At 62.9% G+C, this 55,781-nt stretch carries 56 protein-coding genes (1 of these 56 running past the window's edge); 29 read left to right on the forward strand and 27 right to left on the reverse strand.

Annotation, left to right across the window (positions count from 1 at the left end; all coding sequences use genetic code 11):
* Positions 1-481 (forward strand): hypothetical protein (locus HNS03_RS08465; protein ID WP_367194496.1); only part of this gene is annotated, 481 nt, incomplete at its 5' end.
* On the opposite strand, the gene HNS03_RS08470 is transcribed toward HNS03_RS08465, so the two are convergent.
* Positions 478-1,221: a hypothetical protein gene (locus tag HNS03_RS08470; RefSeq protein WP_367194498.1), complete on the reverse strand. Its 744-nt coding sequence runs from the start codon at positions 1,219-1,221 to the stop codon at positions 478-480. The two genes, HNS03_RS08465 and HNS03_RS08470, sit on opposite strands and share 4 nt — an antisense overlap.
* Positions 1,222-1,293: 72 nt before the next feature.
* Positions 1,294-1,878: a hypothetical protein gene (locus HNS03_RS08475; RefSeq protein ID WP_367194500.1), complete on the reverse strand. Its 585-nt coding sequence runs from the start codon at positions 1,876-1,878 to the stop codon at positions 1,294-1,296.
* Between the two features lie 68 nt (positions 1,879-1,946).
* Between HNS03_RS08475 and HNS03_RS08480 the strand changes: the two genes are divergently transcribed.
* The 5 genes from HNS03_RS08480 to HNS03_RS08500 all read left to right on the forward strand — a co-directional run bounded on the left by HNS03_RS08480 (position 1,947) and on the right by HNS03_RS08500 (position 7,578).
* Complete coding sequence (locus tag HNS03_RS08480; protein WP_367194501.1) at positions 1,947-2,597, forward strand: hypothetical protein; 651 nt, start codon at positions 1,947-1,949, stop codon at positions 2,595-2,597.
* Between the two features lie 103 nt (positions 2,598-2,700).
* Positions 2,701-2,997 (forward strand): hypothetical protein, encoded by a 297-nt coding sequence (locus HNS03_RS08485; RefSeq protein WP_367194503.1) that lies wholly within the window; start codon positions 2,701-2,703, stop codon positions 2,995-2,997.
* A gap of 27 nt (positions 2,998-3,024) precedes the next feature.
* A complete protein-coding gene (locus tag HNS03_RS08490; protein WP_367194505.1) occupies positions 3,025-3,180 on the forward strand; it encodes a hypothetical protein in 156 nt (51 codons plus the stop codon).
* A gap of 63 nt (positions 3,181-3,243) precedes the next feature.
* The gene (locus HNS03_RS08495; RefSeq protein ID WP_367194506.1) at positions 3,244-4,869 is read left to right on the forward strand and encodes a type IV secretory system conjugative DNA transfer family protein; all 1,626 of its coding nucleotides are present in this window, start codon (positions 3,244-3,246) and stop codon (positions 4,867-4,869) included.
* Between the two features lie 228 nt (positions 4,870-5,097).
* The gene (locus HNS03_RS08500) at positions 5,098-7,578 is read left to right on the forward strand and encodes a type I restriction enzyme HsdR N-terminal domain-containing protein (protein WP_367194508.1); all 2,481 of its coding nucleotides are present in this window, start codon (positions 5,098-5,100) and stop codon (positions 7,576-7,578) included.
* Here HNS03_RS08500 and HNS03_RS08505 read toward each other — a convergent pair.
* Entirely contained in the window at positions 7,507-7,920 is a 414-nt protein-coding gene (locus tag HNS03_RS08505) for a type II toxin-antitoxin system RelE/ParE family toxin (protein WP_367194510.1), read from the reverse strand. The genes HNS03_RS08500 and HNS03_RS08505 overlap by 72 nt on opposite strands.
* Entirely contained in the window at positions 7,907-8,164 is a 258-nt protein-coding gene (locus HNS03_RS08510; RefSeq protein WP_367194512.1) for a type II toxin-antitoxin system ParD family antitoxin, read from the reverse strand. Before HNS03_RS08510 ends, HNS03_RS08505 begins: the two co-directional genes overlap by 14 nt.
* 164 nt (positions 8,165-8,328) lie before the next feature.
* On the opposite strand from HNS03_RS08510, the gene HNS03_RS08515 reads away from it, so the two are divergent.
* Together HNS03_RS08515 and HNS03_RS08520 are read left to right on the forward strand one after the other, a co-directional pair.
* Complete coding sequence (locus tag HNS03_RS08515; RefSeq protein WP_367194514.1) at positions 8,329-8,688, forward strand: hypothetical protein; 360 nt, start codon at positions 8,329-8,331, stop codon at positions 8,686-8,688.
* Complete coding sequence (locus HNS03_RS08520; protein WP_367194515.1) at positions 8,685-8,978, forward strand: hypothetical protein; 294 nt, start codon at positions 8,685-8,687, stop codon at positions 8,976-8,978. The genes HNS03_RS08515 and HNS03_RS08520 overlap by 4 nt, the downstream gene beginning before the upstream one ends.
* A gap of 16 nt (positions 8,979-8,994) precedes the next feature.
* On the opposite strand, the gene HNS03_RS08525 is transcribed toward HNS03_RS08520, so the two are convergent.
* Genes HNS03_RS08525 through HNS03_RS08535 form a run of 3 tightly spaced genes read right to left on the reverse strand, consistent with a single transcriptional unit; the run spans position 8,995 to position 11,430 of the window.
* Positions 8,995-9,354: a hypothetical protein gene (locus HNS03_RS08525; RefSeq protein ID WP_367194517.1), complete on the reverse strand. Its 360-nt coding sequence runs from the start codon at positions 9,352-9,354 to the stop codon at positions 8,995-8,997.
* 54 nt (positions 9,355-9,408) lie between these two features.
* On the reverse strand, positions 9,409-10,875 hold the full coding sequence (locus tag HNS03_RS08530; RefSeq protein ID WP_367194518.1) for a relaxase: 1,467 nt from the start codon (positions 10,873-10,875) through the stop codon (positions 9,409-9,411).
* Between the two features lie 3 nt (positions 10,876-10,878).
* Positions 10,879-11,430: a hypothetical protein gene (locus tag HNS03_RS08535; RefSeq protein WP_367194520.1), complete on the reverse strand. Its 552-nt coding sequence runs from the start codon at positions 11,428-11,430 to the stop codon at positions 10,879-10,881.
* 179 nt (positions 11,431-11,609) lie between these two features.
* On the opposite strand from HNS03_RS08535, the gene HNS03_RS08540 reads away from it, so the two are divergent.
* Positions 11,610-11,753, forward strand: coding sequence for a DUF6538 domain-containing protein (locus tag HNS03_RS08540; protein ID WP_367194522.1), 144 nt, complete (start codon positions 11,610-11,612; stop codon positions 11,751-11,753).
* A gap of 165 nt (positions 11,754-11,918) precedes the next feature.
* Here the strand turns inward: HNS03_RS08540 and HNS03_RS08545 are convergent, their stop codons facing one another.
* The 5 genes from HNS03_RS08545 to HNS03_RS08565 all read right to left on the reverse strand — a co-directional run bounded on the left by HNS03_RS08545 (position 11,919) and on the right by HNS03_RS08565 (position 17,733).
* On the reverse strand, positions 11,919-12,335 hold the full coding sequence (locus tag HNS03_RS08545) for a hypothetical protein (RefSeq protein WP_367194524.1): 417 nt from the start codon (positions 12,333-12,335) through the stop codon (positions 11,919-11,921).
* An 85-nt stretch (positions 12,336-12,420) separates the two neighbouring features.
* On the reverse strand, positions 12,421-13,305 hold the full coding sequence (locus HNS03_RS08550; RefSeq protein ID WP_367194526.1) for a phosphotransferase: 885 nt from the start codon (positions 13,303-13,305) through the stop codon (positions 12,421-12,423).
* A gap of 197 nt (positions 13,306-13,502) precedes the next feature.
* The gene (locus HNS03_RS08555; RefSeq protein ID WP_367194528.1) at positions 13,503-15,503 is read right to left on the reverse strand and encodes an ABC transporter permease; all 2,001 of its coding nucleotides are present in this window, start codon (positions 15,501-15,503) and stop codon (positions 13,503-13,505) included.
* A complete protein-coding gene (locus tag HNS03_RS08560) occupies positions 15,500-16,597 on the reverse strand; it encodes a glycine betaine/L-proline ABC transporter ATP-binding protein (RefSeq protein WP_367194530.1) in 1,098 nt (365 codons plus the stop codon). Before HNS03_RS08560 ends, HNS03_RS08555 begins: the two co-directional genes overlap by 4 nt.
* Positions 16,598-16,755: 158 nt before the next feature.
* The gene (locus tag HNS03_RS08565) at positions 16,756-17,733 is read right to left on the reverse strand and encodes an ABC transporter substrate-binding protein (RefSeq protein ID WP_367194531.1); all 978 of its coding nucleotides are present in this window, start codon (positions 17,731-17,733) and stop codon (positions 16,756-16,758) included.
* Between the two features lie 349 nt (positions 17,734-18,082).
* Between HNS03_RS08565 and HNS03_RS08570 the strand changes: the two genes are divergently transcribed.
* Complete coding sequence (locus tag HNS03_RS08570) at positions 18,083-18,886, forward strand: DeoR/GlpR family DNA-binding transcription regulator (protein ID WP_367194532.1); 804 nt, start codon at positions 18,083-18,085, stop codon at positions 18,884-18,886.
* A gap of 42 nt (positions 18,887-18,928) precedes the next feature.
* Here HNS03_RS08570 and HNS03_RS08575 read toward each other — a convergent pair whose 3' ends face one another.
* On the reverse strand, positions 18,929-19,849 hold the full coding sequence (locus HNS03_RS08575; RefSeq protein WP_367194534.1) for a phosphotransferase: 921 nt from the start codon (positions 19,847-19,849) through the stop codon (positions 18,929-18,931).
* Positions 19,850-20,071: 222 nt separating this feature from the next.
* Here HNS03_RS08575 and HNS03_RS08580 point away from each other — a divergent pair, with 222 nt between their 5' ends.
* The gene (locus tag HNS03_RS08580; RefSeq protein WP_367194535.1) at positions 20,072-20,701 is read left to right on the forward strand and encodes a class I SAM-dependent methyltransferase; all 630 of its coding nucleotides are present in this window, start codon (positions 20,072-20,074) and stop codon (positions 20,699-20,701) included.
* A 37-nt stretch (positions 20,702-20,738) separates the two neighbouring features.
* Here the strand turns inward: HNS03_RS08580 and HNS03_RS08585 are convergent, their stop codons facing one another.
* The 4 genes from HNS03_RS08585 to HNS03_RS08600 form a co-directional block, all read right to left on the reverse strand.
* The gene (locus HNS03_RS08585; protein ID WP_367194537.1) at positions 20,739-21,467 is read right to left on the reverse strand and encodes an HAD family hydrolase; all 729 of its coding nucleotides are present in this window, start codon (positions 21,465-21,467) and stop codon (positions 20,739-20,741) included.
* 318 nt (positions 21,468-21,785) lie between these two features.
* Positions 21,786-22,967 carry a Rieske 2Fe-2S domain-containing protein gene (locus tag HNS03_RS08590; protein ID WP_367194539.1) on the reverse strand — a complete coding sequence of 394 codons (1,182 nt, stop codon included), beginning with the start codon at positions 22,965-22,967 and terminating at the stop codon, positions 21,786-21,788.
* Between the two features lie 129 nt (positions 22,968-23,096).
* On the reverse strand, positions 23,097-24,089 hold the full coding sequence (locus tag HNS03_RS08595) for a 2Fe-2S iron-sulfur cluster-binding protein (RefSeq protein WP_367194540.1): 993 nt from the start codon (positions 24,087-24,089) through the stop codon (positions 23,097-23,099).
* Complete coding sequence (locus HNS03_RS08600) at positions 24,086-25,747, reverse strand: thiamine pyrophosphate-binding protein (RefSeq protein ID WP_367194542.1); 1,662 nt, start codon at positions 25,745-25,747, stop codon at positions 24,086-24,088. Before HNS03_RS08600 ends, HNS03_RS08595 begins: the two co-directional genes overlap by 4 nt.
* Positions 25,748-25,881: 134 nt before the next feature.
* Between HNS03_RS08600 and HNS03_RS08605 the strand changes: the two genes are divergently transcribed.
* The 7 genes from HNS03_RS08605 (at position 25,882) to HNS03_RS08635 (ending at position 33,418) form a co-directional block, all read left to right on the forward strand.
* On the forward strand, positions 25,882-26,478 hold the full coding sequence (locus HNS03_RS08605; RefSeq protein WP_367194543.1) for a MarR family winged helix-turn-helix transcriptional regulator: 597 nt from the start codon (positions 25,882-25,884) through the stop codon (positions 26,476-26,478).
* Between the two features lie 32 nt (positions 26,479-26,510).
* Positions 26,511-28,049 carry an ABC transporter substrate-binding protein gene (locus HNS03_RS08610; protein WP_367194545.1) on the forward strand — a complete coding sequence of 513 codons (1,539 nt, stop codon included), beginning with the start codon at positions 26,511-26,513 and terminating at the stop codon, positions 28,047-28,049.
* A gap of 98 nt (positions 28,050-28,147) precedes the next feature.
* Entirely contained in the window at positions 28,148-29,065 is a 918-nt protein-coding gene (locus HNS03_RS08615; protein ID WP_367194546.1) for an ABC transporter permease, read from the forward strand.
* Positions 29,066-29,143: 78 nt separating this feature from the next.
* The gene (locus tag HNS03_RS08620; RefSeq protein ID WP_367194547.1) at positions 29,144-29,998 is read left to right on the forward strand and encodes an ABC transporter permease; all 855 of its coding nucleotides are present in this window, start codon (positions 29,144-29,146) and stop codon (positions 29,996-29,998) included.
* Positions 29,995-31,005, forward strand: coding sequence for an ABC transporter ATP-binding protein (locus HNS03_RS08625; RefSeq protein ID WP_367194549.1), 1,011 nt, complete (start codon positions 29,995-29,997; stop codon positions 31,003-31,005). The genes HNS03_RS08620 and HNS03_RS08625 overlap by 4 nt, the downstream gene beginning before the upstream one ends.
* Complete coding sequence (locus HNS03_RS08630) at positions 31,002-31,988, forward strand: oligopeptide/dipeptide ABC transporter ATP-binding protein (RefSeq protein WP_367194550.1); 987 nt, start codon at positions 31,002-31,004, stop codon at positions 31,986-31,988. Before HNS03_RS08625 ends, HNS03_RS08630 begins: the two co-directional genes overlap by 4 nt.
* A 656-nt stretch (positions 31,989-32,644) precedes the next feature.
* Positions 32,645-33,418 carry a ferredoxin--NADP reductase gene (locus tag HNS03_RS08635; RefSeq protein ID WP_367194552.1) on the forward strand — a complete coding sequence of 258 codons (774 nt, stop codon included), beginning with the start codon at positions 32,645-32,647 and terminating at the stop codon, positions 33,416-33,418.
* 154 nt (positions 33,419-33,572) lie between these two features.
* Here the strand turns inward: HNS03_RS08635 and HNS03_RS08640 are convergent, their stop codons facing one another.
* From HNS03_RS08640 to HNS03_RS08655, 4 genes are all read right to left on the reverse strand, one after another.
* The gene (locus HNS03_RS08640) at positions 33,573-35,051 is read right to left on the reverse strand and encodes a PAS domain S-box protein (RefSeq protein WP_367194554.1); all 1,479 of its coding nucleotides are present in this window, start codon (positions 35,049-35,051) and stop codon (positions 33,573-33,575) included.
* Between the two features lie 101 nt (positions 35,052-35,152).
* Complete coding sequence (locus HNS03_RS08645; RefSeq protein WP_367194555.1) at positions 35,153-35,533, reverse strand: DUF1850 domain-containing protein; 381 nt, start codon at positions 35,531-35,533, stop codon at positions 35,153-35,155.
* A 34-nt stretch (positions 35,534-35,567) separates the two neighbouring features.
* Positions 35,568-37,679, reverse strand: a complete 2,112-nt coding sequence (locus tag HNS03_RS08650; protein ID WP_367194557.1) for a TRAP transporter permease — start codon at positions 37,677-37,679, stop codon at positions 35,568-35,570.
* 101 nt (positions 37,680-37,780) lie between these two features.
* Positions 37,781-38,740, reverse strand: a complete 960-nt coding sequence (locus tag HNS03_RS08655; RefSeq protein ID WP_367194559.1) for a TAXI family TRAP transporter solute-binding subunit — start codon at positions 38,738-38,740, stop codon at positions 37,781-37,783.
* 238 nt (positions 38,741-38,978) lie between these two features.
* Between HNS03_RS08655 and HNS03_RS08660 the strand changes: the two genes are divergently transcribed.
* The 9 genes from HNS03_RS08660 to HNS03_RS08700 all read left to right on the forward strand — a co-directional run bounded on the left by HNS03_RS08660 (position 38,979) and on the right by HNS03_RS08700 (position 47,943).
* Entirely contained in the window at positions 38,979-40,673 is a 1,695-nt protein-coding gene (locus HNS03_RS08660; protein WP_367194561.1) for a thiamine pyrophosphate-binding protein, read from the forward strand.
* 80 nt (positions 40,674-40,753) lie between these two features.
* Positions 40,754-41,239 (forward strand): TspO/MBR family protein, encoded by a 486-nt coding sequence (locus HNS03_RS08665; RefSeq protein WP_367194563.1) that lies wholly within the window; start codon positions 40,754-40,756, stop codon positions 41,237-41,239.
* A gap of 209 nt (positions 41,240-41,448) precedes the next feature.
* Complete coding sequence (locus HNS03_RS08670; protein ID WP_367194565.1) at positions 41,449-42,831, forward strand: tetratricopeptide repeat protein; 1,383 nt, start codon at positions 41,449-41,451, stop codon at positions 42,829-42,831.
* Between the two features lie 29 nt (positions 42,832-42,860).
* Positions 42,861-44,069: an OpgC family protein gene (locus HNS03_RS08675; protein ID WP_367194566.1), complete on the forward strand. Its 1,209-nt coding sequence runs from the start codon at positions 42,861-42,863 to the stop codon at positions 44,067-44,069.
* Positions 44,070-44,149: 80 nt separating this feature from the next.
* Positions 44,150-44,914, forward strand: a complete 765-nt coding sequence (locus HNS03_RS08680; protein WP_367194568.1) for an NAD-dependent deacetylase — start codon at positions 44,150-44,152, stop codon at positions 44,912-44,914.
* 212 nt (positions 44,915-45,126) lie between these two features.
* Positions 45,127-45,711 carry a cold-shock protein gene (locus tag HNS03_RS08685; protein ID WP_367194569.1) on the forward strand — a complete coding sequence of 195 codons (585 nt, stop codon included), beginning with the start codon at positions 45,127-45,129 and terminating at the stop codon, positions 45,709-45,711.
* A gap of 143 nt (positions 45,712-45,854) precedes the next feature.
* Positions 45,855-46,388, forward strand: a complete 534-nt coding sequence (locus tag HNS03_RS08690) for a hypothetical protein (RefSeq protein ID WP_367194570.1) — start codon at positions 45,855-45,857, stop codon at positions 46,386-46,388.
* 64 nt (positions 46,389-46,452) lie between these two features.
* Positions 46,453-47,205, forward strand: coding sequence for a trans-aconitate 2-methyltransferase (locus tag HNS03_RS08695; RefSeq protein WP_367194571.1), 753 nt, complete (start codon positions 46,453-46,455; stop codon positions 47,203-47,205).
* A gap of 195 nt (positions 47,206-47,400) precedes the next feature.
* The gene (locus tag HNS03_RS08700) at positions 47,401-47,943 is read left to right on the forward strand and encodes a DUF2155 domain-containing protein (RefSeq protein ID WP_367194572.1); all 543 of its coding nucleotides are present in this window, start codon (positions 47,401-47,403) and stop codon (positions 47,941-47,943) included.
* Here the strand turns inward: HNS03_RS08700 and aat are convergent.
* The 5 genes from aat to HNS03_RS08725 all read right to left on the reverse strand — a co-directional run bounded on the left by aat (position 47,926) and on the right by HNS03_RS08725 (position 53,326).
* Entirely contained in the window at positions 47,926-48,591 is a 666-nt protein-coding gene (gene aat / locus HNS03_RS08705; protein ID WP_367194574.1) for a leucyl/phenylalanyl-tRNA--protein transferase, read from the reverse strand. The genes HNS03_RS08700 and aat overlap by 18 nt on opposite strands.
* A 47-nt stretch (positions 48,592-48,638) precedes the next feature.
* Positions 48,639-49,982: an acetyl-CoA carboxylase biotin carboxylase subunit gene (gene accC, locus HNS03_RS08710; RefSeq protein ID WP_367194576.1), complete on the reverse strand. Its 1,344-nt coding sequence runs from the start codon at positions 49,980-49,982 to the stop codon at positions 48,639-48,641.
* Between the two features lie 13 nt (positions 49,983-49,995).
* Positions 49,996-50,460 carry an acetyl-CoA carboxylase biotin carboxyl carrier protein gene (gene accB, locus HNS03_RS08715; protein ID WP_367194578.1) on the reverse strand — a complete coding sequence of 155 codons (465 nt, stop codon included), beginning with the start codon at positions 50,458-50,460 and terminating at the stop codon, positions 49,996-49,998.
* Between the two features lie 608 nt (positions 50,461-51,068).
* Positions 51,069-51,818, reverse strand: coding sequence for a DsbA family protein (locus HNS03_RS08720; RefSeq protein ID WP_367194579.1), 750 nt, complete (start codon positions 51,816-51,818; stop codon positions 51,069-51,071).
* 74 nt (positions 51,819-51,892) lie between these two features.
* The gene (locus tag HNS03_RS08725; RefSeq protein ID WP_367194581.1) at positions 51,893-53,326 is read right to left on the reverse strand and encodes a M48 family metalloprotease; all 1,434 of its coding nucleotides are present in this window, start codon (positions 53,324-53,326) and stop codon (positions 51,893-51,895) included.
* A gap of 267 nt (positions 53,327-53,593) precedes the next feature.
* Between HNS03_RS08725 and HNS03_RS08730 the strand changes: the two genes are divergently transcribed.
* Both HNS03_RS08730 and HNS03_RS08735 read left to right on the forward strand, forming a co-directional pair.
* Positions 53,594-54,706, forward strand: coding sequence for a pyridoxal phosphate-dependent aminotransferase (locus HNS03_RS08730; protein WP_367194770.1), 1,113 nt, complete (start codon positions 53,594-53,596; stop codon positions 54,704-54,706).
* A 159-nt stretch (positions 54,707-54,865) separates the two neighbouring features.
* Positions 54,866-55,753, forward strand: a complete 888-nt coding sequence (locus HNS03_RS08735; protein WP_367194582.1) for an MBL fold metallo-hydrolase — start codon at positions 54,866-54,868, stop codon at positions 55,751-55,753.
* Here the strand turns inward: HNS03_RS08735 and HNS03_RS08740 are convergent.
* A protein-coding gene (locus tag HNS03_RS08740; RefSeq protein WP_367194584.1) for a cytochrome P450 crosses the window boundary here: on the reverse strand, positions 55,674-55,781 show its final stretch. 1,374 nt of this gene lie beyond the right edge of the window; only the last 108 of its 1,482 coding nucleotides appear in the window; its start codon lies beyond the right edge, outside the window — the gene reads right to left on this strand; the stop codon is at positions 55,674-55,676. The genes HNS03_RS08735 and HNS03_RS08740 overlap by 80 nt on opposite strands.

A 55,781-nucleotide genomic window follows, 5' to 3' on the forward strand; every position in this document is an offset into this window, starting at 1 on the left:
CCCTTTTGTGCTTGGGAGGCTGCGGCCTAACGCGCCGTGCGCGGCGAATTCGGAATGGCGGCTTTGCGCCGCTCTTGGGTCCAAGTTTTCCATATTTTCTTCTCTAAAATACGTATATCAAAATCCTTCCCTTATGAATTCCACAAAACGACTCTGTATTGCAAGTATTATTGCGCTTATGTACGCTTCCGGCATGCCCGCGCATGCAGAAGAGAGGTTTACGTCTGCCGAATTCATGAAATGGGCGGAGGCGAGTCGCAGCACCTACATCCGCACGGCGCTGATGACGGCCAATATGATTGCCATCGAGAACGACCAGACGCAGGCGGACTGCATCAGTAGCTGGTATTTTGAGGATTCGGACGGGCGGGATGAGATCATGTACCGGGCTATGGAGACGTACCCGAGCTACCATCCCATTGGAATTATCATCGCCGTTGCCGAGAAACAGTGTGGTCTCTTCAAATACGGGAACGACTAGAGCCCCGCGAGGTCCGGCTTCGCTGCTGAAAAGGACTGAGTGGAAGCAACCGGTTCGGGTTGTTCTCGAGGCGCATAGCCAGACCCGATCTCTTCAATCCGATCCTGCAGGACGTTGACCCGTTCTTTCGATGGCGGGTCGTCCTGGTCTGTCAGCTCTTCCCGGATGTCACCGAGTTCGACCTGATCGCGCCGAATGTCGGCGACAGCGTCGTTTGCAGCGCCCAGTCCATCACGCTGCTCGACGAATAGCTCATAGCTCGGCTCGTTGCCTTGCCATTCCAGGGTAGCGGCCAGAACCGGATCGATGGCCTCGCCATCTTCGGAGCGCACCACGCCTTCCGCATCCATGAACACGGCGGTGCCGTCCGGCAGCTTCATTGCGTTTTCGAGTGTGTCGTCCAGAATGCTCTGCGCGGTTTCGGCGCGTTCGAGCGCCTGTTCCAAGGCCCGGTCGACGGCCCTCTCCGCATCCGCCAAAGCGTTCATCGCGCCTTCGTAGGCTCGCGCATATGCCGGGTCGTTCAGCATCATCCAATCCAGCGCAGACATCGACGATCCGCCGCGGCTTCCGTCGCCCCTACCTTCACGCAAAGCCTCGCGCGCTTCGGGGCTCAAAAACCGACCAATCCGCCCAACCTCAACACCCGCCAGCTCCCGCTGCGAGTCGTCAAAATCCAACTGCCGCTGCGCATCCTTCTGCGCGCGGACAATGTCATTGAAGGCGTTCGTGTAATCCATCTCTCGTCTGTCGCATCATGTGACGCTGCCCCCGTTCGTTGTTCTTCTGATCAATATTATAAGTTGTATTGCTTAATTCTTTATTAAGGATTTTTGCTTTTGGCGCCGGACAAATCGCTTCTTTCTTCCTGTTGGCTCAGTGCGCTCAACCTGCTTGCTCGCCGTGCGGTAGTTCCGCCACTCGGCTTCAACGGCTGCCGTGGCGCGCTCCAGGAACGGCTGCCAGGTCTCGTCGGCTTCGGCCTTTTCCTGAGCCCGGTGGTGGATGAGTTGAGCGCGGGCATAGCGGACATAGGCGCGAAGCCGGTTCTGCTGCGCCAGGGAGAGGTCCGGGGAAACATCAAGCGGACCGGTCAGGGCGATGATTTTGCGCAGATGCCGCAGGACCAGACCTGAGGGCCATTCATTGTACCAGTCCAAGGCCTCGGCAGCGTGAGCGAAGATGTTGTCCGGCCCGAGCCCGCGTCTTCGCCGGAGCTGCGCCCGTAACTCCGGCTCGAAGTGGGGCGCGTCGATTGAGAGCGCCCCGTCCCGGTAATAGCGCGCGAGGATCAGACGCCAGCGGATGCGCGTGTACTGCTCATAGACGGTGTTGAGCGAGAGACCGGCCTTTCGGGCGGCCTCTTTGGGCGGAATCCGCTCCGCATAGCAGCGCAAAAGCGTATCCGCCTGAGCGGGAGGAACCCGGGCCCTAGGGCTGAGGATCGGCTCTGACATCGCGCGCCGTGGCTCTCAACTGCGACAAGGAAAGAATATATAAGTCAGAAAATTATTGGAATAAATCCGCGCCTGTCTTGGTATATTGGAAGGGGCAGGCGTTGCGCGGTGTTGATCGCCGCGCCATCCTCAAGAAACCGATCTTCGCCGTCCTCCCCGCAAGAGCCAAAGGTTTTTCAGGCCGCAGTGCGTCTGAAGCCTTGGTTCCAGCGGCAAACGGAGGATGTCCGATGATCTATTGTCCCTTGTGCGGCCACAAATTCGAGCTTCGCGATCGGCCAGAGGCCTCGAACGACGATTTCGGCGTCGTGCGCATGCCGGACGATCGCCAGCTCTTGCGCGCCGCGCATTACCAGCACCTGGCGAAGCGGCTGGCCGACCTGCCAGTGTCGAGCCGGGAGGTGCCGAACTGGATCGCCGACACGATCTGGACCTTCCCCGGTACGATCCTCGCCGCCGACGGCACGCCATTCGAGCTGGAGCCCGAGGGCATCGATGCCGCGTTCAGCGAGGACGGCTCCTTCCGCTGGATCAGGTCCTTCCGTGCCCATGCCGATCAACCACTGAAACAAAGCCCGCAGACCCGGCTGCTCGCGCGGCTGCGGCTGATCGATCTCGCTTTCCGCATCGCTGACTTTCAGGCGCCTTCGCGCGGCTGATGCTTTTCCGGAAGTAGGCCCGCAGGCCGCCCCGGAGAGGCGCAGAACGCAAGGGAGGGTGCGGGTCGTCCGCACCCTTTCCAAGCGGAACCGGGAGCGATCCATGTTCAACAAGGAAGACCACAAGCAGGCGGCCCGGAGCGTCTTCATGAGCTCCATCGAGTGGCTCGCCAACATCGGGGCGGTCGTCGCGACCTTCCTTCTCCTGCCGTTCACCTACGAATGGAGCATGCACTTCATCGAGCCGTTCACCCGCCGCCATTACGGCGACGAGCTGCTCGGAGCCGTGTCCGTGATCTGGCTCGGCGTCGTCGTCCTGTTCCTTTTCTTCATCGCGCGCATGTCCATCGGCACCGCCCTCGTCATGGGCGGCCTCGCCGTTGCCGTGCGCTTCCTCTGACCCCCAAGCCATCGAAAGGAGACCGTCATGGCCAAGCGAGAATACGAGCGCATCGGCAGCCACCGGATCGATCTCTACCGGCCCAAGCCGAAACCGAAGAAGAGCTTCGACTGGGAGGCCCTGTTCGGCGGGGTGGTCCTGCTCTTCATCCTGATCGGGGTGCTCGGCAGCTGCGCCGGGTAACCACACCAAACCTTCATTGAGGGGCACCTGCGGGTGCCCCTTTTCGTTTGAGGAGAGGCAACGATGAATTCTCACAACGAGACCTACCGTTTCGGCAGCGCCCGCTGGGCCAACGAGGATGAGGTTCGTGACGCCGGGCTCTTCGCCAAGTCCGGCCCGCAAATCGGCTACTGGGAGCGCACGCCGCTCCGCTTCGAGAGCGACGCCCCGATGCTTACCATCGGCGGGGCGGGCTCCGGCAAAACCCGCGATCTGCTCGCCTATGCCGTCTGCAATTCGCCGGGCCAGCGCATGGCCATCATGGACCCGCGCGGCGAGCTCGCCGCGATCTCCATGATCGCCCACGCCCATCACCGCGAACATGCCTATACCTGGAACCCGATGCGGATCGCGGGGCTGCCGTCCCACAGCTGCAACCCGCTCGATATCCTCGACCCGGCAGCCCTGACCTTCCATTCCGACTGCAAGTTCATCGCCGAAAGCCTGATCCCGCTCTCCGGCTCAGCCAACGGGCATTATTTCGAGCTGCGGGCACGGGAATGGCTGGAGGCGCTCCTCAAGCATCATGTCGAGCGCCATGGCCGGATCACGCTCCCCGATCTCGCCCGGCTGATCGACACCATCGAGGCGAACCCCCAAGCCTGGGCCGATCAGCTTTCGGCCATGCTCGCCTCGGCCCACGACTCCGTCCGCCGCGCCGCCGGCGAGATGCTGGTCAAGCAGCAGGACAGCCCGAAGGAGTTCGGCGCAATCCTGGGCGAGATCTACGCCCACACCTCCTTCCTGTCCGACCCCGTGCTGCTCCCCGCCCTCGACGGCGGCGACTTCTCGCTCTCCGTCCTGACCGACCCGGCCCACGCCGTGAAGGTGTTCTTCAACGTGCCAGCAGAGTATCTGGGCCTGTGGTCGCCGCTGATCCGGCTCTTCTTCACCGTCACGATGCTCTACAAGTCCCGCGCGCCGGATCGCCCCCGCATCCTGCTTCTGGTCGACGAGGCGGGTCAGCTTGGGCGGTTCGAGGCGCTGCTGCGCGCCTTCACCTACGGACGCGGCGCGGGCGTGCGTGCCTGGGCGATCTTCCAGGACGTTGGCCAGATCGTCCGCAACTTCGACCGGAGCGCGCTCCAGGGCTTCCTGGGCTCGGCGCAGATGCGCCAATTCTTCGGCGTGCGCGACTACGAGACGGCGGAGCTGGTCTCGTCCATGCTCGGCCAGGAAACCCTCAGCTACGACGACACGCTCGCCCAGGGCGAGGCCCGGATGAAGAAACAGGCAATCGCCTGGCACCTGCTCGACGGACAATCCCCGTTCGACATCGCCCACGAGTACGCGCATCTGAGCAAGGCGAGCGTCCACCGCACCAAGCAGCAACGCCCCCTGATGACGCCCGACGAAATCCTGTCTCTGCCGGAGGACAGGCAAATCCTGTTCGTCTCGGGCCACAACCTGCCGCCGCTTCTCGCCTGGAAGCATCCGTACTTCTCACGTCAAGCGCGCTGCGAAATGGCGGGCAAGTTCCTGCCGAACCCTTACCATCCGCCGACGGACCACATCCGCATTCCCACGGCGATCTTCTCCCGCTGGGCCAGGGTCGTCACCGAGCCGGTGCCCGCCGCGTTCGCCGACTTCCCGCAGTATCGGGAGGGAATGTGGAGCTATGTGAGGGGGTGGGAGCCGAGGGTGTGTTGAAATATCTCAGCCGGTCGCCGATCCGGCCCGAAATCTGTGCCCAACAATCTATTTTGTGATGATTATTCGTAGAATCCCTCGAACTATAAGGTTGAAACGCACGGCACTTTGCTAAACTGCGGAATCAACGCTACAGTCACCCCCCGGGCCGAATTAGAGACGGCGCGGCCCTCGAAGCCTTTAAGCTTCTGCATTGCATCATTTTTTCTAAACGAAAGAGTTGCGCTAGTGATCGCAAGATTGCCATCCAAGAACCGCTACGCTACTCCTATTTTTGATACGGCAGAACTCCGCACGGAAAGTGATGTGGAGCAAAAATTAATTTATCCATTTCTTACTCATTCCAGCTATTTAAGTTTGTCGTCAGCTTGGGTTCGCACTAAGGAATATATGTCGCCTACTCATATTGATAAAACAGCCGGAAAGAAGCACGGCTATTATCCCGATTACTCAATCTGGCTTGGTGGAATACCGCTAGTTATTATAGAGGCAAAAATGGCGGACACGGCACTCGAATTAGCACTTCGAGAGGCCCGTCTCTATGCTTTAGAAATCAACAAACGCTATCCGCCGAACATCAATCCTATTGGCTTCGTTTTTGCCTGCAACGGCGACGAGATGGCGCTAAGTCCTTCGGATAGCGAACAAGAAATATTGCGGTTCGAATCCGTCGCAGCGCAACCTGGCTCAGCGATATTAGAAACCCTAATAAGCTCCATTGGGAGATCGGCCTTAGAGGCCAAAGCAAACCGGTTGTCGGCGCACTTCCAGGTTCGAAGCGCTTTCAGTACAGCCTCATTTATGGGTGGCCAGGGTCGACTAAATGAGCAGCTTGGTGTCAATGAGTTTGCCGAACCTCTATTCCCGACACTCACTAAGTATTTTGGAGCGACCTCTGAAGAGACGCCTGACGAGGTAATAGACAGGGCGTATGTTACATCCGATGAGCTTGGTCGATACGAAGGCGTGCTTGAGACTTATCTAAAAGCAAAAACGCCTCAAATTGCGGGGAACCAACTCCGACCGATTGAGACAAGTAAACGACAAGCGTCGGGAATTTCGACGGAGGTGCAAAAATTTTCACAGAATCCGAAATATTATAGTAGGGTTCAGTTAATTGTTGGGGCTGTCGGTTCTGGGAAGAGTACTTTTATTCGACGGTACTATAGAAAATTGATGTCTGATGAAGTCAATATGAGGACGCGCTGGGCGTTTATCGACTTCAATGTTTTTCCTCCCGGTGAAAATATTCAAAATTGGATCGCTTACCAATTCCTGGGTTCATTTTCTGAAGTGAACCAGATTGAGCTGCATGACTATGATTTGATTGAGGCTGTCTTCTCTCATGAGCTTAGGCGTTTTGATCAGGGTGCGAACAAGAGGCTTTCAGAAATCGATCCAGCCGAGTTTGAGAGGCGGAGGTCAACGTACCTTGACGGCCTGACGCAGAACCCTGTCGACTTTGCCAGATGTGCGGCGAGATATTTTTCCGGAGAAAAGGGTCTCGGCTTGGTTGTCGCATTTGACAATGTCGACAAGCGATCGCGAGATTTGCAGCTTTCAATTTTTGAGGGAGCTCAATGGTTTAAGGATCTTACGAGGGCGCTGGTACTAGTGAATTTGAGAGACTCAACGTTTGCCGCCCATCGTGATGAACCTCCGTTAGATGCGTTCGTCAATGCCATAAATTTCTATGTCCATCCGCCCCGGTTCGCGCAGGTTATCCGAAAGCGACTGGAGTTGGTCTTGGAAGTAATTCCCGACGAGGTGGATAAGAAACAAGAATATTATCTCTCCAGCGGCTACAAGGTGCAGTATCCTGCGTCCCGTCTCGGTGAATTCCTTATGACAATATATTTATCTTTATTTGATCAGAGGTCACTGAAAGTGGCCTCGGCACTTGAGGCGCTGGTTGCAAAGGATGTTCGTCGGGCGCTTGGTATGTTTGCCGATATTTTGGTATCTCCCCACATTCCGACCGATCAGATTACTGGGACGGTGTTGACGGATGGGGCTTATCGAATTCAAGAATTTAGAATTATTCGGGCTCTAATGAGGCAAAGAAATAGGTATTATAACGGAAGCACTAGCTATATAAAAAATATTATGGATTTAGATCAGGAGCACGCAAGGCCTAGCAATTTTCTATACTGTGACATATTGGAGTACATGATTAGAAATCGGAAGGCTCGTATCGATTTTGCTCAAGAGGGTTACGCTACAATCGCTACTATTAAAAAGAAAATGAGTATGGGTGGTTACGACGATGATGATGTTTCGTCGAGTGTCCGAACTCTAATTGAATGGGGTTTGCTTGAGCCTGAGAGTCTCGTTGTCGACATTTTGACGGATGAGGATGCTGTCAGAGTTCACGCAACAGGTTTCATTCATATGAGATTTTTTATTGAACGAGTGGAGTATGCAGTCAGTGCGACCGCGGATATGAGGTTTTTGTCTCGGCAGGTTGCAGAGGAGATTGGGCGCATTTGGGCTGGGCAAGGGAAAAATGACGACCTTTCTCGTTCGATGAAGCGCAAGGTACTGAGTACTCTAAAATCTTACTTAAGCGAAGAATATAATAAAAGGTGCCGAAGGCATGCGTTTTACGAAGAGGTGGGGCTTGGAGGTAAGGTTTTATTAGATTCGCTTGATCGGGCGTTGGGGCATCTCGAACCTCAACGTGCGGGAGGCGGCATTTATCAGAGGTAGGTTTGACTGCAATGTTGTGATGCGTATTTTTTGCAGAAGTATTATTGTTTTCAAAAGTGCCTTGCCGGGTCCTGCTTGTCGCCGAGGACGCGGGGGATGAGGATATCGTCCCCCTTGGGGCCGGTAGTAGATCAAGTGCGAGCGGTATTCGTAGCGGCGCAGGCCGGGGCTGATGTGGCTGTAGTCGTTGCCCCAGCTCGGATGGTCGGCGAGAAGCCCGAAGCGGTCGTGCAGGCCGGTGATGTAGTCGCGGGCCGTCTCCAGCCCAAAATTCAGGACAGAATATTCGGTGATCGCGTCGATCTCGGCATCCGCCGTCGCTGTGAGCCTATAGGTTGCCATCCCGCCTCAATCGGTCTTCCACGCGCTTCATGATGTCGGGAACGGTGGCCGTGCTCTCGCCGCTCGTCAGCGCCTCGTCGATGAGCGACTTCAGCTCGCTCTCGGCGCGCCTGCGGTCCTGGTCGCGGCGGATCAGGTCGCGGAAATATTCGCTGTCGTTGCCATAGCGTCCGCTGTCGATCTGGGATTTGACCCAGTCCTCCATCGCGCTCGGAATGGTGATCGTCTTTCGCATCATCGCCATGTGCGGTCTCCTTCTACATCCAGAATAGCATATGACGAAAGTATGATGCAAATCATACTATGAGCGTTTGTCTCTGTGCGGCTTTCCGGATGTCGGCCCGCCACCGTGTGCTTTCTCCTTTCAGGATGACGGGTCCAATCCCTGAATTTGAGAGGAGATGCGCAATGAGTGACCAAGGCCAGCAGCCTGCGCCACAACAGCAACAACCCGAGCCCCAGCGCCAACCGGAACCGCAACGACAGCCAGGGGCGCAGCAGCACGCTGAGCCCCAGCCGTCCGAATCTCACGGTGGCGGCAAGCCGAGCCATATCGCCTATCAGGTCCGCGAAACCGACCAAGGTGATGCCTACTTCAACCGCGTCGGGGCAGCCTTCGCCCACAAGGACGGCGAGGGCTACAGCGTCATCCTCGATTCCATGCCGGTCGACGGGCGGGTGACGCTGCGGACCCTCCAGGATCGGCTGAACACGGCCAAGACCGGCAACGGGCAGGAACGCGGCGGCCGAGGGGAGCCCGAGCGATGAGCGCGGAGCGGGAGAGCGGTCCGGCGCTGGAGCACTCTGGGCCGTCGATCGCCACGGCTGCGGAGCGCGACAGCCTGATGGCCGGGCGTCCCGAGCCGCAACTGGAGCCGCACCTGACGCCGGGCGGCGGTACCGAGTTCACCGTTCACCAGACGGTGGAGGTGGAGCGGGAGACCAGGATCGCGTCGATCCAGGAACGTCTCGACGCCGCGCGAGAGCGTCTGAGCAACGATCATGCCCGTGCGATGGTGCGCGGGCAGGCGCGGGCCGATTTCGAGTGCGAACGATGAACGGAGAGCGGCGGGCTTAGTCCCGCCGCTGTTCCTTGCGTTCGTGGAACCGAGCGATCTGGTCGCGGGCAATGGTGAGGGGGATCGTATCGTCGGTGTAGTCGACGCCGATCTTCTCACCGGTCTTCACGACACATTCGATCAGCTCGCCGAAGGCCGTCTCCAGTGGGACGGCTTTTTCGTCCGCCCAGGCGAGCGTCATCTCCAGAAGCTTGGCCTCGTCGGTGACGTGCGAGGACGCGACGATGCGGTCGAACCAGGCCCAGACCAGCCGGTAGGCTTCGATCCGGCGGGTTTCGCCATCGGGGAAGGTCAGCGTCCGGGATGAAACCCGCAGCATCTCCTCATGTTCGCGGTCTATCAGATAATCCAGCATCTCAATAGGATACGGTATCCGGCCAAAACGCTGCAAACTTGAGCCGGATTTCCCTTATCTTTCAAAGTCCAAGCCGCGATTGCGCTGAGGCGTATGCGGCGTCTGTTGCCGCAACCGGTCGAGCCGCTCTTGATGGCTCGGCTGTGCTGGCGGCTGGACCTGAGGCTGAGGCTCCGGCTGAGCCTGTTGGGGCTCACGCTGCGGGGCCTTCGGTGTGTCGGTCTCCTGCACCCTCTCCGGCGGCTGGGGCGCGTTCGGCGGTGCCTGGGCCTGGGCGAAGTCCTTTTGCAACGGCGAGGCCGGATCGCGCTCCATCCGGGCGTAACGCTCCCGATCGTGGGCGATCTCGCGCAAGGCCTCCTTGTGATGGTTCCGGGCGGCGACAATCTCGGTCTGGAGCTGGCGGCGCTCACTGAACTGCGCCTGGATCAGCTCGTCCTTCTGGGCACGGTCGCGCTGGAGTGCCTGATAGGCCTCCCACTCGTTCTGTCGGGTGATCTGGGCCTGCTTGCCGGTAAAGCGCTGCCACAGCCCCTTGAGACCTGACGTATGGAGCCGGGCCGCACGCTCGCGGGCTTCAGTTTCCCAGCGCTGTTTCTGACCGGTGTCGAGCTTTGCGCGCTCTTGCCGCTGCGCGGCCACCATCTGCTGGCGGCGCTTCTCCAGCGCCCTTTGCTGCGCAGCATGCCGGGTCGAAGCCTCTTCACCGTGGCGCTTGAACGCGCCGCGCATGTCCTTTGCGATCTGGACCTTGGCTTCGTCGACGCTCGGCAGATCGGTCGGTTCCCCAAGCCGGGCGCGCACCTCCTTCGCCTTCTTGTCGGCATAGCGAGCAATGGACAGCACCTCGCCCTCATGGGTGACGGCGACGTGTCCGCGCCGGTCGCCCTTGGCGAGGACCAACCCGCGCTCGGCCAGCGCATGGCTGAAAGTGGCGGCGGTATCGCTGATCGCCCAGGCATCCTGGACGGCGGTCTTCAGCTCGCGGGCATCCTTGCCGATCCGCTTGCACTGCTGCCATTCGGCGAGCGTAAAATTACGCGGATCGCTCTGGCCGCTCTTGGACAGCCCGGCAGGCATTTTCCAGTCCTGTTCCAGGTGGATGTCGCGGCTCACGTCCTGGAGCTTGGCCTTGAAGTGGGGGAGGTTGCGGGCGGTCATGGTCTCCGCATCAATGCGGGACCAGACGCAATGGGCGTGTCTGCGGCCTTCCTTCTCGTGGAACACGACGACGCGCGGCTGGCCCTGCAGCCCCGTCTTGGCCTCGATGCGCTCGATCGTCTCCTCGAACACGGAGATGGGTACATCCTTGTCGGCGGGCGGATTGAGCGAAACGGAAAACAGGAAGTTCCGGCACCGGGTCCCCTGGGCGACGGCCTGGGCCTCCTTGAAGGCGCTGGTGACATCCTCGGAGACGAAGCCGCGCACTTCGTGGACGGCGACGTGCTCGTTGTCGGTCTCGTTCAGAAGGTGCACTGCGAGCTGCTTTGCCCCGCCGCGTTCGCTGGCGACGAACAGCATCGCTCAGCGCTCCTGGATGCCGAGCGCCCGCATCACCGCTACCTTGATCGCAGCAATGTCGGCACACGCGACCTGCAAGGCCGTCTCGGTCTCCTCGGACACCGGCAGCGTCCCAACACGCATGGCCTTCGCCAGCTCGGCGACGTTGGCCGCGAGCCCGGCCTTGCCGAGAAACGCCAGCACCTGAGCCAGAGCCTGCTGGTCCTTCACGGGAAACCGCCCGCGCGGGCGGCGCGCTTCGGCGCCATCCTCGAACAGGCGATTGCGAATGAAAGTGCTGAGGCCGAGCGATCCCGCGCGACGCTCCAACAGCGCGCGCTCCTCGGCGGTGAGCCGGATGGAAACCGGCTTGGTCTTGGGTGTCTTGAAATGGGTCATGTGAAAATCGGCAATAGGGCATCGCCTGCGCGCCGGAAATCGACGCACAGCAAGGCCAGTTTGAATAATGGAATGAAAGAAAATCCGGCCTTGGCGAAAGGCCGGAACAACAACGGGGATGAATGTCAGGTCAGAGGAACGGTTCCGGAGCATCTTGAAGCTCTGAAGGCGCGGCATACTCTTCCGAGTATGTCGACAATGCGGCTTCCCAACTTGCCAATGTCCGGAAAAGGTGATTTAATTCTTCGCCGTCTACGTCCACCAATTCCCGGCCTAAGGCTCCGGGATCGGTAAACTTCCCAATTTCCAGATAGTTACGTTCCGTCTCGTGGTCACAAATGTGGTATACACGAGGCATGAGAGACGTGGCGAACACCCACTATCTGATCAGGCGCGGAGAGGTCTGGCACTATCATCGCCGGGTCCCGCTTGCGCTCGTCCCGATCCTCGGCAAGCGCTTCGTCAAGAAGTCGCTGGATGTTTGTATCGCGCGATTTTGACCGGCAGGTTTGCGCAAATATGGTTGGTGCGAAATACGTGGAATTAGATCTTTAAAGTATCCCTGCTAGGAGGGCGTAAAACTGAGAAGAAGCATATATGAAGCATCCGTATGAGGCGATCACAAAGACAACTGTAGTGATATGAATAATGACGCCCCACCTTCGCTAATTTCTGTTCTTGGGGTATTTTAGGTAGGGGTGATCGAACGTGCGTTCGTGGTCAGCCAGATCCATTGTATAGAAATACTGGGTAAAATAGGCTGCTGCAGGCCCTGCACCCCCAAGCACTAGACCTGCCACCAACCAAGTGAAGATCCAGCCCACCTCGACAGCAGTTCCAGAAAGCCGGTCCGAATTGGCTGAAACGAAGCTTAGCAGCGCGACGATGCTCGCGCTCAGGACGATGAGTGGGGATCGGAGCGCCATTAGCCCAAACTGGATCGTGTGCGCGTCCGAACTCGCGATGGAATCGTCAGATCGCTTCCATGCCTCTTTAGCCAGTTCACGATGGAGGGAGGTTAGCTCTTCACTATCTGCCATCCCGGCATCCGCCTGAATTCGTTTACACGTCAGATCGCTCACATTCGATGATACGCCTCGACTGGCTCGCAATAAACGAAGCTCCGACCGCAGTGCGAGCCGGTTTCCGCTTCGCCTGGAACCACGCTCAGCCCGAGCGCAGCTCCGCCCAGGCCTGTTCCAGCCGCGACAGGTTCTCCGCCGTGTAGGCGGCGAAGTCGAACTCCACACCGGAATGAAGTTCGGAGACCATGCTCCACATGGTCTCGCGCAGCAGCGAGGCGACCTTCATCGCGCCGAGCTGGCGGCGCAGCCCGTCGTCGGGCGAACGGCCGAAATAGAGCTGCAGCATCCGGTCGCTCTCGTCCGCCGAAAACTGGCTGTTGGAGGAAAGCCCGCCGAGATCGAAGAGCGGCGAGTTGAAGCCGGCATAGTCCCAGTCGATCAGCCACAGCCGGTCGCCGTCATCGAGGAAGTTGGCGGGCAACAGATCGTTGTGGCCGTAGACTAGGTCAATCGGACCGATCATCGCTTCAAGCGCATCCGCCCGCGCCCTGAGATCGGAAAGCCGCTCCAGATGCCGGCTGCCGCCTGCTTCCAGCACCCGCGCATAATGCCGGCAGATGTGGAACACCCAGAACACCAGGGCAGGGGCGGAGATCTGGCGTGCCATGCCGTGGTGGCAGCGGCGCAGAAGGTCCACGATGCGCGGTAGCATATCGGGGGCGCGGACGTCGTCCTCGCCGAGCGTGCGGCCCTCGATGAATTCCAGAACCAGCACGCCGGGCTCGGCGTGAACCACCGGCGGAGAAATGCCGAGTTCGGCCGCCGCGCGCGAAGCGGCCAGCTCGTTGAAGCGCATCACGCCATGGATCGGGATGTCCTCACCGACGCGCACGAAAAAGCGCCGGCCGCCATCTTCCACCAGAAAGTTCGTGTTGGTGATGCCGCCCGTGACCGGCTGTGGCTCGACCGGTCGCGTCCAGATGTCGAGCCGGGCAGCGCGCGCAGCGGCGCTCTCGGCGTCAGCCATGTCGTCTCCTCGATTTTTTCCCGCAAAGTCGGACGGAATATCGGTTCCCCCTGGCTTTGCTAACCCAGCGCGCGACCGCGCGCCGGCCGGTCAGGCCGCCCCCCGGAGCCGGTGAGCGGAGCGAACTCGGCGTGAGGGCGATTCTCTAGATCGCAAATCCGGACGGAAAGTCGGGTCTGACGCGTCCAAGGATGTGCTTATTCGACCTGGAGCTGGCGCTTGCGTTCTTCCGCCCAGGCGTTGATCAGCCGGTCGGCGATCATCGCGATAAAGGCGACGCACAGCCCGGCCACCACGCCTTGGCCGATATCGGCGCGTGTGAGCGCGATATAGACCTCCTGGCCGAGATCGTTGGTGCCGACGAGGGCTGTGATCACGAGCATCGAAAGCGCCATCATGATGGTCTGGTTGAGGCCGAGCATAAGCTCCGGCATCGCGAGCGGAAGCTGCACCTTCCACAGAAGCTGGGAGGGACGACAGCCGGCCATGGTGCCCGCTTCGATGATGTTGGCCGGAACGCGCCGGATGCCGTGGTCCGCGTAGCGCACCGCCGGTGCGAGCGCATAGAGCACGATCGCGATCATGGCGGAGAAGTCGCCGACGGCGAACAGCATCACCACCGGGATCAGGTAAACGAAGCTCGGCAGCGTCTGCAGAGTGTCGATGGTGGTTTGGGCGAAGCGGCGGAAGCCGTCGTGACGGGCCGACAGGATGCCGATCGGGATCCCGATCAGGCTCGCGATCACCACCGACAAGCCGCAGAGATAGACGGAGATCATCGCCTTCTCCCAGTTGCCGGTAAGCGCGATGAACGCCGCCATCAGCGAGACGGTGATGGCCAGCCGCAGGCCGCCCAGGCGCACACCCGCCACCGCCAAGACCGCGATCACGCCCAGCCACGGCGCATCCACCAGAAAGCGCTTCAGCGGCACCAGCACATAGATCAGCAGGAACGCCTTGATCGCATCGAGAGTGTCGTAGAGGTGGACATTGATGAACTCCACCAGCCGGTCCCAGAACGGCCCGGTGTCGAGCACCATCGACTGCGGATAGATGGCAATCGCGGGATCCAGCGCGGCGATCAGGAGGCTTGCGAGCACCAGCGCGAGAAAGCCGGCGGCCGTGGCGTGGCGGGCGAAGACGCTCATGCCCTGCTCCAGGTGAAGCGGCTGCTTCTGGCGGTAGACGAAGGCGTGGCTGAGCCGGTCGAGCGAAATCGCAAGCAGGGTGATCGCGATACCGGCTTCCAGACCGTCGCCGATCGCCAATCGGCGCAGTGAGGTCAGAACGTCGCGGCCGAGCCCGCCGGCGCCAATCATGGAAGCGATGATCACCATGTTGAGCGACAGCATGATGACCTGGTTGACGCCGACCATCAGGCTCGGGCGGGCCGTTGGCAGCAGGATCCGCCACAGCATTTGGCGCGGCGTGCAGCCCGCCATGTTGCCGAGTTCCACGATCTCCGGCGGCACGCTCCTGAGCGCGAGCATCGTCACGCGTACCATCGGCGGCATGGCGTAGATGATCGTCGCGATCATCGCCGACACCGGACCAAAGCCAAACAGGAACAGGACCGGCACCAGATAGGCGAACACCGGCACCGTCTGCATCAGATCGAGGATCGGTTTGATGATGTTGGCGAAGGTTTCGGAGCGGTGCGCGAAAATGCCAAGCGCGATGCCGACGACCACGCCCACGGGCACGGCCACCAGGATAGACGACAGCGTGATCATCGCGCTTTCCCACTGGCCGAACACGGCGAGATAGGCAAAGCAGAGAAAGACGAGGAGCGCCAGGCTGCGCCCGCCCAGGCGCCAGCCGAGCCAGGTTACCGCCGCCACGACGCCGAACCACGGTACTGGTGGCACGAAGATGCCGCCGCCGAAGGGCAGGTGCCAGCCTTTGGAGAGCACCGCGATGCACGCCTGGAGCGGCAGACCCAGCACCCAGGCGATCGCCCGTGTCAGCTCCTTGAAGGTGAACAGACCGAACGACAAGTCGTCGACCAGCCAATCCATTGCCGACGAAATCCAGCCCTTGATCGGCAGGACCCAGACGGAGGCCGGGTCCCCGATCCAGGCGACGTGAGGTGCCACGTACCAGAGGGCGACGAGAATCGCGATCGCGACGAGCCAAAGCAGCCGGCCGGATAGCGGGTTCGCCGTCGCGGCTGGGGAGGAGGTGGCGGCAATGCTCATGCCGATTCCGCCAGAAGCGAAATGACCGCCTCGCGCTCGACCATGCCGATCGTCTCGCCGCGACGGTTGACCACGGCGAACGGCTTGCCGGCCTCAATCAGGTTTGCGGCGAAGGCGGAGACCCGTTCGCTGGGCTTGATCTCGCCGCCATAGTCGGTGCCGTCGACCGGTGCGCCCATAATGGAACGGGCGGACAGCACCTTGGAGCGCGCGACGTTGCGCGTGAATTCTTCCACGTAAGGCGTTGCCGGTCGCACCACGAGATCCTCCGGCGTGCCGATCTGGACGATCTCGCCGTGGTTCATGATCGCGATGCGGTCGGCAAGGCGGATGGCCTCGTCGAAATCGTGGGTGATGAAAACGATCGACTTGTGCAGAAGGCGCTGAAGGCGGAGAAACTCGTCCTGCATCTCGCGCCGGATCAGCGGATCGAGCGCGGAAAATGGCTCGTCCAGGAACCACAGCTCCGGTTCGGTGGCGAGCGAACGGGCGATGCCGACGCGTTGTTGCTGGCCGCCGGAGAGGGCGCGGGGGAAGTCGAGTTCGCGTCCGCCGAGGCCGACGAGCTCGATCACCTCCATGGCCCGCTTTTCGCGGGTGGCGCGATCGACGCCCTGGATCTCGAGCGGGAAGGTGACGTTGCCGAGCACGGTCAGATGGGGCAGCAGCGCGAAATGCTGAAACACCATCCCCATCTTGTGTCGGCGGATGTCGATCAGCTCCTTGCGGGAGCAGGCCAAAAGGTCCTGGCCTTCGAAGACGAGTTCGCCGGCCGTCGGCTGCAGAAGCAGCGACATGCAGCGGATGATGGTGGACTTGCCGGAGCCGGACAGGCCCATGATGACGAAGATCTCGCCGTCGTGCACGTCCAGGGAGGCGTCGCGTACGGCGGGCGTCAGGCCGGCTTTTTCGAGCGCCTCGGTCGACGGGCTGCCGCCATGGCGCTCGATGAACTCTTTCGCTTCGTCCGCATCTTCGCCGAACACCTTCCAAAGCCCTCTGCAGGAGAGCTTCACGTTGCGCTCGTCGTCGCTGTCGATGGGAGAAGCGGCTGCGGGACGGACGGACGGGGAGGCGGTGACGGTTTCGGTCATGAACTCAGACGATGGACGGAGAAAAGGGCGAGCAACGATGGGCAATGATCAAACGGACGGGCGGGGCGCCTTGAGCGCTTCCGGCTCGGATCGATGCAATCTGAGCCAAAGGAAATTGCGTCTGCTCTTGGGGTATAGGCCCCGCCCGCGAGATTGCCTTAGCTCTTCGGAATCCAGCTCTTCCAGGTATCCTGGTTGGCATCGAGCCATTCGTCGACGACGACCTGGAGCGGCATGCCGTCAACGTCGACCTTACCGATCATCTCGCCCATGTCTTCGTTGGTCATGTGGAAGTTGCGGATGGCCTGATAGGCGGCCGGCCACTTCTCTTCGCCACCGACCCAACCGACGGCTTTGATCCACCCGTACGGCTTGCCGCAGTCGTAGGCGGCATCCTTGTTCACGCCCCAGCTCGGATCCTCGTAACAGGCATCCTCGTACTCGGGGAATTTGATCCATTCGCCCTTGAACTGGATCGGGGCCCAATGCGGAGCATAGATCCAAGCCAGGATCGGCTTCTTGCGCTGGTAGGCCGACTGGACCTCGGCGAGCAGCGCGGCGTCGGTGCCGGCGTGGATCACCTCGTAGTCGAGGCCAAGCGCTTCGATGCGCTCCTCGTCAAAACCACCCCAGGTCACCGGACCGCCGAGATAACGTCCCTTCGGGCTGGTTTCCGGCGAGGCGAACAGCTCCTTACAGTCGTTCAGTGCCTTCCAGTCCGGCAGGCCCGGGCAGTCTTCCTTGACGTATTCCGGGAACCACCACTCTTCCTTGGCCTCCATGCCGGTCTCGCCAAGGTCGACCGTGTCGCCGGTCTTAAGCGATTTCTCCAGCGCGTCCTTCGCTGTGGTTTCCCAAATCTCCATGGCGACGTCGAGATCGCCGCTTTCCAGGCCGGCGAACTGGGCGAGATAGTCGGCCTGAACGTAGTCGACGTTGTAGCCCATCTCCTCCAAAACGCCGCCCATGACGCGGGTCGTGATTTCCTGGCCGGTCCAATCGTTGATGGTCATCTTGATCGGGTCGGTGGATTCCGGAACGCTCTGGGCAAAGGCGCTGCCGGCTGCGGCGGCCAGAATGGTGCCGCCCAGAAGCAGGCGGGCGCTGGTTTTCGTGATCGACTGTCGGCTGGTCATCGAGTCTCCCCTTGCGGTGCAGTCCCAACGGTGTCGCGCCGCGCCGGACGGCGTCGGCGTTCGGATGTCGCGGCCCGCCACGCAAAAACATGCGGGGCCCAAGATCCGAGACGAGCGAAGCCGACCCCCCTCCCGGAAGGCCGAACGCACTCGCCGACTTCGAAAATCCAACATATCCTGCGGTGCAAAAACCACAACTGTCAACCGAAATGCCACAAAAAGCCACAAATCGGCGATCTACCTGGGTGGAGACTCATGGTAAACTTTGAACCGTGTTGGCCAAATCGAGGCCTCGAAATGTCGAGCGAAAGTCGGAATGTCTGAAGGATCGCCTGCCAGGAGCACCCCTGTGCATAAAACGGCCCGCTACAATGCGATCATGCGGGCCTTGGAAGAATCCGGATCTTGCTCGGTCGCGGAGCTGACCCGCCGATTGGGGGTCTCCGACGAGACCGTGCGCCGCGACATCAAGGCGCTCGCCGCGCGCGGGCTGGTCGAGCGGGTTCATGGTGCCGTCATCCTTCCGGAGCGCACCGGGGAGGCGGAGTTCGAAAAGCGCATGGCGCTCAACGCCGCGGCCAAGGCGGCCGTGGCGCGCCGTGCGATCGAGGAGATCCAGGACGGCGACGCGCTGATGATCGACAACGGCGCGACGACGGCCTATGTGGCCCGTGCGCTGTTGGCTCGGCGCGACCTGTTCGTCGTCACCAACGGAACGGAGATCGCCCGCACGCTGGTGCGCGGAAAGGGCAACCGGGTGCATCTCGCCGGCGGCGAGATCCGCGCCTCGGACAACGCTGCCTTCGGCGAGACAACGATCCAGTTCATCCGGAATTTCCGGGCGCGTTACGCCATTCTGTCGATTGGCGCGATTCATCCGCAGGGCGGCTTCATGGATTTCCACCTCCAGGAAGCCGAGCTTGCCCGCGCGATGATTGCCCAATCGTCCCAGTCGATGGTGGTCGCCGACCATACCAAGTTTCGCAACCAGGCACCGGTGAAGGTCTGTGGTCTGGATGGGATCGGCACGCTGGTCTGCGACCGGCCGCCGCCGGATGCCCTGACCGATGCGCTCGCCGTGCATGAAGCTCGGATTCTGAGTGCTAGCGGCGAACGGGAGCCCGAAGATCTCGCCGATTCGGCGCATGCTTGAGTCGATGCCGAGCGGGCGAGGGCATTCGGTCGGAGGCGTGGGTTACCCCTTGCGGACGGCCTCCAGGTGGCGGGCAAATTCCGGGTTGGCCATCAGCGCCTTGCAGCGTGCGAAGCGCTCTTCGGAATAGGCCCAGAAGTCCTCCGCCGGATTGCCGTCTGCATGCTGAATCAGGCCCCAGAGCGTCCACAAAAGGTCGCACATGGCCTTGTAGATCACCATCCGGCCGAACGAGGCCGCGTCGGCGGGCCCTTCGCAATAGGCCTCCATCATCTCCCGGTCCTGCTCTGGCCCGAAGCCAGCCTCCACGGAGAGGTCGCCGAGATCCCAAAGCGGATCGTTCATGCCGGAATATTCCCAGTCGACGATCCACATGCGCTCGCCGGTATCCAGGAAATTCTCGCACAGCGGATCGCAGTGGCAGGGGGCGAGAGCGGCGGGATGCGTGTCCAGTGCCTCGCGCACGGCCTCCGCATCGGCCACCACGTCGTGATAGCCCTCCGGCAGCTCGGCCTTCTTCTCGGCGAGGAGCTTCAGATAGTCGTCGATCATCGAGAACAGCTCGAACCGGAACTCGAAACTCTGACCGCTGGTGTGGAGCTGGCGAAACGCCTTGGCTGCGCGAGTCGGCGCACCGGGCGTCTTGCGGAACAGCTCCGGCGACATCGTCGGCGCGTCGATATAGTCGGCGAGCATCAGCCCGCTTTCGCGATCGAAATGGATAACTTCGGGCGAGACGCCGGCGCGGGCGGCGGCGACCGCGTTGTGGGCTTCCACCTTGCGGTCGATGTAGCTTTCCGTGCCCGCGCCGGGAATGCGCAGCAGATAGTCGCGTCCGTCGCGCGTCACCTTGAACACGATGTTGGTGAGGCCGCCCAGGCGCTCGATCGCAACGTTGCTGTCTGAGGCATTTTCGAAGCCGGGAATGTGCCGGAGGCGGGCCAGGGCATGTTCGGTGTCCATTCGCTCATCTCCTTCCAGGCGGCCGCAATATGTCGGCCACCGTCATCTTGGTGTTGGGATTCGTTGGATATCTATCGCCCAAAGAGCCGATATCCGTCAAACTTCCAAAAAATTCCACAAGACGCTATAGTCGCGCATCCCACGTTTCGAGCGCACGGTTTTGCGAGGGTGACCTCGCGGACGCCGTGTGCGCCCCACCGAAGCTTCAGGAAGAGAGTTTCAATGAGCAACGATCCAGCCAAGAGTCTCGACGTCGTCTATTCTGCTGAAAGCACGGCGGACGTCGCCAAAAAGTACGACGACTGGGCCAAACGCTACGATACGGAGATGGCGACGCTGGGCTACCGCCATCCCAACATCTGCCTTGCGATGTTGACCCGTTACCTGCCGCGTGGCGAGGGCCCTGTCCTGGACGCGGGCGCGGGCACCGGCCTGCTCGGCGAGTGGATGGATATCGTCGGCTACAAGCAGGCGGAGGCGCTCGATATCTCGGAGGGCATGCTGGAGGTCGCGCGTTCGAAGAACGTCTATTCGGCCTTTCACGTCGCCGCCCTCGGCGAAAAACTACCGATGGCGAACAACAGCTATGCCGCGGTGGTCGCCGCCGGCGTGTTCACGGTCGGTCATGTCGGCGAGGAAGGCTTCGACGAGTTGATCCGGATCACGCGCCCGGGCGGCATTCTGGTCGTGACGATCAAGGATTCGCTCTACAAGGAGGGGCTTGGCGGTTATCTCAAGGACCAAGAGGCCAAGGGTGTCTGGACCATCCTGGAAGAGACGCCCTCCTATGTCTCCATGCCGAATCGACCGGACACGGTGCCGAGCCGCGCCGTGGTCCTGAAGGTCAACTGAAGCGGCCAAGCGGGCGTTTGAACGGACGAGGCGGCCGTTACGCGGCCGCTTCCGGCCAGACACCGAGCTGGTCAAACAGGGCTTCAAGCTGGTCGATGCCGCCGATCACATGATCGGCCTCGGCCGCCAGCTCCTCCTGGCTGGCGGTTCCCGTCAGAACGCCAATGCAGAGCGCGCAGCCGGCCGCGCGTCCCATGCGGATATCGTGCAGATTGTCGCCGACCACGGCGACCTCTGAGGGCTTCAGGTCGTTCGCCCGGCAGAAGGCATGCACCATGCCCGGCTGCGGCTTGCCGCCGTGGCCGCTGTCATAGCCAGCCACGAAGAAGGTGTGGCCATCGAGGCCGACCGACTTCAGCGTGGCGCGGGCGCCTGCGGCGCTGTCGCTGGTGGCGACGCCGACGGCGAGGCCGCGTTCCATCAGCCGCCGAAACAGCGCGCTGAGATCCGTCACCGCGACCGAACCTTTCGCTCCCTCCGTGAAGATCGCGTCGAGTGCGTCGACCAGGGTGGCGTGCTCGTGCGGCGCGCCCGCCTCCACCCAGGCTTCCGCGATTTCCCCCGTGTGGGCAGCCGCGAGCAGGCTTCCGCCGGCGACCGTGTGGGTTTCCGGGTCGTGGCCGCCGAGCGTCAGCAGACGTGCCTGAAGGTCTGCGTCGCCGGACGCCGCATGCTCCGCGGCGCGGATGTTGATCGGCACCCAGGTGCGTGCGTAGTCGATGAGGGTGCCGTCCTTGTCGAACAGGACGCCCTTGAGTTTCGTCATGACGGTGTCCGCTCTGCCGTTCCGGTTGTCGTCGCTAGTGGCCCGCCTGCGCGCGCCATTGGGCAGGAAAGAGTTCGGACAGGCCATACACGAGCCCGACAGAGCTTCAAAGCCGCGCATTGGATTCGACCGGTTCCGCGGACTGGTGAAGCCGAAACGAGAGACGGAACGGGCCTACGGGAGACGGAACGGGCCTACCCGTCCGCCTCCTTGGTCCATTGGCGCCTCACAAAGGGATCCAGACAGAGCCTTGGGCGAAGACACCGACGCGCCTAAGGCTCTGCGCTGTTTTTGTCGTGCCGGGTTTTGCCGGGTGCTTTATGCGGTTTCCAGCTCTTCGATGAAGTTGCCGGCCGGCGAGTGGATCAGCTCCTTGCCCGGCTCGAACGCCACCCCGGCCGGGTCGCCGCCTTCCGCCACGATCTTCACCTGACGCAGGAAGAACCGACGCAGCATGGAAATGCCCTGGTCGGAGAGCGCCAGGTGCTCGTGATTGTGCCAGGTGATGTCGCCTTGGCTTTTCTGGGCCTCGTAGTCGCCCGGAAAGGCCTGATGCTCATCGTCGCCCAGCTCCTCCCAAAGCTTGCCGTTCATCCGCGAGCGGATCTTCTGAAGGTCGCCCTTCTGTTTGGTCCGGCCGACCGTGTAAATGCGGAATGTGGTGTCGTCCATTGGCAGCACCCAGCCGATCAGAGTGCAGGGACCGGCAGGATCAAGGCGCGGGCTCGGCACCACGCGCAGGGTCGGAATCATGGCTTCGGTGACACGGCGCAGGCGCTTGCCCTCGCCGAGATTGCGATAGCTGGTTACGCGGACGCCGAGATCGAAATTCTCGAAATCGACCTTCGGCATCTCCTTCATGGCTTCGACGAACTGGGTGCCGGAGAAGGTGCCGTGCAGCACCGGGACGTGGAAGGGATCGACCACGTTTTCGTAGTGCTGGAACCAGTTGAAATCGGCAATGACCGGCCCGCCGGACCCGATCGAGCGATCGTCGGTGTCGAGGATCTCGTCGTTGCCGATATTCTCCAAAAGATCGTAGCGCGGCAGCAGCGGCTTGCGGTCGATCGGACCCATATAAGCCCAGATCAGCCCGTAGCGCTCCTCCACCGGATACCAGGGCTGTTTCACCTTGTCCCGATTGGAGCCCATGTTGGGTTCGCACGGCTGTTCCAGGCAATTGCCTTCCACGTCGAACAACCAGCCATGGTAGCAGCAGCGGATGCCGCGATCTTCGACCTTGCCGTAGTAGAGCGAGCTGCCCCGGTGGGCGCAGCGCGGATGCACGAGACCCGCCCGGCCGTTGCCGTCGCGAAACAGAATCAATTCCTCGCCGAGTGCCTTCACGACCTTCGGCGTTGCCGTGGCATCTTCGGCAAGTCCGACCGGGTGCCAGAACCGGCGCAAATATTCGCCCATCGGCGTCCCACGCCGGACTTCCGTGAGCTCTACGAGATGGCTCGGCTCTTTGAGGTCGTAAGCGGTTTTGATCGCGGCCATGCTGCTTCCTCCAAGTTGTTTTCGGACGTGTTTGCACATCGACCCGGTCGCGGCCTCGACCGTTAGGGTTCGACGTCGGTCGTCGGATGGGCGGCGACGGTCGTCGGGCGCCCAGATCCTGTGGTGCTCCTACAAATCCAGCACGAGTTCAGGCGACTTGGAGCGCGAGCAGCACACCATCATGGTGGCGTTGGAGCTGCGCTCCTCTTCGGTCAGGATCGCGTCGCGATGGTCCGGGACGCCTTCCAGCACCTTGGTCTCGCAAGTCCCGCAGATCCCGACGCAGCAGGAGGACTCCACCTCCACTCCGGCATCGAGCAGCGCATCCAAAATCGTTTGGTCCGCCGCAACGGACAACGTTTCGCCGGAGCGGGCGAGGGTGACGAGAAAGCCGCCATCGCCGACCAGCGGCCGCGCGGCAGTGAAGCGTTCGATGTGGACCCGCTCCTCGGGAAGGCCTGCCGTCGCCTCGCAGAAAGCGTCCAGCATGGCGGTCGGGCCGCAGCAGTAGAAGTCGGTCCCCTCCGGCGCGTCGGCGACGATTTCTGCGAGGTCCGGCGGACTGCCCGCCTCGTCGTCGAAGCGCAGGCGGACGGGGTCGCCGTAAGCGGCAAGCTCCTCCAGGAAGGCGGCCGCCGTTCGGTTGCGCGCGCAGTAGGCGAGCTGCCAGGTGCGTCCGCTTTGCGAAAGGGCATCCGCCATCGCCAGGATCGGCGTAATGCCGATGCCGCCGGCGATCAGCGTTACCGGCCTATCCCCGTCCGCAAGGGCGAACGCGTTGCGTGGCTTGGAGATTTGCACGATGTCGCCCGGCCGCAGGACCTCGTGGACGTGGCGCGAGCCGCCACGACCGGCTTTCTCCTTGAGAATCCCGGTCACGTAACGCGCGGGGCAACTGCCGAGCGTCAGCGAATATTGCCGTACGCGCCGTTCCGGCAGGTGCAGATCAATATGGGCGCCGGGCGTCGGGGGTGGGAAGGACTGCCCGTTCGCAGGCACCAACTCGATCCGCAGGATGTCGTCTGTCTCGGCGATCATCGCCCGCACTCGGGCCGGCATCAGGCCGTCGTCGACGGTCTCGGCCGGGCGTTCGAGCACGTCGGTGTCGCCATGCCCGCTCATTCGGCCGGCTCCGGCTGGGTGGTGTGGTCCAGTGCCGGCTCGGCGAATGCGCCGGTCCCGATCACGGCGGGCCAGGGGCTCGCCATCTCGCCGACGGGCACTTCGACCAGGAGCGGTACTCCGTCGGCGGAGGCGATCGCCGTTGCCAATCCGTCCGGCGTCTCCACACGCCGATGGTCGACGCCGAAGGCGTGGGCAAGCGCGGCGTAGTCGGGATTGTCGAGCTCGGTGGCGTAGGTTTCGCCGAACACCCGCGACTGGATGCGGTGGACGTTGCCGTAGCGGCCGTCGGCAAAGACGATTGCCACCACGCCAAGGCCGAACCGCTTGGCGGTGCTGAGCTCCTGCAGCGTATAGGCAAAACCGCCGTCGCCGGAGACGGACACGACCCTTCGGCCATTCGCCCCGGCGGCCGCTCCAAGCGCGGTGGCGAAACCGGCACCGAGCGTGCCCTGATAGCCGGCGCTTAGAAGCTGATCCGGTCGGTTTACGGGGAAGCTGACGTTCGCGAGATAGCCGACCTGCGTCAGGTCGGTGACCAGGATGCCATCCTCGGGGAGCGCCGCCCGCAGGGCGTCGAGCCATGCCGTTTGCGGTTGGATTTTTGCCATCCGGTCGGCAAGGAGCTGTCGGGCTGTCGCGGTGAAGGTGGAGGCGCCGTGGTCGCCGCGGCGCTGGCCGAGACTGTCGACAAGGGCCTTAAGCGTCGCCACCGCATCGGCGGTGACGATCTCGTCGGCCGGGCGGGGCGGGCGCAGATGCGCCGGCTCCAGATTGACGTGGCAGACGAAGGCACCCTCGGCTGTCGGGCGTGGGGTGCCCGGTGTTGACAGGAAGCGCGTACCGACCGCGAGCACCGCATCCGCAAGCGGCAGCACCGAGGCAAGGGCGGCCGGGGGCAGGGCAAGAGGATGGGAATCGGCGAGCGCGCCGCGCCCACCGTCCGACATCACGACGATCGCGTCCAGCCGTTCGGCGAGGCGCTGAAGTGCGGCAGGCCCCCCAGCCGCCGTCGCTCCGCGCCCCGCTAGAATCACCGGAAGGCGGGCGGACAGCAGCCGAGCGGCAATGCGCGCGGTCTGGGCCGGATCCGGCGCTACCCGCGTAACCGGCCGGGAAGGTCGGCCGAACTTTACGTCCGTGGTCGCTTGCAGGACGTCCGGCGGGACTTCCAGACAAACGGGCCGGGGAATCCCGGATCGCAGCTCGTGAAAGGCTTCTGCTATGGCCGCCGGAATCTCTTCCGGGCTTCGAACCAGACGATGCCATTTTGTAACCGCGCCGAGCACGTTCGACTGGTCGACGATCTCGTGCAGACGGCCCTGTTCCAGGCCGATCGAGGCAGAATCGATCTGTCCCACGATGCACAGCACCGGCGAACAGGTCGCATATGCCGTGGCAAGCCCCGACATGGCGTTCAGCAGGCCGGGACCGGGCACCACCATGCACACCCCGACCTTTCCGGTGGCCCGGGCATAGCCGTCGGCCATGTAGGACGCCGCCTGCTCGTGGCTCGGCACGATGAAGCGGATTGCATCGCGCCGTTCGCGCAGCGCCTCGACCGCCCAGTCGAGCTGGACGCCGGGCACGCCGAAGACGGTGGTGACGGCCTCCGCGGCCAAAGCCTCGACTAGGAGCTGTCCGCCTGTTCGGGTCATATCGCTCGCCGCTCGGGTTGATCGGTCGGGTTTCGCGTCGTTTCCGACGGCATACAATTAACATGTTATATTTTTATATTGCAATTGCAATAACGTCAGATTAGAGTCCGTCAAGTGTCAAGAAGGGAGATGACATGGGGTCGTCGCCGAGGCGTCGGGACGCGATATCGCCGGTCGGGGCAGGGTGCGAAGAAGACCCGCTGGCCGCGGAGCGTAGCTCGAATCTGACGGCGCGCGACGACGTCGTGGACTACATGTCGGACGACGTTCGGATTGCCGACTTCCTGTCGGTCCGGATCAGCCGTCTGGCGCGCTCGGTCGACCGCATGTCACGCAAGATCCTGGCGGAGGAGTTCGATATCTCGCTCGTCCAGTGGCGCTGTCTCGGGCTTCTGTGCGAGCGGGGTCCGATGACCGGCCAGGTCATCAGCGAGATCAACGATAACGACAATTCCCAGACCAGCCGGGCGCTGCGCGGGCTTCACGAGCGCGGCCTGGTGGGCTGGCAAGGCGGGTCGAACCGGCGCGCGGCCGGCGCGGCCCATGCCACTGAGGAGGGCTTCGTTTTCTTCGACAAGGTCGCTCGACGGATGCGGGCCAGGCATCGCTGGCTTCTGAATGCCGTCGAACCGGACGAATGGGCCACGGTCTACGACCTGCTCGATCGCCTGAAGACCTATGTCGATGCGGGTTGGGAAGAAGCGGCAAAGCCGCAGGACAAAGAGCCGTAAAGGCCAAATGCCGAGGACAGGGAGGATTATCGGTGAACAAGAGATACAGGGCGCTGCTCGTCTCGGTGGCGCTGGCATTCAGCGTGCAGCACGCCGCCGCGCAGAAGTCGGACGATACGCTGCGCATGGCGTTCGAGTTTCCGATCTCGACCGTCGATTGGTACCAGGACACCAAGCCTGAGATCGAGATGGTGGCGGAGGCGGTCTTTGACGGCCTGATCGCCTACAATGAAGGCACCAACGAGTATGAGCCGCTGCTGGCGGAGAGCTGGGAGCGCATCGATCCGACCACGCTGCGCTTTCATCTGCGCGATGATGTGAAGTGGCATGACGGCGAGCCGTTCAACGCCGACGATGTGGTCTACACGATCAACTGGCTGGTCGATCCGGAAACCCGGATCCGCTTCAAGTCGAACTGGAGCTGGATCGACGAGGCTCGCAAGGTCGACGACGAGACCGTCGACATCGTGGCGAAGCAGCCGACGCCCTACGACATGATGCGGCTGGCCTACGGCACGCAGATCCTGCCCGAACACGTGCATGGCCCGCTCGCCGACAAGATGGCATTCCGGGACAATATCGTCGGTACCGGCATGTATAAGGTGGTCGACGTCGATACCGACAGCGGCATCGAGCTGGTCAAGAACCCGGACTATCACCATGGCGGCCCCGCCAAGCCGGCAAGCAACATCGAGCGGATGAAAATCGTCTCGATGCCCGACGCCGGCGCCCGCACGGCGGCGCTTTTAGCCGACCAGATCGATCTTCTGCGCAACACCACCTACGAAGAGGCGGTGGCCCTGTCGGCCGACCCGCGCTTCGAAATGGATGTTCTTCAGAGCGCCGCCTACATGTATCTGGCCTTGGATGCGCTTGGCAAAAGCGGCAGCGAGGAGCTCAAGGACCCGAAGGTTCGGCGCGCGATCATGGAGGCCGTCGATCGCTCCGCCCTGCAGGGCGCGCGCACCGGTGGACAGCCCGAGCCGCGTTCGCCGAATGCCTTGTGCTGGGATTTCCAGGCTGGCTGCGCTTATAGCCAGCCCTTGCCGCCCTACGATCCGGAGCATGCCAAAGAGCTTCTGGCGGAGGCCGGCTATCCCGACGGTTTCGACATCGTGGTCTACACTTTCGGCAGCACGCGGGACTACGGCGAGATCGTTGCGGGCTATCTGAACGAGATCGGCATTCGCGCCACGGTGCAGCCGATGACCTTCGCCACCTTCCGCAAGCTGCAGACCGATGGCGAACTCGGCGTGTTCGTCGGCGCGTGGAATGCCGGTGTCGGGCCGGACGTCGGGCCGTCGATGGCACAGTTTTTCTCCGGCGATATCCGCGACTACTATCACGATCCGCGCCTGATCGAACTCGCGGACAAGGTACAGAAGACCACCGACGAGGAGCAGCGGGCCGAGATGGTGCGCGAGATTCTCGATACGGCCGTGGAGAAGAGCTACATCATTCCGCTCTCCGGCATTCCGATCCCCACCATCCACGATGCGGATGTGTCGATCGCGGGCAGCAGAAACACGCCCTACGCGTTCCATCTCGGCGACCTGAACTGGAAGCCGTGATCCGTCCCGGCGAGGGCGACCGCTAACACCGGTCGTCCCCCGCTGGTTCCGATGCTGGACCGTGCTCCAGTCCTGCAGATTGACGTTCTGGACGGATGATGTCGCGCTATCTGATCCGACGCTTGTTCTTGTCGCTCCTGGTGGCGATTACCGTTTCGATCATCGGGTTCGCCTTGTTGCGTCTGTCCGGCGATCTTGCCCGCGAGCTTGCCGGAGACAATGCCACGGCTGAGGATGTGGCGCGGACCGCGGTACTCTACGGCCTCGATAAACCGTTGGTGCTGCAATATTTCGACTGGGTCGCCGGGGTGTTCCACGGCGATCTCGGGCGTTCGCTGTTCACCAATGAATCGGTCGCCACCCTGATTTCCGACCGCATCATGGTGACGGTCTATCTCTCCGTCGGCGCACTCTTGTTCGCGCTCGCGGTCGGCATTCCCCTTGGCGTGCTCTCGGCCGCTAAGCCCAACTCCTTGGTCGATCGAGCCTCGCTGACCCTTGCGGTGTTCGGCCAGGCGATCCCGAACTTCTGGTTCGGACTGATCTTGATCGTCGTGTTCGGGGTCTGGTTGCGCTGGCTGCCGATCTCCGGTTCCGAGACCCCGGTCCACTTCATCCTGCCGATCGTCACGCTCGGCCTGTCGGTGATGCCGCAGTTCACCAGGCTGACCCGTAGTGGCATGCTGGAAGCGCTCAACGCCAACTTCATCCGTGCCGCGCGCAGCAAGGGGCTGTCACGCCGCAAAATCCTGTTTCGCCATGCGCTACCGAACGCCTTGTTGCCGATCGTATCGCTGGCGGCGGTCACCTTCGGTTTTCTGCTCGGCGGGTCGGTGATCGTGGAGGCCGTGTTCTCTCTGAACGGGATCGGATATCTCGCCTACACCTCGATCCTGCGCCAGGATTTCCCGGTGGTGCAGTCAATCGTGGTGATGATCTCGCTGGTTTATATCGTGCTGACACTGCTTGCCGACCTCATCAACGCGCGCATCGATCCGCGCATTCGATTGGTGTGAGGTCTTATGCGCTCGGTCCCGACCACCAGCTCCCCGATCGAAGCCGCGACGGTCCGTCGCCCCGCCGAATTGGCGCCGATGAGCCCGCGCCAACTTTATCTCTACCGAGCCCGACGTCATCTCGGCCTGCAGATCGGCGGTGCGGTTGTACTGATTATCGTCTTGATGGCGATTTTCGCGCCGCTGATCGCGCCCTATGACCCGATCAAGCAGGACCTGCTCGCCAAGTTGCGGCCGCCGGTTTGGGTCGGCGGAGGCTGGGATCACATTCTGGGTACGGACATCTATGGCAGGGATTTCCTCTCCCGCCTGATCTACGGCGCGCGCGTGTCGGTGATGATCGGTTTCTTCGCCGCATTCGTTTCGGCAGTGGTTGGCTCCGCGATCGGTATCCTTGGCGGCTATTTCGGCGGCCGGGTCGATGCCGCAGTGATGTACCTCATCAACGTGAAGCTCTCCATGCCGGGCATCTTGGTCGCTTTGGCGCTGGTGTCGCTGACCGGCGGCTCGATTCTTGCATTGGTGCTGATCCTCGCGCTGCTGTTCTGGGACCGCTACGCGATCGTCTGCCGAACGGTCACCCAGCAATTGAAAGGCCAGGAGTTCGTCCAGGCGGCCGTCGCGACCGGGGCATCCCACGCGCGCATTCTGGTCTCGGAGCTTCTGCCGAACCTGTTCAGCCATATCATCGTGATGATGAGCATGGAGATGGCGCTCGCGATCGTGGTCGAGGCGGCGCTGTCCTTTCTCGGCTTGGGCGTGCAGCCGCCGACGCCGTCCTGGGGACTGATGATTGCGGAAGGACGGCAGTTCCTGTTCTTCAAGCCGTCGCTGATCGTCCTGCCGGGTCTCGCGATCTTCGTGCTCGTCATTGCCATCAACCTGTTCGGGGACGGCATCCGCGATGTGACCGCAACGGAGGGCAAGGCATGAGCGCGCCGGCCCCGGTTCTCGACCTGCGGAATCTGAATGTCCGTCTCAATCTGCCGAATGGCCGTCTGCACGTGGTGGACGGCCTCGATCTGCAGGTCGCGCGCGGCGAAACCCTGTGCCTTGTGGGCGAAAGCGGGTGCGGCAAGTCGATGGTCGCACTGTCCTTGATGCGCCTGTTGCCTAAGGTGGCGCGCTGGACCGCCGACCGGTTCGTGCTGGAAGGGCGGGAGGTCGGCGGTCTCAGCGAACGGGCATTCTCTGAACTCGCCGGAGATCGGATCTCGATGATCTTCCAGGATCCGATGACCGCCTTCAATCCGGTGCTGACCTTTCGCGAGCAGCTTTCGGAAGTGTTTTTTCGCCATCGCAAAGGAAATCGGCGGGCGGCGGACGAGAAGGCGTTGTTCCTGCTCGACAGGCTCGGGGTTCCGGCCGCGCGCGATCGCCTGGACCAGTACCCGCATCAGCTTTCCGGCGGTCTTCGTCAGCGTATGATGATCGCGATGGCGCTGATGTGCGATCCAGCGCTTGTGGTCGCCGACGAGCCGACCACGGCGCTCGACGTCACGATCCAGGCGCAGACCTTGCGACTGCTCGCCAATCTGCAGCGGGAGCTGGATCTCGGTCTGATCCTGGTGACCCACGATCTGGGGCTGGTCTCTCGCATCGCAGACCGGGTGGCGGTCATGTATGCCGGTCAGATCGTCGAGGTTGGCGCTCGGACGGCCGTGTTCGAGCGGCCTTGCCATCCCTACACGAAAGGCCTGATCGACTGCGTGCCGGTGCCGGGCCGGTTTCGCCGGGGCGATCGGCTGGGCACCATCGAGGGCAGCGTTCCGACCATGGTCGGGGGGCTTACCGGCTGCCGGTTCGCAAGCCGTTGCCCCCAAGCCGCCGACGTCTGCGTTGCCGCGCGTCCGCCGGAGCATCGTGATGGCTCCCATCATTGGCGCTGCGTGAACGACGAGGTGTCGTCAAAGGCACCGGCATCGCGGGTGTTGTCATGACGGATCGAACGGTTCCCCTGATTGAACTGCGCGATGTGAGCAAGAGCTTTGCGTTGCGCAGCGGCAGCCTGTTCGAAGCGCCGCGGCAGCTCCACGCCGTGAGCAACCTTTCGCTTTCGATCGAGCGCGGAAGCATCACGGCGATCGTCGGCGAATCCGGATGCGGTAAGAGCACCCTTGCCAAGATCCTGCTCGGGCTCACGGACCCGAGCTCCGGGTCGATTCTTGTCGAGGGCGAACCGATCGAGCGCACCGACCGGCGCGCTTATGCCGCGCGGGTTCAGCCGGTGTTTCAGGATCCGATCTCCTCGCTCAATCCGAAGAAGACGGTGGAGCAGATCGTCCGTTTTCCGCTGGACGCCCACGGCATTGGCACGGGACGCTCGCGCACGGAGCGGGTGCGCGAAGTCCTCAAGTTGGTCGATCTTCCGGACCGTGTGCTGCATGCTTATCCTAGCCAGTTGTCCGGCGGCCAATGCCAGCGGGTGGCGATCGCCCGTGCGCTGGCGGTGGGCCCGGAGCTGATCGTCTGCGACGAGCCGACCTCTGCGCTCGACGTGTCGGTGCAGGCCAACATCCTCAATCTGATTCTGGATCTGTGGGAACGGACCGGCGTCGCCTTCGTCCTGATCAGCCATGACATGGCGGTGGTGGAGATCATGGCCGAACGCACAGCGGTGATGTATCTCGGCCGCGTGGTGGAGACCGGTCCGACCGAGCGGATCTTCAAGAGCCCGCTGCATCCTTACACCCAAGGGCTTCTGTCGGCGGTGATGACGCCGGACCCGAACGCAGGGCTGCCGGAGCTTGCCGTCGACGGGCTGACGCCGGACCCGATTTCCCCGCCCTCCGGCTGCGCCTTTCATCCGCGCTGCCCGAAGGCCTTCGCGCCTTGCGACGTCGAGCGGCCGATCCTGGGCGAAACTCAGGGCCGGTCGGTCTCCTGCCATCTCCATGTGCGTGAGACCGAAGCGAGCGTCTAAAGCAAGTCCAGGAAAAGTGGGCACCGGTTTTCCGTCCGGACTTGCGGGGGTGACCAACCAAGTCCAGGAAAAGTGGGCACCGGTTTTCCGTCCGGACTTGCGGGGGTGACCAACCAAGTCCAGGAAAAGTGGGCACCGGTTTTCCGTCCGGACTTGCGGGGGTGACCAACCAAGTCCAGGAAAAGTGGGCACCGGTTTTCCGTCCGGACTTGCGGGGGTGACCAACCAAGTCCAGGAAAAGTGGGCACCGGTTTTCCGTCCGAACTTGCGGAGTTTCGGTGCGGGACGGATCGGCTCGGGTGGCGACCAGCCCGGCCGGATGCGTCATGTCCGGGGGGCGTCAACCGGTCGCGGGGAGCGGCACACGCGTCAGCCGCTCGCGCCACGCATACCTGATGCGCAGCCTCTTTCGAGCAAGGAGGCAAGATCTTACCTCTTTTGCCGAAAATTGGAGCATCGCTTGCCTTTTCGGGGTGGCGTTGTGTGCTCTAAAACGGCGGAAAATCGAGCGACATGGGTCCGCGCCCGGCATGGTCTGATGCTTGCCGGGGCAACGAAATTTCGTCTATTTCCGTGACCGCGCGGGGCATTTGGCCGTGCGCAATCCGCTTTTGTGAGCCGGCGGGCGTCGGAACGAACTTGAGAAGGAATGGTTGATGGCTGCGCTCAACGAAGAACACGTTCTTTCCGTCACGCATTGGACGGACAATCTGTTCTCCTTCACGACCACACGCAGTCCCACTTTCCGCTTCGACAACGGCCAGTTCACGATGATCGGCCTGAAGGTGGGAGGCAAGCCGCTGCTGCGCGCCTATTCCATGGCGAGCGCCAACTACGAAGAGACGCTGTCCTTCTTCTCCATCAAGGTGCCGGATGGCCCGCTGACCTCACGGCTCAAGGACATTTCGGTCGGCGATCCGATCCTGGTCGGCGAGAAGGCGACGGGCACGCTGGTTCAGCATGCGCTCCTGCCGGGGAAGACGCTCTATCTGTTCGGCACCGGTACGGGGCTTGCGCCGTTCCTGTCGGTGATCAAGGACCCGGAAGCCTACGACCGGTTCGAGAAGATCGTGCTGGTGCATGGCTGCCGCCAGGTGCGGGAGCTCGGCTATGGCGAGAAGATCGTCGAAGAGGTTTTGGAGAGCGAGTTGATGGGCGATCTCGCCCGCGAGAAGCTGCTCTACTATCCCACCGTGACGCGCGAGCCATTCCGCCATCGTGGCCGGATCACGGAACTGGTGGAAAACGGCAAGCTTGCCGAAGATCTCGGGCTGACCCAGCTTTCGCCGGAAAATGACCGGGTGATGCTGTGCGGCAGCCCCGGCATGCTGGCCGACTGCACCAAGATGCTGGAAGAGCGCGGCTTCAAGGAAGGCTCCAACTCCGAGCCGGGCGACTTCGTCATCGAAAAAGCCTTCGTCGAGCGGTAACCGTTCGCCGGCGAGCCGTCTCGCCTGGAGCCTTTTCCGCTTGGATGAAACCATCCGAGCGACAAGAAACGGCGCCGGATTCAATAGCGAAAGCAAGTCCCGACCGTGGCGCCGATCCGGCAAAGATGCCGATCGGCAGTCGCTTGGGGCCGGGTCAGGCGATCTGACGGGAGACGTCGCGGACCTGCTGGGTGGCGGTCTCCACCTGGTGGGTCGACTGGGCGATTGCCGACATGTTCTGGAGGATGGTGTCGACGCCGTGAGCGGCCGTCTGCATGTTCTCCGACATGTCTCGGGTCACGGCCGTCTGCTCCTCCACCGCCGAGGCGATGCTGGAGGAAATCGTGTTGATGTCGTTGATCCGCTCGCCGATCATCTTCAGAGCATCGACCGCATGTTGGGTTGCCGACTGAACCGACTGGATCTGGCTGCCGATTTCGTCGGTGGCCTTGGCCGTTTGGTTGGCGAGGTTTTTCACCTCCGCTGCCACGACCGAGAAGCCCTTGCCCGCATCGCCCGCTCGGGCGGCTTCGATGGTGGCGTTCAGCGCAAGCAGGTTGGTCTGGGAGGCGATGGAATTGATCAGGTCGACGATATCGCCGATGCGCTGGGCGGCATCGGAGAGCCCGGTCACGATTGCGTTGGTGCGTTCGCCCTCGGTGACGGCTTCCTCCGTGATCCGGAGCGCATGGGTCACCTGCTGGCTGATTTCGGCCACGGAGGCGGCCAGTTCTTCCGCGCCGGACGCTACGGCCTGAACGTTCGATGAGGTCTGGGCGGAGGCGCTCGCCGCGCTGGAGGCCTGGCGGCTGGTGTCGCTGATCTCCTCGGAGATGCGGCCGAGATCGGTGTCGATCTCTTTCTGGATCTGCTCCCGGCGCAGTCGATCCGTGACTTGCTCGGTTCGGTCGATGGCGAATTTGACCACGCTGATTGGCTTGCCGGTTTCATCCAGGATCGGATTGTAGGTGGCCTGGATGTAGACGATCCTGCCGCCCTTGCCGATCCGCTGATACTCGCCCGACTGATATTCGCCCTTGGCCAACGCTTCCCAGAACCGGCGATAGTCGGGGCTCTTGCGATAGTCGTCGCTCACGAACATCGAGTGGTGCCTGCCTCGGATCTCGTCCATTCTGTAGCCGAGCGTGGCGAGGAAGTTGTCGTTGGCATCGAGGATGGTGCCATCCAGGGTGAAATGGATCACCGCCTGCGACTTCGAGATCGCGTCGATCTGACCTTCGAAGCTTGCGGCGCGCCGCTTGTCCGCGGTGACGTCGGTGGCGAATTTGACGACCTTCACGACCTTGCCGCCATCGAACACCGGATTGTAGGTGGCGCGGATCCAGACCGTGCCGCCGGACTTGGTGACGCGCGGAAACTCCGCATCCTTGTAGTGCCCGGCCCTCAGGTCGGTCCAAAAGGTTGCGTAGGCCGCGCTTTCGCGCACGGCCGCAGGGACGAACATCTCATGATGGCCGCCGACGAGCTCGTCTCGGCTGTAGCCCATCAACTTCAGGAAATTCTCATTGGCCCGCAGGATCCGTCCCTCCGGCGTGAACTCGATTATCGCAAGCGAGCGGTCGAGGGCGGCAAGAACGCGTGCGGAGTCAGATTGAGGAAACAGACGAAGCATTGGGAACCGACCCGAGCTGAGAATGAACGCCGTATTTTTACGGATCCGGGCTTGCGCGGGCGTTGCGTCGGGTCATCCAATATCAGGCGATGGGCCGGGCGTTACTTGCGCTGCGAACAGGGCCTCACGCGGATCGGTTCATCCTTTTTGGCACCAACCACCTCGCAGTCGGTCCCCGGCCAAGGACCCGCGCAGATCGACCAGCCGCTGACGGTCGCGCCGGAGGCCGCGAGCACGAGCTGGGGCAGGGGCGGGAGGTCGGGTGTCCAGACCCACCAGTCGTCTTGCAGCGTCGCCCCGGGTCCCGGATCCATGCCGGCGCCGGAGCCCATCACTCGGGCCTCGGTCAGGTGCAGGCGACCGTCCTCGATCCGGTAGGTCTCCGCCCATCCGGTGCGCTCCACCGAATGAGTCCATGAGAGGGTGAAGACGCCGCTGGCGAGCATTACAGCCTTCGCGCCGATCATCAGGCAGGCGCTCATGACGTGCCTCGTTGCCGCTGTCCGCCGGGGTGTCTCATCCCGCTTCGGCCGTCACCGTCGTACGGTTGCGCCGCCAGATCATCAGGGCGGCGATCGCCGTCAGCGCAAGGCCGATCTCGTCTGTGAGAGGCAGCGCGGCAACCAGCGTGAAGGCCGCCGCAACGGATAGCAGGCGCTCCACCGGCTTGATCGGTGTTCCGAGCCAGCCGATGACGGCGGTGCCCCATAGCCCGATCGCCAGCACCGCCTTGAACACGATGAAGGCGACGGCAAGAGGATAGCCGATTTCGGCGGCAAGCGGGCCGCCATCTTGCAGCATGAGGGCGGGTGTGTAGACCGCCATGAATGGGATCACGAACCCGGCGGCCGCCACCTTGATCGCCTCGAAAGAGATCTTCAGGCCCGATTCCTTGGCAATCGGCGCTGCCGCGAAACAGGCGAGCGCCACAGGAGGCGTCAGGTCGGCGAGGATGCCGAAATAGAACACGAACATGTGGCTGACGATTAGCGGCACACCCAGTTCGTAGAGCGCGGGACCGGCGATCGACGAGGTGATGATGTAGTTCGGGATGGTGGGGATGCCCATGCCGAGCACGATGCAGGTGATCATCGTGAGCACGAGCGAGATGAACAGGTTCTTTTCGCCGACGCTGACAATGAACTGGCCGAACGTGGTGGCGACGCCGGTCAGCGTCATGGTGCCGATGATGACGCCCACCACCGCGCAGGCGATGCCGACCGGAAGCGCGGTCTTGGCGCCGTCGGCGAGGCTGTCGCGGCAGACGATCAGCGTGTCGCGGCCGCCTTTCACGAACAGGTTGACGCCGATCAGGACCAGAAGGGCGATCAGGATGACGTTGATGCCGAATTGCAGGAACGCGGCGGCGACCACCCCGAGCCCGATCCAGAAGCCGTATCGGATCAGTCCGGCCGGCAGGCCCAGCGCGATCGATCCGCCCAGGATCAGCATGATCGTCAGCGCGAGCCCGATTGTGCCCGCATAAAGCGGCGTGTAGCCGGAGAACAGGAGATAGACCAGCACGGCCAGCGGCAGGATCAGATACCAGCCTTCTTTGAGCGCGCCGCGGGCGGAAGGCAAGTCGGCCCGGTCCATGCCTTTAAGGCCGCGCTTGCCGGCCTCCAGGTGCACCATCCAGAAGGCGGAGCAGAAATAGAGCACGGCGGGGATCAGCGCGGCCTTGACCACCTCGTGGTAGGCGACGCCGAGGGTCTCGGCCATGATGAAGGCGACCGCGCCCATCACCGGCGGCATGATCTGGCCGCCCATGGAGCTGGTCGCCTCGACCCCGCCGGCGAAGGCGGCGCGATAGCCGAAACGCTTCATCAGCGGAATGGTGAACTGGCCGGTGGTCACTACATTGGCGACGCCGGAGCCGGAGATCGTGCCCATCAGCCCGGAGGAGACGACGGCGACCTTGGCCGCCCCACCGTGACGGTCGCCCACGAGGCCGAGCGAAACATCGGTGAACAGCCGGATCATGCCGGCCTTTTCAAGGAACACTCCGAACAGGATGAACAGGAAGATGTAGGTCGACGAAACGTAGACCGGGATGCCGTAGATGCCCTCCGTCCCGAACGACATGTGCTCGATCACCTGGGAGAAGGCATAGCCGCGGGTGACGAACGGGGAGGGCAGATGCTGGCCGAAGAAGCAATAGGCCAGGAACAGGCCGGCAATGATCGGAAGCGCCGGCCCCATCAAGGCCCAGGCGGCGGCGAACACGACGACAAGGGCGATGACGCCGATGACGATGTCGAAGTTGTTCGGATCGCCGGCGCGGATAATAAGCGGGGCGTATTCGACCCATTGATAGGCGGCGACGACGACGCTTGCGGCTGCAAGTCCCCAGAAGAGGACCTTTCCTGGCATCGCGAACCTGCGCGATAGAGCCAGCAGCGGAAAGCCCAGCAGTCCCAGAAAACCGACATGGACGGCGCGCACCACCTGGCTCGGGAGTTCGGTCAGATGGGCGGCGGTCGCGATCTGGAACAGGGAGAAGCAGACGGCAATCCAGAACAACAGCCGTCCTTCCCGACCGGCGGGGAAGCTCTCCGCCAACGGATCGTGAAGGCTGAGATCCGGGGCATCCTCCGGCATCTCGTGCCGGGCACTGTCATGCTGCATTCAGGCCTCCTGCAGCCTGACGAAACCGGGGTGAGACGGTGCGCGGACTTGGTCCATTCCCGCGAAAGCGGGCGAGCGGCCGAAGCCGCCCGCTGCTGCCGTTATTTCAGGACACCGGCTTCCTTGTAGTAGCGCTCCGCGCCCGGATGCAGCGGGATCGGCATGCCCTTGGTGGCGTTGTCAAGCTTGATCTGGGCAGCGGCCTTGTGGGCGGCCTCCAGCGTCGACAGGTTGTCGAACAGGAGCTTGGTCATCTCGTAGGCGGTGTCGTCGGAGACGCCTTCGCGGCTGACCAGGAAGTTGACCACCGCGGCCGTTTCCACCGCATTGGCTTGGCCATCATAGGTTTCCGCCGGGATCGTGGCGCTGATATAGGGTGGGCCGAGCTTCTCGATCACGCTGGCCGGAACGGACACCACCGTGATCGGCAGCGAGGCGGCGAGGTCGCGAATGGAGGCCACGCCGAGACCGGCGGACTGCAAAGTGGCGTCGAGCTGGCGGTTTTTGATCAGCTCCACCGATTCGCCGAACGGCAAATACTCCACCTTGCCGAGGTCGTCATAGCTCATACCGGCAGCGGCGAAGATCGCGCGGGCGTTCAGCTCCGTGCCGGATTTTGGCGCCCCGACCGACACGGCCTTGCCCTTCAGGTCTTCCAGCGAGGTGATGCCGCTGTCCTTCGACGCCACGATCTGAATGTAGTTGGGATAGATCGCCGCGATGCCGCGCAGCTTGTCGAGCTTCGACTTGAAACCGACTTCCGCGTCGCCTTCCCAGGCAAGCTTAACGGAATCGCCGAGCGAAAAGCCGAGCTCGCCGCGGCCCTGCTGCAGTAGGTTCAGGTTCTCCACCGACGCTTTGGTGGACTGCACCTGAACGCGGGCGTCCGGCATGTTGTCGGCGTAGACTTTGGAAATTGCGACGCCGAGCGGGTAGTAAACGCCCGACGTGCCGCCGGTGAGGATGTTGATGAACTCGTCGGCTTTGGCCGCGATGGGCGACAGCGAAAGCGCCATCGCGGCGGCGGCCGCAAGGCCGGTTTTCCAGTAAGAAGCGCGCATTGAAGGGATCCTCCGCTCGTCGGGTTGCTTTGTTTTTCACCGGCACCTGTTGCAATTACAGGGTGCCACGTGCCGACGTTACCTGTGGAGCTCTCAGAAGCAAAATCCTTTTGCCTGTCTTTACGATAGCTGCGCGATGCGGTCCGCCGAACCGTTGACTTTCCGGGCATTTACGATGGAGATCGCAACCCGTCGCCGTTCGCCGCGTTCGCTTCCTTTATCCTTATGAGACAAATCCATGACCGTGTCTGATAGCCAGCCCTCCGCCGACCGCACGGGCGGCCAAATCCTGGTCGATTGCCTTGCCGCCAATGGCGTCGAGCGCATCTTCTGCATTCCTGGCGAAAGCTATCTTGCCGTGCTGGACGCCTTTGTGGATGCGGACATACCGGTCACGGTCGGCCGCCAGGAGGGTGGGGTCGCGATGATGGCGGAAGCCTGGGGCAAGATGACCGGCCGCCCCGGCATCGCCTTCGTTACGCGTGGACCCGGTGCCACCAACGCGGCTGCCGGCGTGCACGTTGCCCAGCAGGATTCCACACCGATGGTCCTGTTCGTCGGTCAGATCGCCCGCGACATGCGCGGCCGCGACGCCTTTCAGGAGGTGGACTACCGCCAGATGTTCGGCGGGATTGCGAAATGGGTGGCGGAAATCGACAGCGCAGACCGCATTCCGGAGATGGTGGCGCGCGCCTTTTCCGTCGCCGTCGCCGGCCGTCCGGGTCCCGTCGTTCTGGCGCTTCCGGAAGACATGCTGGTGGAGGGTGCGGGGGTCGCGCCGGTGCCGGCCGCAGCCGTAGAAGATGCCGTTCCGTCCGCGGTTGCGATGGCGCGCTTCGAGGCGCTTCTGGCGGACGCCGAGCGACCGATCGCGATCGTTGGCGGGTCGCGCTGGAACGAGGCTGCCTGCGAGACCCTTGCCGATATCGCCAAGGCTTGGGATCTGCCGGTGGCGACCGCTTTCCGGGCCCAGCATCTCATCGATAATCTCGATCCACACTACGCCGGTGATGTCGGGATCGGCATCAACCCGGCGCTGAAGGCGCGGATCGAGGCGGCCGACCTGGTCGTGCTGCTCGGCGATCGTCTTTCGGAGATGGCATCCCAGAGCTACACGCTTCTTTCCGTACCGGTGCCGCACCAGCGCCTTGTGCACGTCCATCCGGGCGCGGAGGAAATCGGGCGCGTCTACCAACCGACGCTTGGGATCGCGGCCGCCCCCGGTGCCTTTTTGGAAGCCTGGTCGGATCTGCGGCGGCCGAACGCGCTCGCCTGGGCCGGCAGCGCCGAGGCTGCTCATGCCGATTATCTCGCCTGGTCGACACCGACCCAATCGCCCGGCGCGGTGGATATGGGTGAGCTGATGGCGGCGATCGAGGCCCGGCTTCCGGAGGATGCGATCGTGGTCAACGGTGCCGGCAACTTCGCCGCTTGGGTGCATCGCTTTCACCGATATCGTCGTTTCGGTGGCGAGCTTGCGCCGACGTCCGGCTCGATGGGGTATGGGCTGCCGGCTGCGGTGTCCGCCAAGCTGCGCCATCCCGAGCGCGTCGTGCTGTGCGTGGCCGGCGACGGCGACCTGCAGATGACGATGCAGGAGCTCGGCACGGCGATGCAGGAAAAGGCGGCGGTGGTGCTCGTCGTCGTCGACAACGGCCAATACGGCACTATCCGGATGCACCAGGAGCGCGAATATCCCGGCCGCATCTCCGCGACCGCTCTCACCAATCCCGACTTTGCCGTGCTGGGCGATGCCTATGGCGCGTTCACCGCGGTGGTGGAGCGCAGCGAGGAATTCGCGCCCGCCTTCGAGGATGCCCTGAAGGAGAACCGGCTGTCGCTGATCCACGTGAAGGTCGATCCGGAAGCGATAACCCCGGCCACCACCTTGAGCGCGATCCGCCAGGCGGCCTTTGCGCGGCAAGGCGGCTGACGTTTCGAAATCCAATCCGGCTTCCACTGCGTTTAACGCAGATAAGGGCCGCTCGGCCCGTCTGTCGTGCGGGAGCCGTCATGATCGAAAACGGGCTCATTTTCCTCGGCTTTCTCGTGCCCGTGGCGGCTGCGGCCGCGACGGGGGCGCTGTTTCGCCCTGGAGACTGGTATCGCGGTCTCAGGAAGCCGGGATTTACGCCGCCGAACCGGCTGTTCGCGCCGGCCTGGACGCTGCTTTACATCCTGATCGCGATTTCCGGTTTCCTGGCTTGGCGGGCGGTCGGGTTTGCCGGCGCGCCGCTCGCCTTCGTACTCTATTTCCTACAGATCGGACTCAATGCCGCCTGGTCGCCGCTGTTTTTCGGGGCACATCGTCCCGGTCTGGCGATGGCCGACATCGTGCTGTTGTGGCTGGCGATCGCGGCCACCATCCTGGCGTTCTGGCCTCTCAGTGTGGCGGCTTCACTGCTGCTGATCCCGTATCTTTTCTGGGTCGGCTTCGCATGCGTGCTCAATTTCGCCGTTTGGCGGCTGAACGCGACGGTCGAGAGGGATGTCGTATGAGCTGCTCTCAGCAGTCACCGAGCTGTGAGCCGTCGTGACGCGACGCAGCAACGACATCTCCCTAGGCTAATTCAGGCCGCGTGGCCGGGGACTTGGGCCAGCATTTGCATCCCGGCTTGCAGCCTCAGGTTCGCACGCGGGAGTGCATCAACGCAGACGTGACGATTGGTCAGGGTCACTTCGCCCGAGGGCGGAGTCGAGGAGCTCGAATGACAATCCAGGATTTGTTCGACTATCCGCTTTCGACCCGGTCCCAGCCGGCTGTCGAGGCCTGGAGCCAGACCGCGCGTGCTTTCCTCGCTCACGGCGCAAGCGGGTCCGCCCATCTTGGCGATGCGTTGGCCGCCGACGCCGACTTCGTCATAGCGCAAGCCGCTCGCGGCCTGTTCTGCCTGCTAATGGCACGCCGCGAGCTGGTTGCACCCGCTCAGGATGCGCTCCGGCAGGCCGAAGCAGCCGCGGCCCGCATTGGGACCACACCGCGCGAGGCGGCCTATGTCGATGCGCTCTCCGACTGGCTTGCCGGGCGCCCGAGTGCTGCCGCCGCCCGACTCGATGCGACGCTGTTCGACCATCCCGCCGATGCGCTGACCTTAAAGCTGGTGCATCAGATTCGCTTCATGGTCGGCGACGCGGCCGGCATGCGGCAGTCCATCGAGCGGGTGATCGGCCACTATGGTGTCGACCATCCGGCTGCGGGCTATGTGCACGGTTGCCATGCGTTCGCCCTGGAGGAAACCGGCGCCTATCGCGCGGCCGAGTTCGCCGGGCGTCGGGCGTTGGAGCTCGCTCCCGACGATGCCTGGGGCCTTCACGCAGTGGCTCACGTCTACGATATGACCGGTTGTCCGGATGTCGGGCTTTCCTGGCTTCAAGGGCGTCTTGGCGCCTTTTCCCACTGCAACAATTTTCGCTTCCACGTCTGGTGGCACAAGGCGTTGTTCCATCTCGATCTCGGCGAAATCGCAGCGGTGCTGGACCTCTACGACGCTGAGATACGAGCGGAGCGGACCGACGATTTCCGCGACATCGCGAATGGCGCGTCGCTGTTGGCACGCCTCGAAATCGAGGGGGTCGATGTCGGTTGTCGCTGGGAGGAGCTGGCCGAACTCTGTGCCGCGCGCACCGACGATGGCAGTCTTGTCTTCGCCGACCTGCACTATCTGATGGCGCTCTCCGCCGGTGGACGGAATGATGGAGCCGAGATGCTCATGTCGCGGATGCAATCCGACGCGACCGCCGGCGTTTGCGAGATGAGCCGTGTGGCGGCCAATCCCGGCGTAGCGTTGTCGACAGCGTTGACCGCCTTCCGCGATGGGGACTACCGCGCCGCCCACCGGGCGTTTGCGTGTGCCCGGCCCCGGCTACAGTCGATCGGCGGCAGTCATGCCCAGCGCGACGTGTTCGAACGTTTGGCAGTAGAGGCGGCGATGCGCGCCGGTTTGCTCGACGATGCGCGCAGACTGCTGTTCGAGCGCGCCCGCAAGCGCGGGGCGATCGACCGGTTCGCAACGCGCCGGCTGGAAACGATCGAGACGACGCTTGCGGCTATGACCAACTCGGGCGAAGTGCGGCTACAGGTCGTGATATAGAGGGGCGGCTGCCATCTGAGGAGAGGCGTTTGACCGCTACGACGCACAACCGTCCGCGCGATTTGAGGCTCGATTTCTTTCGTGGCCTCGGCATGTTCATCATTTTCGTCGCCCATATGCCGGAAAACAAATGGGCGTTGTGGATTCCGGCGCGGTTCGGCTTCTCCGACGCCACCGAGATTTTCGTGTTCTGCTCCGGGATGGCATCGGCGATCGCGTTCGGGACCGCCTTTCGTCGCCACGGCTTCCTGATCGGGACAGCCCGCACCGCATTCCGCGTCTGGCAGGTCTATTGGGCCCATATCTCTCTGTTCATGGTGATCGTGCCGTTGCTCATTCTGTTCAACGGGCTCGACACCGGCGTCGTCTACACCGAGCGCCTCTACGTGCTGCCGTTCTTTGAGGATACGGCCCAGGCAATCGTGGGGCTGATGACGCTGACCTACGTGCCGAACTATTTCGACATCCTGCCGATGTATCTGGTGATCCTGGCGATGATGCCGGCGGTGATTGGCCTTGCGCGGATCACGCCGCAGCTTGCCCTTCTCGCCGTCGTGCTGGTTTGGCTGGCGGCGACCAACGGCTATTTGGATCTTCCCGCAGAGCCCTGGTCGGATCGTGCGTGGTTTTTCAATCCGTTTGCCTGGCAGCTCGTGTTCTTCACCGGCTTCGCCTTCATGTCTGGCTGGCTGAAGCCGCCGCCGATGAACCGGCTTCTGACATGGCTTTCGGTCGCAGTCCTCGTCGTGACCGTTCCGTTCGCACACCGCTGGGGCTGGCAGAATTTCCAGTGGATCTACGACGCCCGGGACATGGTCTGGAGCCTGCTCGACAAGACCGATTTCGGCCTGCTGCGCTACGTCCACTTTCTGGCGCTAGCCTATCTCGCCTGGATCGCTGCGGGCGAGGGCGGGCGTCGTCTCGCGGCGGGCGGTGGCTGGGGCCGGGTCGTCACCGTGACGCGGAAAGTGGGCCAGCAATCGCTCGCGATCTTCCTGACCGGTATGGTGCTGGCCCAGGTGATGGGGATGGTTCTCGACGTCGTCGGACGGACGATGCTTTCGACCGCGTTGGCGAACGTTGCCGGCTTCGTGATCCTGGTCCTGACGGCCTATCTGGTGGCGTGGTTCAAGTCGCAGCCTTGGCGCAAGCCCGCCCCGACACAGGCGGCATCCGGTCCCGCTGCCGCCAAGGATCCGGCGCCGGATATCAAGGCGCGTCTGGTTGCCGGCGAGTAGGCACCGCTTGAATGCTTCCGCTGCCTGTGAGACCCAAGAGGGAACACGTGTTGCGGGGACAGCGAAAACCATGAAGAGCCATGCCGATTGTCGATGATCTTGCCAAAGGCCGCGCGATCCTCGGCGATCTCGTGTCCGGCGCGGGAAGGGCCGTGGTCTTCACCGGGGCAGGCATTTCAACGGAGTCGGGCATTCCCGATTTCCGCAGTCCAGGCGGGATCTGGTCGCAGATGGAGCCGATCTATTTCGAGGACTTTCTGCTGTCGGAACAGGCGCGCCGGGAAGACTGGCGCCGCCGCTTCGAGATGCGCAAACTGTTTTCCGAGGCCCAGCCGAATGCGGCCCATCGGGCCATCGCCTCCCTCGTCGAGAGCGGCATCGTCAGCTACGTCATCACCCAGAATATAGATGGCCTGCACCAGCGCTCGGGCGTTCTCGACGAGCGCGTCATCGAGCTCCACGGCAATGCCGTGGATGCCGCCTGCCTCGAGTGCGCTCACGGCATGAGCTTCGATACCGCCCAAGCGATCATCGAGGCAGAGGACCGTGCCCCGCGCTGTCCTGTCTGCGGTGGGCTGGTGAAGGCAAGGGTGATCAATTTCGGCCAGCCGATGCCCGTCGACGAGATGGAGCGCGCGGAAATTGCCACGGACGACTGTGACCTTTTCGTCGCCGTCGGCTCCTCGCTCGTGGTCTATCCGGCCGCCGGATTCCCGCTCGCGGCCAAGTCGCACGGGGCGACCCTGGTGATCGTCAATCGAGACCCGACGGATCAGGACATGGCGGCCGACTATGTCCTGCGCGGTCCGATCGGTGCCTTGTTCGAGCCGTTGGCGCCGACTTGAGCGCCTTGGCGCAGCGCACTGGTTGCGGCAATTCGCGCGGGGACCGGTGCGCAAAAGCCCGGCTGCAATGAAATATGTCACATTTCGACCACAGTTCCTGAGGTGCGCGAATCTCCATATCGCGCCTGACAACCGGCGATGGTATCCTTTCTTAATGATTCGTTTCCGGCGGTTCGCGGGGTGGCGGTAAGCGAACACGGGGGCACAGCCGCATGAGTGCAAAATACACGGCCGACGATTTGAAGCAGATCGCCGGCGATCTTGGGGAAGAGACCGGATTCGACCTGATCGAGGTCGCGGGCCAGATCAAATGGTTCGATGTCTCGAAGGGCTATGGTTTCATTGTTCCCGACAACGGCATGGAAGACGTGCTCCTGCACGTGACTTGTCTGCGCCGCGACGGCTACCAGACGGCCTATGAAGGCGCCCACGTGGTCTGTGAGGTGCTCGATCGGCCAAAGGGGCTGCAGGCCTTCCGCATTCTCTCCATGGACGAATCCACCGCCGTCCATCCCTCGCAGCTTCCCCCTACACGCACCCATGTGCAGGTGATGCCGAGCCAGGGGCCGGAGAAGGCGTGGGTGAAGTGGTTCAACCGTACCAAAGGCTACGGCTTCCTCACTCGCGGGGAGGGAACCGAGGACATCTTCGTGCATATGGAGACGTTGCGTCGGTTCGGCCTTACCGAGTTAAGGCCCGGGCAGGTCGTGGTGGTGCGCTACGGCCAGGGGCCGAAAGGGCTGATGGTTGCCGAGATCCGTCCGGAAAGCGGCGGCAATATCCCTCAGTCGCATTGAGTTTCATTTCCGCCGTGGCATGCGCAGGGCCCGATCAGTGGCTCTCCTGTCGCCGGTGCTGATTCAGACATGAGGGCCGGGCGCTGGTCAGCCTCCTCAATCATCCCGAATATTACTATTTCCATATCCGGATCATCATCGGGATGGTCACGGGCCTCTCGGTCGCGCGGTTGCTGAACGGCTGGGCGCGGTTCGTCCAGCATCCCTCCCGCAATGAAATCTACGTCGTCCATCTTGGATGGTCGGTTTTTCTGTTTCTCTCGGTGATTCATTTTTGGTGGTTCGAGTTTGGTTTTTCCCAAATATCGAGCTGGCATTTCCCAATATACTTTTTCATTATTTTTTATGCTGCGCTGTTGTTTTTTCTGTGTGCCCTCATATTCCCTGATGATTTGCATGGATATGAGAACTATGAGGCCTATTTCTATTCCAGGCAGTCATGGTTCTTCGGATTGCTAGCATTGATGTTCGCAATTGACCTGATCGACACCGAACTGAAGGGAGCGCGTTATTTCCATTCGCTTGGCGCGCTCTACCCGTTCCGCCAGGTGGGGCTTTGCATCCTGTCGCTGATCGCTATGCGGACGGAGCGGCGCAGTTTTCATGCCGGCTTCCTGATCGTGGCGTTGCTCGCGGAGAGCTGGTGGGCGGTTTATCAGTTCGAGAGCTTGTTCTGAGCGCTCGCGGCGCTAGAACGGCGTCTTCAGTATGGCGCCGGGGCGGCGATAGGAGATTGGATCCATGACGGCTCAGGAATGGTCGGCGGAACGTTATGTCCGTGACGCGGGATTCGTTGCGGAGCTCGGCGTCGGGGTCGTGGAATGGCTGGCGCCCCGGAAAGGTGAGCGGATCCTGGATCTCGGGTGTGGCGATGGTGCGCTGACGCTCGATCTGGTCGGTCAAGGATGTGACGTTACCGGCGTCGATGGAAGCGCCGACATGATCGAGGCTGCAAAGGCCCGCGGGCTCGAAGCCCAGGTGATGGACGGGCAGGCGCTTCGTTTCGACGGAGACTTTGACGCGGTGTTTTCCAATGCCGCACTGCATTGGATGCCCAAGCCGGAAGCGGTCGCGGCAGGCGTGCGCAAAGCACTGAAGCCCGGCGGACGGTTTGTGGGCGAGTTCGGCGGGTTCGGCAATTGCGCGGCGATCGTTACGGCCCTGGTGAGCCTCGCCCGTGCGCGCGGGCTTCCGCAGGAGCTGGCGATGCCCTGGTATTTTCCAACCGAGACGGCCTACGCCAAAGTGCTTCAGGCGGCGGGGTTCGAGGTCAAGCGGATGATGCTGTTTGCCCGTCCGACGCCGGTGCCGGCTGGCATCAAGGGATGGCTGGAGGTCTTCCGGGCCCCGCTGTTCGATGCCTATGGCGAGGATCGGGCCGATGCGCTTGCGGAAGCGGAAGCCTTGCTCTCCCCCTCTTTGCGCGACGAGGTCGGCAATTGGACGGCGGACTATGTCCGGCTTCGGTTTGAAGCCATGCTTCCGGCAAAATGACAGGGCCATCTTCCGACCGCGGGGGCATTTGCGTCCGCTAATCCCCGGTTCTCCATAGGGGGCTCGTTCCCAAGGCGCTCGCCCGCGGCCCGCGGACTTTCCCACCCCACAACCAGATGCTAAGAGGCGTGGGGTCGGCGGCTTGGCCGCTTGCCGTCTGCGGCTTCAGTCCTGTTCGAGAGGTTTGCCTGCATCATGGTTTCGTGCGTCCGCGGCAGTCTCCGTTCCGCCGCCGTCGGAGTGGTGTTGGCGCTCGCCGCGACAGGGGCCCACGCCGATCCGATCGAAAATCCGATCGCCGAATTTTCCGGGCTCGACAAGATCACCGGGCGGATCATCTCGTTCGACGTCTACGTCAACGAGACGGTGCAGTTCGGCGCGCTCCGGGTCACGCCGCGCGCCTGCCACACCCAGCCGCCCAGCGAAGAGCCAAAGACGACGGCGTTCGTCGAAGTCGATGAGATCACGCTCGACAACAAGATCCAGCGCATCTTCACCGGCTGGATGCTGGCCTCCAGTCCGGGCCTCAACGCCGTCGACCATGCCGTCTATGATGTCTGGCTGACCGACTGCAAGATCACCTCCGATGTTCCGGCACCATCTGGCTTCGATGCCGACGCCTATGCACAGGACTCCATGGGGCTGATCACGCGGCCGGATGGCTGGTTCCCGCTGCCAAAGCCGAAGCCGCAGCCGGAAGTCTACGAGGAGCCAGATCCCTCAGAGATCGAGGACTGAAAGCGCAACTGCGCCGCTGGTCCGCGCGTCGAGCGCGTAAAAGTCCGCCGGTTGCGCGATGGCGAGCTCCAGGTCGGCCTGGTAGATGCGCCGGCTGACCTCGACGGCTCCGAACCGAGCCAGATGGTCGGTCAGGAACTGGGCGTCGAGCAAGGCGAATTGGCCAGCCTTCAGCCGGGCGACCAGATGCACCAGCGCCACCTTGGAGGCATCGCGGGCGCGGGTGAACATGCTCTCGCCGAAAAAGGCCCCGCCAAGGTGCACGCCATAGAGCCCCCCGACGAGGTCGTCACCGTCCCAGGCCTCCACCGAATGGGCATGGCCGAGTTCGAACAGCTCGCCATAGAGACGTCGGATGCGGGCGTTGATCCAGGTCCGCCGCCGCGAGGCTGCCGGGGCTGCGCAGCCTTCGACGACGTCAGCGAATGCCGTGTCGACCCGCACCTGGTAGCGGTCCTGGCGCACCGTGCGCTGCAGGCGCCGCGGGACGTGAAAACCGTCCAACGGCATCACGCCGCGGCGTTCCGGATCGATCCAGTAGAGGCCGGGATCGTCGGCCGATTCCGCCATCGGAAAGATGCCGCAGGCATAGGCCTTCAAAAGCACGTGGGGCGTGATTTCGAACAGGACGTCCTGAGGTTCCGCCATTTTCGAGCACGACTCCCGAACACACTAACTTTGGTAAAGTGGTCCGGTCAGGTGCTTTCGGCAAGATAGGCTTCAAGCCAGTGAATGTCATAGCTGCCATCCGCAATGTCGGGATGGTCGACGAGCTGGCGGAACAGCGGGATCGTCGTGTTGATCCCGTCGACGACGAATTCGTCGAGGCAACGGCGCAGACGCATCAGGCATTCCACCCGGTTGCGTCCGTGGACGATCAGCTTGCCGATCAGGCTGTCATAGTAAGGCGGGATCAAATAGCCTTGATAGACGGCGGAATCGACGCGCACGCCCAGCCCGCCAGGGGTGTGGAAATGCGAGATCCGGCCCGGCGACGGCATGAAGGTACGCGGATCTTCCGCGTTGATGCGGCACTCGATTGCGTGTCCGTCGAACTGCACGTCATCCTGAGTGAGCGAGAGCGTCGAGCCTGAAGCAACGCGGATCTGCTCGTGGACGATGTCGATGCCGGTGATCATCTCCGTCACCGGATGTTCCACCTGCAGCCGGGTGTTCATCTCGATGAAGTAGAAGGCGCCGTTTTCGTACAGGAACTCGATGGTGCCGGCGCCGGAATAGCGCATTTTGCGCATGGCCGCGGCAACGGTCTCGCCGATCTCGGCGCGGGCGTCGTCGTTGAGGGCCGGCGAACGGGCCTCTTCCCAAACCTTCTGATGACGGCGCTGCAGCGAACAGTCGCGCTCGCCCAGGTGAATGGCGTTGCCCTGGCCGTCACCCAGCACCTGGATCTCGATGTGGCGCGGCGTGGCCAGATATTTTTCCAGATAGACGGAGGCGTCGCCGAAGGCCGACTGCGCCTCAGCGCGCGCATTGGCGAGGGCGAACTCCAGCTCGGCCGGTGTGCGGGCGACTTTCATGCCGCGGCCGCCGCCGCCGGCTGCCGCCTTGACCAACACCGGATAGCCGATCTCGTCGGCGACCCGGTGCGCCTCCGCGTCGGTCTCGATGCCGCCGTCGGAGCCCGGAACCACCGGGATGCCCAAGCTGACGGCGGTGCGCTTGGCCTCGATCTTGTCGCCCATCAGCCGGATGTGCTCCGGCGAGGGGCCGACAAAGGCGATGCCGTGGGCCTGAAGGATGTCGGCGAAGCGGGCGTTCTCCGACAGGAAGCCATAGCCGGGATGCACCGCTTCTGCGCCGGTGATCTCGCAGGCGGCGACCAGAGCCGGGATGTGGAGATAGCTGTCGCGGGCCGAGGGCGGGCCGATGCAGACGCTTTCGTCGGCAAGGCGCACGTGCATGGCGTCGGCGTCGGCGGTGGAGTGCACCGCCACGGTCTGGATGCCGAGCTCTTTGCAGGCGCGCAGAATGCGGAGCGCAATCTCTCCGCGGTTGGCGATCAGGACTTTGGAAAACATGGGCCGCGTCCGCCTACTCGATCGCGACCAGCGGCTCGCCGTACTCCACGGGTTGCCCGTCTTCGACGTAGATGGCGGTGATTTTGCCGCTGCGCGGGGCGGGGATCTGGTTCATCGTCTTCATGGCCTCGACGATCATCACCGTCTGGCCTTCGCGAACCTCGTCGCCAACCTCGACATAGGCGCGGGCGCCGGGCTCCGGTGCCACATAAGCGGTCCCGACCATCGGCGATTTCACCATCGACGATTCGTTGACCTGCTCCACCGCCCGCGGTGCGGCGGAGGTGGGCTCCGAGGCAGAGGGGGCGGGGGCTGCGGCGTGCGAGGCGACGTGGACCGGTGCGGCCGGCGCGCTGCGCGATACCCGAACCCGGAGGCCCTCCTGCTCCACTTCGAGCTCGGTGAGGTCGGTTTCGTGCAGCAGCGTGGCGAGCGCGCGGATCAGCTCCTGGTCGATCGGCGAATGTTTTTTGGACATGTGGTGTGATGAATGCCGTTGCGGGAACAATTTCATGGGCGGGCCGATCGTCGGCCGTCGGCGAGGCGCCCGTGGAAGGGACTGCCGATCGGTCCGGCTCCGGTCCAAATAGGATCGGGCGCGCGGAATCGCCACCCCGGCTTTTTTGACCAGATCAGGGCGTACAGGTTGCGCGCCGACAGTTCAACTGCCGCGGCACCTGCGAAACGGAGGGATCCGTTCGCGATGGTGACGATCCTCGTCATGGTCCTCGTCCGCCGTCAAAGACGGAGCGCGATCGAATCGAGGTCGGCGCCTTGGCGCTCCGAACCTTCGACGCGTTCGTCTTATAGGCTGGGTCGCGGCGAACCGAAAGGTCGCACCCGCTCGATCGGGTTCGAACGGGGAATTCCGCCCCGCCTTTGCCAACTAAACCCGTTTAGCTTTTCGTGGAATCGCCGAACGGCTCGAACCGTATATTTTGACGCGTTTCCGGACGGCTAACCGGTTCCCACCTCGCCTGGAAAGGCGCCAATAAAGCACGGGAACCGAAACGGGCGCATCCCCCGTTTCCCGTGGAATGCGCCCGTTTGTATCGTGTCAGGGTAAGGAACTCGCTTGCCGAAACCTCAGCAGCTGGTCTCGCCGCAGGTTGCCTCGTTGATGCTGGCCTGCAGCGTGTCGAAGCCAACGGCGCCGACATAGGCGTTGCCGGCCACAACGTAGGACGGCGTGCCGGTGAGGTTCAGCGAGTTGGCCAGATCGTAGACTTCTTCGATCGTGGTCTGCACGTTGTCGGCGTCCATTGCCTTTTCGATCGCGGCCCGGTCCAGCTCCATCTCGTCGACGATCGCGAGTGCGGCGGCTCCGTCGACCCGATTTTCCGAGCTGATCAGCTTGTCGTGGAATTCGGCGTAGCGATCCGGCGCGACCGTGTTGACGGCGATGGAGACCTGCGCCGCCTCGACCGACGGCGGACCCAGCACCGGGAATTCCTTAAGTACGACGCGCAGGTTCGGATTCTCCTCGATCAGCTTTTGCAGATCGGAATTGGCGTGGCGGCAATAGCCGCAGTTGTAGTCGAAGAACTCCACCAGGGTGACATCGCCCTCCGGATTGCCGATCACGGCCTGGCGCGACGAGTTCTCCAGAGTGTTTTGGTTTTCCGACACGGCCTGACGCTGGGCGGCACTTTCGGCCTCGCGGCGCTTGTCCTGCAGCTTCCCGAACGCCTCCTCCAGCACCTCCGGGTTCTCCAGGAGGTAGCTGCGGATCATGGTCTCGATTTCCGCCTTCTGAGCCGGATTGAACTCGTCGGCCGAAGCCGGCACGGCGAGGACCGCGAATGCGGCGGCGAGGAGGGCTGTCTTGAGCCGCATGGGCATGTCTCCAATGGGCGGCCGGGGGCACGGCCGCAAATGAGGATGTCGCGAGACCGGCTCGCAAACCAATATTAGCGAGCCCGCAGATTGGGAGGGCTATACGCCAGGATATCGTCGGCCTGAAGCCACGCCGGCGTTCCGCGCTTCAAATTCGCTTGAGCCCGATTTGCATAGCGCTTGGCCTCCTGGAACTGGCCGCGCATCATCATGGCGCGGGCGGTGGCGAGATCGGCCAACGCGGTGTCGCCGCGGCGTGCGTGCGCAATCGCGAGCTGGCGATAGCCAAGCTCGGAATGCGGCTCTTCGCGCAGGCCGAGTTCCAGTTCACGGATCGCCTCGCCGAGAAGCGCTGGGTCATTCGCGCCAACCAGCGCCTGGCCAAGCATGATGCGCATCAGACCCGGCGCCGGCGCGAGCGAGACGGACTTGCGCAAAGGTGCGATCGCCTCGCGCGGACGACCGGCTTCGAGCCACGCCTGGCCCTTCAGCTCCCAGAAATAGGGGTTGTTCGGCTCCGTCCGGATCAACGCGTCGATCACCTGCTGCGCCGCGCGCGGCTTGCCGGTGCGGTAGGCAACGATGGCGCGGGCATATTGCGCAGGCTGGCTGTTGTCGGAGGTGGGGTAGGCCTTCAGCACCCGGCTCGGATGCTCGGTGAAGGCCATCAGCTTGGCGCGCACCATGTCGTGGCGATGCTGAAGCTGGGGCGAATCCTTCTTGTCCCAGTAGGGGCTCTGCTTGGCCTTTTGCTCAAGCTGGGCAATGCGGTCGCGGGCGACCGGGTGCGAGAGCGCGTAAGGATCGGCATAGCGCGCGGAGAAAAGCTGCTGGTCGGCGGAATTTTGCAGGGTAGTGAGGAGGCCGCGCGGCGACTGGTGGGTGCGCTCCAGATAGGTGAGGGCGGCACGATCGGCCGACAGCTCCTCGGTGCGCTGATAGGACAGGAGCGAGCGCTGGGCCGCGCCCATGCCGCCTCCAAGGGCCGCCATGCCGGCGCCGCCCGTGGCGTGGCTCCCGGTGGCGGCGCCCGCCGCAATGGCGCCGACGCCGGCGATGGTGGCAAGCGCGGCCATCACCTGGGCGCGAGCGAGCGCGTCGCGCAGCCGGACCAAGTGGCCGCCGGCCAAGTGGCCGGTTTCGTGGGCGAGCACGCCGATCACCTCGTTCGGCGTCTTGGAACGCTCGATCACGCCGGTGTTGACGAACATGCGTCGCGGATCGGCGACGAAAGCGTTGAAGCTGTCGTCGTTGTTCAAAATGATCTCGGGATTGGAGCTCGCAATGCCCGCCGCCCGGAAGATCGGCGCCGTATAGTCGCGCAGGAGCTGCTCGGCCTCCGCATCGCGCACGATGGAAATGTTGGGACCTTGAGCGCTCGCCGGCACGGGAGCGAAGGCGAGATGGGCGACGGCGGCAACCGCAAGCGCGCCGCTGGCGCGACGGAGCGCGCCATGCCGGGGCTGCAATGGCCGACGAGGGGCGTTGCAATCGTCGTCGTACGTCATGGGTGTCCAAATGGCTGTCACGCGAAAGACCGGCGCGTCAGGTCCGGGCCGACCTTTTGGTGCCATGCGCGGCCGGCTATCTTCAAGCCAATCGCGAAATAGGGCGAGATCGGGGCGGTTTGGGTCACGCCTTCGTCAGATGGCGCGGATGTCCGCTGGATTTCACGGACCATTCCAGTCTACCACCAAATTGAAAGGATGCACCCAGCGAGGTTTTGCGTGAGGCCCGACGCATCGCAGAGAAGCCAAGTCGACGCTTTCCTGGCAATGGACGTGCTTGCCGAGGCGACGCGACTTGCCGGAGAAGGCCGCCATATCGTTCATATGGAGGTCGGTCAGCCCGGTGCGCCGGCGCCGAAGGCGGTGCTGGATGCCGCGCGCGACGTGCTCAGCCATGGCCGGATCGGCTATACTGAGGCGCTTGGTCGCGGTGCGCTTCGCGCTCGGATCGCTAGCCACTATCGGGAGACCTACGGGGTCGACGTTCCCGCCGAGCGCGTCGTCGTGACGACAGGATCTTCGGCCGGCTTCATGCTTGCCTTTCTGGCCGGGTTCGATGCCGGCGCGCGCATCGCGTTGCCGTCGCCCGGCTATCCTGCCTACCGAAACATCCTGAAGGCGCTCGATCTCGTGCCGGTGGAGATCGAAACCACGGCGGAGACCCGCTGGGCATTGACGCCGGAACTGCTCGCGGCCGCCCATGGGGAAGCGCCGCTCGCCGGGGTGCTGGTTGCCAGTCCCGCCAACCCGAGCGGCACGATGATGACGCCCGACGCGCTCGCCGCGCTGATCGAGGCGGCCGAAGAAATGGGCATGTGGTTCATTTCAGACGAGATCTATCACGGCCTCGTCTATGACGGCCGCAAGACCGCGACGGCGCTCGCCACCTCCGCCGATGCGATCGTGGTGAACTCCTTCTCCAAATATTACTGCATGACCGGCTGGCGAGTGGGCTGGATGGTGCTGCCGGAGCGGCTCGTGCGGCCTGTCGAGCGGCTTGCCCAGAACCTTTACATCTCCGTGCCGGAGCTCTCCCAGGCAGCGGCCATGGCCGCCTTCGATGCGCGCGACGATCTGGAGGAGGTGCGCGCCGTCTACGCAAAGAACCGCGAGCTTCTCATGGACCGGCTGCCGAAGCTTGGCTTCACGGAAATCCTGCCAGCCGACGGCGCCTTCTATCTCTATGCCGATATCTCACCCTTTTCCGACAATTCGGTCGACTTCGCGCGCTGTCTCCTGCAGGAGCAGGGCGTGGCCGTCACGCCCGGTCCAGACTTCGACCGGATCAGGGGGCACCGTTACGTGCGCTTTTCCATTGCCGGCTCTCATGACGATATGGTCGAAGGCATGGAGCGCCTGGCGCGCTTTCTCGGCAAATGAGGCAGGCTGACGCGGCCACGTGGCAGCCACCGGCCCCGGCTTATATATCAGAGATTGCTAATATTGATCTGGCGCATTGTCGCCATGTCGTCGCTCTGGCGTCGTTATAGCAGAATGACTGAGCGTCATCGTGCTCTTGGAGGAAACGAGGACACCACCATGACCACTTATCCCGTCGACCTTTCGGTCAAGCCCGAGGTCACCGCGTTCTTCGACCCGGCGACGAACACCATCAGCTACGTGGTCAAGGATCCGACTTCGAGCGCCTGCGCCGTGGTCGATTCCGTGATGGATCTCGACTATGCCGCCGGCCGCATCGCGTTCGAGCATGCCGACGAGATCATCAAGTTCATTACCGACAAGGGCCTCAAGCTGGAGTGGCTGATCGAGACCCATGTCCACGCCGACCACCTCTCCGCTGCGCCGTACATTCAAAACAAGCTTGGCGGCAAAATCGGTATCGGCAAGAACATCACCGTCGTCCAGGACACCTTCGGCAAGGTCTTCAACGAAGGCACGGAATTCCAGCGCGACGGCAGCCAGTTCGATTGGCTGTTTGAGGATGGCGACACCTATCAGATCGGGAGCATGCCGGCGTTCGCCATGCACACGCCGGGCCACACCCCGGCTTGCATGACCCATGTCATCGGCAATGCGGCGTTCGTGGGGGATACGCTGTTCATGCCGGATTCCGGCAGTGCACGGGCCGATTTTCCCGGCGGCGATGCGGGCATGCTTTACGATTCGATCCAGAAGGTTCTGGCGCTGCCCGACGAGATGCGGCTCTTCATGTGTCACGATTACGGGCCGAATGGGCGCGACATCCGCTGGGAGACCACGGTCGGCGACGAGAAGGCGCACAACATCCACGTCGGCGGCGGCAAGACGCGGGACGAATTCGTCGCCATGCGTACGGCGCGCGACGCCACCCTCGACATGCCGAAACTGATTATCCCATCGCTTCAGATCAATATGAAAGCCGGCCAGCTTCCGCCTCCGGATACGAGCGGGCGGCGGTTCCTGAAGGTGCCTCTCGACACGCTTTGATCGGCGTGACGTAGGCCGCGACGCCCCG

Source organism: Amorphus sp. 3PC139-8 (assembly GCF_040750475.1).
In the GTDB taxonomy this organism is placed as follows: domain Bacteria; phylum Pseudomonadota; class Alphaproteobacteria; order Rhizobiales; family Amorphaceae; genus Amorphus.

Bases quoted from the DNA above. Each gene is read 5' to 3' on its own strand.
- HNS03_RS08560 (WP_367194530.1), bottom strand. From the start codon at position 16,597: ATGACCGAAACCGTCACCGCCTCCCCGTCCGTCCGTCCCGCAGCCGCT.
- accC (WP_367194576.1), bottom strand. From the start codon at position 49,982: ATGTTTTCCAAAGTCCTGATCGCCAACCGCGGAGAGATTGCGCTCCGC.
- HNS03_RS08665 (WP_367194563.1), top strand. From the start codon at position 40,754: ATGATCGAAAACGGGCTCATTTTCCTCGGCTTTCTCGTGCCCGTGGCG.
- HNS03_RS08725 (WP_367194581.1), bottom strand. From the start codon at position 53,326: ATGACGTACGACGACGATTGCAACGCCCCTCGTCGGCCATTGCAGCCC.
- HNS03_RS08550 (WP_367194526.1), bottom strand. From the start codon at position 13,305: ATGGCTGACGCCGAGAGCGCCGCTGCGCGCGCTGCCCGGCTCGACATC.
- HNS03_RS08525 (WP_367194517.1), bottom strand. From the start codon at position 9,354: ATGCTGGATTATCTGATAGACCGCGAACATGAGGAGATGCTGCGGGTT.
- HNS03_RS08510 (WP_367194512.1), bottom strand. From the start codon at position 8,164: ATGGCGATGATGCGAAAGACGATCACCATTCCGAGCGCGATGGAGGAC.
- HNS03_RS08575 (WP_367194534.1), bottom strand. From the start codon at position 19,849: ATGGACACCGAACATGCCCTGGCCCGCCTCCGGCACATTCCCGGCTTC.
- HNS03_RS08600 (WP_367194542.1), bottom strand. From the start codon at position 25,747: ATGACCCGAACAGGCGGACAGCTCCTAGTCGAGGCTTTGGCCGCGGAG.
- HNS03_RS08695 (WP_367194571.1), top strand. From the start codon at position 46,453: ATGACGGCTCAGGAATGGTCGGCGGAACGTTATGTCCGTGACGCGGGA.
- HNS03_RS08700 (WP_367194572.1), top strand. From the start codon at position 47,401: ATGGTTTCGTGCGTCCGCGGCAGTCTCCGTTCCGCCGCCGTCGGAGTG.
- HNS03_RS08650 (WP_367194557.1), bottom strand. From the start codon at position 37,679: ATGCAGCATGACAGTGCCCGGCACGAGATGCCGGAGGATGCCCCGGAT.
- HNS03_RS08490 (WP_367194505.1), top strand. From the start codon at position 3,025: ATGGCCAAGCGAGAATACGAGCGCATCGGCAGCCACCGGATCGATCTC.
- HNS03_RS08485 (WP_367194503.1), top strand. From the start codon at position 2,701: ATGTTCAACAAGGAAGACCACAAGCAGGCGGCCCGGAGCGTCTTCATG.
- HNS03_RS08595 (WP_367194540.1), bottom strand. From the start codon at position 24,089: ATGAGCGGGCATGGCGACACCGACGTGCTCGAACGCCCGGCCGAGACC.
- HNS03_RS08625 (WP_367194549.1), top strand. From the start codon at position 29,995: ATGAGCGCGCCGGCCCCGGTTCTCGACCTGCGGAATCTGAATGTCCGT.
- HNS03_RS08495 (WP_367194506.1), top strand. From the start codon at position 3,244: ATGAATTCTCACAACGAGACCTACCGTTTCGGCAGCGCCCGCTGGGCC.
- HNS03_RS08470 (WP_367194498.1), bottom strand. From the start codon at position 1,221: ATGGATTACACGAACGCCTTCAATGACATTGTCCGCGCGCAGAAGGAT.
- HNS03_RS08555 (WP_367194528.1), bottom strand. From the start codon at position 15,503: ATGAGCATTGCCGCCACCTCCTCCCCAGCCGCGACGGCGAACCCGCTA.
- accB (WP_367194578.1), bottom strand. From the start codon at position 50,460: ATGTCCAAAAAACATTCGCCGATCGACCAGGAGCTGATCCGCGCGCTC.
- HNS03_RS08580 (WP_367194535.1), top strand. From the start codon at position 20,072: ATGAGCAACGATCCAGCCAAGAGTCTCGACGTCGTCTATTCTGCTGAA.
- HNS03_RS08565 (WP_367194531.1), bottom strand. From the start codon at position 17,733: ATGACCAGCCGACAGTCGATCACGAAAACCAGCGCCCGCCTGCTTCTG.
- HNS03_RS08585 (WP_367194537.1), bottom strand. From the start codon at position 21,467: ATGACGAAACTCAAGGGCGTCCTGTTCGACAAGGACGGCACCCTCATC.
- HNS03_RS08720 (WP_367194579.1), bottom strand. From the start codon at position 51,818: ATGCGGCTCAAGACAGCCCTCCTCGCCGCCGCATTCGCGGTCCTCGCC.
- HNS03_RS08685 (WP_367194569.1), top strand. From the start codon at position 45,127: ATGAGTGCAAAATACACGGCCGACGATTTGAAGCAGATCGCCGGCGAT.
- HNS03_RS08520 (WP_367194515.1), top strand. From the start codon at position 8,685: ATGAGCGCGGAGCGGGAGAGCGGTCCGGCGCTGGAGCACTCTGGGCCG.
- HNS03_RS08735 (WP_367194582.1), top strand. From the start codon at position 54,866: ATGACCACTTATCCCGTCGACCTTTCGGTCAAGCCCGAGGTCACCGCG.
- HNS03_RS08535 (WP_367194520.1), bottom strand. From the start codon at position 11,430: ATGCCGCGCCTTCAGAGCTTCAAGATGCTCCGGAACCGTTCCTCTGAC.
- HNS03_RS08605 (WP_367194543.1), top strand. From the start codon at position 25,882: ATGGGGTCGTCGCCGAGGCGTCGGGACGCGATATCGCCGGTCGGGGCA.
- HNS03_RS08540 (WP_367194522.1), top strand. From the start codon at position 11,610: ATGAGAGACGTGGCGAACACCCACTATCTGATCAGGCGCGGAGAGGTC.
- HNS03_RS08645 (WP_367194555.1), bottom strand. From the start codon at position 35,533: ATGAGCGCCTGCCTGATGATCGGCGCGAAGGCTGTAATGCTCGCCAGC.
- HNS03_RS08670 (WP_367194565.1), top strand. From the start codon at position 41,449: ATGACAATCCAGGATTTGTTCGACTATCCGCTTTCGACCCGGTCCCAG.
- HNS03_RS08635 (WP_367194552.1), top strand. From the start codon at position 32,645: ATGGCTGCGCTCAACGAAGAACACGTTCTTTCCGTCACGCATTGGACG.
- HNS03_RS08680 (WP_367194568.1), top strand. From the start codon at position 44,150: ATGCCGATTGTCGATGATCTTGCCAAAGGCCGCGCGATCCTCGGCGAT.
- HNS03_RS08530 (WP_367194518.1), bottom strand. From the start codon at position 10,875: ATGCTGTTCGTCGCCAGCGAACGCGGCGGGGCAAAGCAGCTCGCAGTG.
- HNS03_RS08615 (WP_367194546.1), top strand. From the start codon at position 28,148: ATGTCGCGCTATCTGATCCGACGCTTGTTCTTGTCGCTCCTGGTGGCG.
- HNS03_RS08660 (WP_367194561.1), top strand. From the start codon at position 38,979: ATGACCGTGTCTGATAGCCAGCCCTCCGCCGACCGCACGGGCGGCCAA.
- HNS03_RS08620 (WP_367194547.1), top strand. From the start codon at position 29,144: ATGAGCCCGCGCCAACTTTATCTCTACCGAGCCCGACGTCATCTCGGC.
- HNS03_RS08655 (WP_367194559.1), bottom strand. From the start codon at position 38,740: ATGCGCGCTTCTTACTGGAAAACCGGCCTTGCGGCCGCCGCCGCGATG.
- HNS03_RS08505 (WP_367194510.1), bottom strand. From the start codon at position 7,920: ATGGCAACCTATAGGCTCACAGCGACGGCGGATGCCGAGATCGACGCG.
- HNS03_RS08515 (WP_367194514.1), top strand. From the start codon at position 8,329: ATGAGTGACCAAGGCCAGCAGCCTGCGCCACAACAGCAACAACCCGAG.
- HNS03_RS08630 (WP_367194550.1), top strand. From the start codon at position 31,002: ATGACGGATCGAACGGTTCCCCTGATTGAACTGCGCGATGTGAGCAAG.
- HNS03_RS08730 (WP_367194770.1), top strand. From the start codon at position 53,594: ATGGACGTGCTTGCCGAGGCGACGCGACTTGCCGGAGAAGGCCGCCAT.
- aat (WP_367194574.1), bottom strand. From the start codon at position 48,591: ATGGCGGAACCTCAGGACGTCCTGTTCGAAATCACGCCCCACGTGCTT.
- HNS03_RS08690 (WP_367194570.1), top strand. From the start codon at position 45,855: ATGGTCACGGGCCTCTCGGTCGCGCGGTTGCTGAACGGCTGGGCGCGG.
- HNS03_RS08640 (WP_367194554.1), bottom strand. From the start codon at position 35,051: ATGCTTCGTCTGTTTCCTCAATCTGACTCCGCACGCGTTCTTGCCGCC.
- HNS03_RS08590 (WP_367194539.1), bottom strand. From the start codon at position 22,967: ATGGCCGCGATCAAAACCGCTTACGACCTCAAAGAGCCGAGCCATCTC.